At 56.7% G+C, this 41,591-nt stretch carries 36 protein-coding genes and 3 tRNA genes; 20 read left to right on the forward strand and 19 right to left on the reverse strand.

Annotated elements, in window-relative coordinates:
• The coding region (gene robA, locus H7A81_RS08135; RefSeq protein WP_182057206.1) for an MDR efflux pump AcrAB transcriptional activator RobA at window positions 1–766 on the forward strand (766 nt) is incomplete at its 5' end.
• Window positions 767–916: 150 nt separating this feature from the next.
• Here robA and gpmB read toward each other — a convergent pair.
• Window positions 917–1,564, reverse strand: coding sequence for a 2,3-diphosphoglycerate-dependent phosphoglycerate mutase GpmB (gene gpmB, locus H7A81_RS08140; RefSeq protein WP_166935882.1), 648 nt, complete (start codon window positions 1,562–1,564; stop codon window positions 917–919).
• Between the two features lie 51 nt (window positions 1,565–1,615).
• On the opposite strand from gpmB, the gene yjjX reads away from it, so the two are divergent.
• A complete protein-coding gene (yjjX, locus tag H7A81_RS08145) occupies window positions 1,616–2,134 on the forward strand; it encodes an inosine/xanthosine triphosphatase (RefSeq protein WP_160833988.1) in 519 nt (172 codons plus the stop codon).
• Here yjjX and trpR read toward each other — a convergent pair whose 3' ends face one another.
• Window positions 2,135–2,458 (reverse strand): trp operon repressor, encoded by a 324-nt coding sequence (gene trpR, locus H7A81_RS08150; RefSeq protein ID WP_038649187.1) that lies wholly within the window; start codon window positions 2,456–2,458, stop codon window positions 2,135–2,137. It abuts the gene before it with no gap.
• A 44-nt stretch (window positions 2,459–2,502) separates the two neighbouring features.
• Window positions 2,503–4,422, reverse strand: a complete 1,920-nt coding sequence (gene sltY, locus H7A81_RS08155) for a murein transglycosylase (protein ID WP_182057207.1) — start codon at window positions 4,420–4,422, stop codon at window positions 2,503–2,505.
• Window positions 4,423–4,678: 256 nt separating this feature from the next.
• Between sltY and atzF the strand changes: the two genes are divergently transcribed.
• The 8 genes from atzF (at window position 4,679) to urtE (ending at window position 16,440) form a co-directional block, all read left to right on the forward strand.
• Window positions 4,679–6,475, forward strand: a complete 1,797-nt coding sequence (atzF, locus tag H7A81_RS08160) for an allophanate hydrolase (RefSeq protein ID WP_182057208.1) — start codon at window positions 4,679–4,681, stop codon at window positions 6,473–6,475.
• 2 nt (window positions 6,476–6,477) lie between these two features.
• Window positions 6,478–10,095, forward strand: coding sequence for an urea carboxylase (gene uca, locus H7A81_RS08165; protein WP_182057209.1), 3,618 nt, complete (start codon window positions 6,478–6,480; stop codon window positions 10,093–10,095).
• Between the two features lie 9 nt (window positions 10,096–10,104).
• A complete protein-coding gene (locus tag H7A81_RS08170) occupies window positions 10,105–10,803 on the forward strand; it encodes a GntR family transcriptional regulator (protein ID WP_182057210.1) in 699 nt (232 codons plus the stop codon).
• A 28-nt stretch (window positions 10,804–10,831) separates the two neighbouring features.
• On the forward strand, window positions 10,832–12,100 hold the full coding sequence (gene urtA, locus H7A81_RS08175; RefSeq protein ID WP_034826208.1) for an urea ABC transporter substrate-binding protein: 1,269 nt from the start codon (window positions 10,832–10,834) through the stop codon (window positions 12,098–12,100).
• Window positions 12,101–12,314: 214 nt separating this feature from the next.
• A complete protein-coding gene (gene urtB / locus H7A81_RS08180) occupies window positions 12,315–13,880 on the forward strand; it encodes an urea ABC transporter permease subunit UrtB (protein ID WP_182057211.1) in 1,566 nt (521 codons plus the stop codon).
• The gene (gene urtC / locus H7A81_RS08185) at window positions 13,880–14,956 is read left to right on the forward strand and encodes an urea ABC transporter permease subunit UrtC (RefSeq protein ID WP_160868556.1); all 1,077 of its coding nucleotides are present in this window, start codon (window positions 13,880–13,882) and stop codon (window positions 14,954–14,956) included. Before urtB ends, urtC begins: the two co-directional genes overlap by 1 nt.
• Window positions 14,949–15,740, forward strand: coding sequence for an urea ABC transporter ATP-binding protein UrtD (urtD, locus tag H7A81_RS08190; RefSeq protein WP_034826215.1), 792 nt, complete (start codon window positions 14,949–14,951; stop codon window positions 15,738–15,740). Before urtC ends, urtD begins: the two co-directional genes overlap by 8 nt.
• 1 nt (window position 15,741) lies before the next feature.
• The gene (urtE, locus tag H7A81_RS08195) at window positions 15,742–16,440 is read left to right on the forward strand and encodes an urea ABC transporter ATP-binding subunit UrtE (protein ID WP_038649204.1); all 699 of its coding nucleotides are present in this window, start codon (window positions 15,742–15,744) and stop codon (window positions 16,438–16,440) included.
• Window positions 16,441–16,532: 92 nt separating this feature from the next.
• Here urtE and H7A81_RS08200 read toward each other — a convergent pair whose 3' ends face one another.
• The 4 genes from H7A81_RS08200 to rbsK form a co-directional block, all read right to left on the reverse strand.
• The gene (locus H7A81_RS08200) at window positions 16,533–18,119 is read right to left on the reverse strand and encodes a methyl-accepting chemotaxis protein (protein ID WP_182057212.1); all 1,587 of its coding nucleotides are present in this window, start codon (window positions 18,117–18,119) and stop codon (window positions 16,533–16,535) included.
• Window positions 18,120–18,283: 164 nt separating this feature from the next.
• Complete coding sequence (locus tag H7A81_RS08205) at window positions 18,284–19,297, reverse strand: aldose 1-epimerase family protein (protein WP_182057213.1); 1,014 nt, start codon at window positions 19,295–19,297, stop codon at window positions 18,284–18,286.
• The gene (fucP, locus tag H7A81_RS08210) at window positions 19,294–20,619 is read right to left on the reverse strand and encodes an L-fucose:H+ symporter permease (RefSeq protein WP_166935897.1); all 1,326 of its coding nucleotides are present in this window, start codon (window positions 20,617–20,619) and stop codon (window positions 19,294–19,296) included. The genes H7A81_RS08205 and fucP overlap by 4 nt, the downstream gene beginning before the upstream one ends.
• Window positions 20,620–20,628: 9 nt before the next feature.
• The gene (gene rbsK, locus H7A81_RS08215) at window positions 20,629–21,546 is read right to left on the reverse strand and encodes a ribokinase (protein WP_182057214.1); all 918 of its coding nucleotides are present in this window, start codon (window positions 21,544–21,546) and stop codon (window positions 20,629–20,631) included.
• Between the two features lie 361 nt (window positions 21,547–21,907).
• Between rbsK and deoR the strand changes: the two genes are divergently transcribed.
• On the forward strand, window positions 21,908–22,672 hold the full coding sequence (gene deoR / locus H7A81_RS08220; RefSeq protein ID WP_182057215.1) for a DNA-binding transcriptional repressor DeoR: 765 nt from the start codon (window positions 21,908–21,910) through the stop codon (window positions 22,670–22,672).
• A gap of 2 nt (window positions 22,673–22,674) precedes the next feature.
• Here the strand turns inward: deoR and H7A81_RS08225 are convergent, their stop codons facing one another.
• On the reverse strand, window positions 22,675–23,622 hold the full coding sequence (locus H7A81_RS08225; RefSeq protein ID WP_166935901.1) for a 2-hydroxyacid dehydrogenase: 948 nt from the start codon (window positions 23,620–23,622) through the stop codon (window positions 22,675–22,677).
• A 185-nt stretch (window positions 23,623–23,807) separates the two neighbouring features.
• On the opposite strand from H7A81_RS08225, the gene ettA reads away from it, so the two are divergent.
• Window positions 23,808–25,475, forward strand: a complete 1,668-nt coding sequence (gene ettA, locus H7A81_RS08230; RefSeq protein WP_182057216.1) for an energy-dependent translational throttle protein EttA — start codon at window positions 23,808–23,810, stop codon at window positions 25,473–25,475.
• Between the two features lie 52 nt (window positions 25,476–25,527).
• On the opposite strand, the gene nadR is transcribed toward ettA, so the two are convergent.
• The 3 genes from nadR to serB all read right to left on the reverse strand — a co-directional run bounded on the left by nadR (window position 25,528) and on the right by serB (window position 29,304).
• Window positions 25,528–26,754, reverse strand: a complete 1,227-nt coding sequence (gene nadR / locus H7A81_RS08235) for a multifunctional transcriptional regulator/nicotinamide-nucleotide adenylyltransferase/ribosylnicotinamide kinase NadR (protein ID WP_034826244.1) — start codon at window positions 26,752–26,754, stop codon at window positions 25,528–25,530.
• 176 nt (window positions 26,755–26,930) lie between these two features.
• Entirely contained in the window at window positions 26,931–28,313 is a 1,383-nt protein-coding gene (gene radA, locus H7A81_RS08240; protein WP_160868548.1) for a DNA repair protein RadA, read from the reverse strand.
• A 13-nt stretch (window positions 28,314–28,326) separates the two neighbouring features.
• Window positions 28,327–29,304, reverse strand: a complete 978-nt coding sequence (gene serB, locus H7A81_RS08245; RefSeq protein WP_034826251.1) for a phosphoserine phosphatase — start codon at window positions 29,302–29,304, stop codon at window positions 28,327–28,329.
• 107 nt (window positions 29,305–29,411) lie between these two features.
• On the opposite strand from serB, the gene H7A81_RS08250 reads away from it, so the two are divergent.
• Entirely contained in the window at window positions 29,412–30,095 is a 684-nt protein-coding gene (locus H7A81_RS08250; protein WP_182057217.1) for a YtjB family periplasmic protein, read from the forward strand.
• A gap of 29 nt (window positions 30,096–30,124) precedes the next feature.
• Here the strand turns inward: H7A81_RS08250 and yjjG are convergent, their stop codons facing one another.
• From yjjG to H7A81_RS08265, 3 genes are read right to left on the reverse strand one after another with little or no spacing between them, the layout of a single operon-like run.
• Window positions 30,125–30,808 carry a pyrimidine 5'-nucleotidase gene (gene yjjG, locus H7A81_RS08255; protein WP_182057218.1) on the reverse strand — a complete coding sequence of 228 codons (684 nt, stop codon included), beginning with the start codon at window positions 30,806–30,808 and terminating at the stop codon, window positions 30,125–30,127.
• Between the two features lie 11 nt (window positions 30,809–30,819).
• A complete protein-coding gene (rimI, locus tag H7A81_RS08260) occupies window positions 30,820–31,260 on the reverse strand; it encodes a ribosomal protein S18-alanine N-acetyltransferase (protein WP_097118293.1) in 441 nt (146 codons plus the stop codon).
• Window positions 31,232–31,642, reverse strand: coding sequence for a DNA polymerase III subunit psi (locus H7A81_RS08265; protein WP_182057219.1), 411 nt, complete (start codon window positions 31,640–31,642; stop codon window positions 31,232–31,234). The genes rimI and H7A81_RS08265 overlap by 29 nt, the downstream gene beginning before the upstream one ends.
• 106 nt (window positions 31,643–31,748) lie before the next feature.
• On the opposite strand from H7A81_RS08265, the gene rsmC reads away from it, so the two are divergent.
• The 4 genes from rsmC to H7A81_RS08285 all read left to right on the forward strand — a co-directional run bounded on the left by rsmC (window position 31,749) and on the right by H7A81_RS08285 (window position 33,254).
• Window positions 31,749–32,783, forward strand: a complete 1,035-nt coding sequence (gene rsmC / locus H7A81_RS08270; protein WP_182057220.1) for a 16S rRNA (guanine(1207)-N(2))-methyltransferase RsmC — start codon at window positions 31,749–31,751, stop codon at window positions 32,781–32,783.
• A gap of 141 nt (window positions 32,784–32,924) precedes the next feature.
• Window positions 32,925–33,011: transfer RNA gene (locus H7A81_RS08275), tRNA-Leu, on the forward strand.
• A 30-nt stretch (window positions 33,012–33,041) separates the two neighbouring features.
• A tRNA-Leu gene (locus H7A81_RS08280) sits at window positions 33,042–33,128 on the forward strand.
• Window positions 33,129–33,167: 39 nt separating this feature from the next.
• Window positions 33,168–33,254: transfer RNA gene (locus H7A81_RS08285), tRNA-Leu, on the forward strand.
• A 109-nt stretch (window positions 33,255–33,363) separates the two neighbouring features.
• Here the strand turns inward: H7A81_RS08285 and H7A81_RS08290 are convergent.
• Window positions 33,364–33,648: a DUF1435 domain-containing protein gene (locus H7A81_RS08290; RefSeq protein ID WP_097118291.1), complete on the reverse strand. Its 285-nt coding sequence runs from the start codon at window positions 33,646–33,648 to the stop codon at window positions 33,364–33,366.
• Window positions 33,649–33,877: 229 nt separating this feature from the next.
• Here H7A81_RS08290 and H7A81_RS08295 point away from each other — a divergent pair, with 229 nt between their 5' ends.
• The 3 genes from H7A81_RS08295 to H7A81_RS08305 all read left to right on the forward strand — a co-directional run bounded on the left by H7A81_RS08295 (window position 33,878) and on the right by H7A81_RS08305 (window position 36,477).
• The gene (locus H7A81_RS08295; RefSeq protein WP_034826268.1) at window positions 33,878–34,972 is read left to right on the forward strand and encodes a diguanylate cyclase; all 1,095 of its coding nucleotides are present in this window, start codon (window positions 33,878–33,880) and stop codon (window positions 34,970–34,972) included.
• 150 nt (window positions 34,973–35,122) lie between these two features.
• Window positions 35,123–35,917 carry a siderophore-iron reductase FhuF gene (fhuF, locus tag H7A81_RS08300; protein WP_160868543.1) on the forward strand — a complete coding sequence of 265 codons (795 nt, stop codon included), beginning with the start codon at window positions 35,123–35,125 and terminating at the stop codon, window positions 35,915–35,917.
• A gap of 95 nt (window positions 35,918–36,012) precedes the next feature.
• Complete coding sequence (locus H7A81_RS08305; protein ID WP_182057221.1) at window positions 36,013–36,477, forward strand: YbaK/EbsC family protein; 465 nt, start codon at window positions 36,013–36,015, stop codon at window positions 36,475–36,477.
• Here H7A81_RS08305 and H7A81_RS08310 read toward each other — a convergent pair.
• The 4 genes from H7A81_RS08310 to H7A81_RS08325 form a co-directional block, all read right to left on the reverse strand.
• The gene (locus H7A81_RS08310; protein ID WP_182057222.1) at window positions 36,474–37,727 is read right to left on the reverse strand and encodes an MFS transporter; all 1,254 of its coding nucleotides are present in this window, start codon (window positions 37,725–37,727) and stop codon (window positions 36,474–36,476) included. The genes H7A81_RS08305 and H7A81_RS08310 overlap by 4 nt on opposite strands.
• A gap of 253 nt (window positions 37,728–37,980) precedes the next feature.
• Window positions 37,981–38,964, reverse strand: coding sequence for a nucleoside hydrolase (locus tag H7A81_RS08315; protein WP_160868542.1), 984 nt, complete (start codon window positions 38,962–38,964; stop codon window positions 37,981–37,983).
• 12 nt (window positions 38,965–38,976) lie between these two features.
• Window positions 38,977–39,999, reverse strand: a complete 1,023-nt coding sequence (locus tag H7A81_RS08320; protein WP_058959396.1) for a LacI family DNA-binding transcriptional regulator — start codon at window positions 39,997–39,999, stop codon at window positions 38,977–38,979.
• Window positions 40,000–40,076: 77 nt separating this feature from the next.
• The gene (locus H7A81_RS08325; RefSeq protein WP_160868541.1) at window positions 40,077–41,465 is read right to left on the reverse strand and encodes an MFS transporter; all 1,389 of its coding nucleotides are present in this window, start codon (window positions 41,463–41,465) and stop codon (window positions 40,077–40,079) included.
• Window positions 41,466–41,591: the final 126 nt, after the last annotated feature.

A 41,591-nucleotide genomic window follows, 5' to 3' on the forward strand; every position in this document is an offset into this window, starting at 1 on the left:
GCGTATGTTCAAGGAAGTGACAAGCCACGCCATCGGCGCTTACATCCGCGCGCGTCGCCTGTCGAAAGCCGCTGTGGCCTTGCGCCTGACCAGCCGCCCGATCCTCGACATCGCTTTACAATACCGCTTCGATTCACAGCAGACTTTTACCCGTGCGTTTAAAAAGCAGTTTAATCAAACGCCCGCCTGGTATCGTCGCTCATCGGAATGGAACTCCTTCGGCATTCGCCCGCCGATTCGTCTGGACGATCACCACATGCCTGAGGCCACGTTTGTCACGCTGCCGGAAACGGTGCTGGTCGGGCAAACGCAGAGTTACACCTGTACGCTGGAGCAAATTTCCAGCTACCGTGACGAAATGCGCATCCATTTCTGGAAACAGTTCCTGCTGGAAACTGATACCGTGCCACCGGTGTTATACGGTCTGCATCAGGTACGTGCCAGCCATGAAAAGGATGATGAGCAGGAGATTCTCTACACCACGGCAGTGCCTGCCGATCAACAGGCATTGAGCATGCAGTCGAATCAAAATGTGATTCTCGAAGCCGGGGATTACGTGCAGTTCACCTATAACGGTGCGCGCAGCGCACTGGGTGAGTTCATTCTGCTGCTATACGGCACCTGTATGCCAACGTTGGGTCTGGTGCGTCGTCAGGGCCAGGATATTGAGCGTTTCTTCACGCATGGCGGTAAGAAACGCAGCGAGCCGCCAACGGAAATCCGTTGCGAATACCTGATTCCCATTCGCCCGCAGCAGAATCGCTGATATGAAAATGCCGTCATGATGACGGCATTTTTTTGGCTTCAATAACGGCAGATCGCCATAAATGGCGAGCTGACCCTTTTGCTGGGCAGGCAATCATTACCCCCACCCTTTACAGGCTGCGCATTGATGCGCACCGAAACCGAATGACGCTTAACGCTGCAATTCGTCCAGCGCAGGCGCGTCCAGATGCGACACATCACCTGCCGTCTCGACCACCCAACCTGCAGCCAGCCACGCGCTCTGTTGATGATCCACGCGTGAAATAGAGCAGTTGCGCAGGCGCAGACGGCGCTCAGCGTGCGCCGGCAATCCCAATAGCGTACTCACTAACACGCCTAACGCCATACCGTGGCTGACAATCAACGGACGGCTGCCCGCTGGCAGTTCGAGCAACGCGTTCAGCGCTTCGTGCATGCGCGTCGCCATCTCCAGCATCGATTCACCGCCAGGGATGCGGCCGTCTTGGGTGCCATCCACCAGCGTTTTACGCCAGCTCTCCTCTTCCGGCGTTAAGCCATCAAGGGGGCGCTGTTCGAGACAGCCCATATTCAGCTCACGCAAACGTGCATCAACCGTGACCTTACAACCGCAGGCATCCGCGATGATCTCGGCGGTGCGGCGCGTGCGGCCTAAATCGCTCGCAATCACATGAGTGATGCCCTGCGATTTCATCCGTTCACCCACTTGTTGGGCCTGTTGCTCACCTTTTTCCGTCAGCGGACTGTCGGATTGACCTTGAATGCGTCGGGCCGCATTCCATACCGTTTCGCCGTGACGAACAAGATAGACCTGTAGCATGCTTAATTTCCGTTATACTGCGACAAATTTGCCTTGAGGGTTCAAACAATTATGTACCACGTTGTCGCAGCCACCATCAACCCGGCAAAAATCCGCGCGATTGCTCAGGCGTTCAACGACGTCTTTGGTGAAGGATCCTGCCATATTGAAGGGGTCGAGGTCGAGAGCGGCGTTGCCGCACAGCCGTTAAGCGATGTCGAAACGCGAACTGGCGCACGTACCCGCGTGGCAAATGCGCGTTTGCAGCGTCCTGAATCTGACTACTGGGTCGCGATTGAGGCCGGTATCGAAGGCGATTGTGCCTTTGCATGGATGGTGATTGAAAACGCCCAGCAGCGCGGCGAATCGCGCTCCGCCAGCTTCACCTTGCCGCCGATTGTCATGGCGGGCTTAGCCGCCGGACACGAACTCGGTCACGAAATGGCGCGCTTAACTGGCGTTGATAATATCAAGCAGAAAGGCGGTGCTATCGGTGCGTTTACCAACGGTCTGTTGAGCCGCTCCAGCGTTTACCACCAGGCGCTGATACTGGCACTCTGCCCGTTCACCCATCCGCTGTATCAGCAGTAATTAATGGCGGCCTAAGCGCGCTTCCAGCCAGCGTTTCAGCTCGGGAGGCGCTTCTTTCAGACTGTTAGATCCACGCGTGATGGTGGCGATACCGACGCCCAGCTCATTCTTCAGCTCGCGCTGGCTCATGTCGCCGTTCATCAGCTCTTCGATAATGCGCAGGCGTGTGCCAAACGCTTCACGTTCATCGGGCGTCATCATCAGTTGCAACAACGGCAACGACACACCATCCGCGAAAGCGTTTTGCATTAAATCGATAAAACGCAGCCAGTTATCTTCAACAGGCTGAGCCGCATCCGGCTGGGAAGAAAGAGGTTGGCTCATGAAGGGCTTCCGTACTCATTAGCGAGTACGGAAGCATAGCACAGCTAGTAACGGCGATTCCACTCGCCATCGGCGAGAATCTTATCCGGCTTGCCCATGAAGTAACGGTAGTAGGCGTCATACGCCAGCACGTTTTTCACGTAGCCGCGTGTTTCTGAGAACGGAATGGTTTCGATAAACGCCACTGCATCCAGTTTGCCACCGCTGTTATTCAACCAGCTGCGTACCCTGCCCGGCCCGGCATTGTAGGCCGCCGAGGAGAAGATGCGGTTCTGATCGAACTGCTGATAGACGTACTCCAGATACTGGGTGCCAATCTGGATATTGGTCTGCGGATCCAGCAGTTGGCTGCTGTTCACATAGCCGGGGATGTTATACATCTTCACGGTATGGCTGGCCGTTGATGGCATCACCTGCATCAAACCGCTGGCACCGACCGGCGAACGCGCTTTCGGATTCCACGCACTCTCCTGGCGGGAGATCGCCATGGCATAGCTCTGCGGAATACCTTTATCGCTGGTGTATTGCTGATACAGATTGCGCCACGCCAGCGGGAAACGCTCTTTCAGGCTATCCCACATTTTCGCGGTGATAGTGGCCTGCACACTGAGATCCCACCAGTCCTGCTCGTTGGCGTAACGCGCCAGCATCTGTTGCTGCGAATGGGTCTTGCTGGAGATCAGATTGGCCCACTCACTGCGCGCCAGGTTATCCAGCCCCCAATACATCAGCTCACGCACGCGAGCCAGTTCTGGCCCCTGCACCACCGAGCTGTCTGCCGCCGGAGCCTGATCGATCTGCAACGGATATTCCACGCCGAGACGTTGCGCCGCCACCATCGGGTAGAAACCACGAGCCTGCATCAGCTTACGCAGAATCTCATCGGCTTCTTCTTTGCGCCCCTGAGAAATCAGCAGATCGGCCTGCCAGTACTGCCACTCATCTTTCTCTTTGGCTTCAACCGGTAAACGGGCGATCCAGGTATTCAGTCCACGACGATCGTTCTGACTGAGCGCCAGACGCACGCGACGCTCCACCAGCGCGGTGGATTCACTGTTCATCACCACTGCATCACGCCAGCGCGCCTGCTCGGAGGTCAGATCGGCGCCCATCATACGCCACACAACAGTTTCCTTCAGATCCTGCTCTTCCGCCGGGCTCATTTTCTGCGCCTGCACCAGTTGCGGGATCATCATGCGCGCATTATCCATGTCTTCACGCGCGACGCGAGCAAAGGCATAACTGGTGGCCATACGAGTGAAATCGGTCGGACCGAGGCTGCTGGCAAAAGTGGTGACGGTCTGCGGATTTTGCTGCAACGCAATCAGCGCGCTGGAGGTGGTCTGGTAATCCGCGGGCAGCATTTTGGCCAGATAATTCACCAGACTGTCGTTGCCGGCTTTCATCGCCAGGCGAATACGTTCGAGAATGGTAATCGGCGACATCTGACCGGACGCTTGCCACACCGAGAACAGCTGATCGCAGTCATTCGGCAACGCGGAACCGCGCAGCCAGATCGATTTCGCGCCATCAAACGCCACCTGCTGCTGGCCGGTAGCCCACTTGGCGTAATACCAGTTACAGCGCGCCTGCACCGGTTTGGGCTCATCCGGGCTAAAGCTCAGCACGCCCTGCCAGTCCTGACGATGTGCCAACACGTTGACGAAGCGTGTCGAGAGTGAACGCGCCGGTGGCAGCGTTGGATATTGCTGAATGAAATTCTTCACCGCCAGCGGTGTCTCTTGATCGAGATCCTGCGCCAGCAAACGGTATTGCAGATACGGATAGAGCGGATAATCCTGCAGCGTTGGCATCAGCTGCGAGACCTGGTCCATTTGATTGTTATCCCAGGCTTGTTTGATTTGCGCATAGCGCTGTCTTTGTTGATCCAGCGAATCGGCCCACACGCTGCTGGCCGTGCTGACCAGACAGATCCCTATCATCCAGTTACGCCACTTCTCCACTCTGCTCTCCTCTCTGCTGCGATCCAGCTCATGCCAGACTTAACTCATGCTAACCAGGCCAACGGTCTCTTGCCATGTTCTTCACAAAATTTACGCAGGCGCACCGTGATTGCACACCGTCTGCGCTGTGACTGTGCAAATTATCATCACAAAATCTTATGTCATATCAATTATCTACAGCTATTCATTTACTTACAAAAATGGCACGCGCTTTGCTCTATTGAATTCCATCTTGTATACCAGTTGGAATTCACTCATGGCAGCAACCTTCGGATACACGCTTCAGGATTGGCAACACCGCTATCAGCAGGACCCACAGTGCATCAGCACCTTGTTGGCAGCACACCTCGACGCCATCGACCAGCAGGATAACGCCTGGCTGTATGTCGCTTCGCCCGCACAGCTGCAGGCGCAAATTGAACCCTTGCTGGCCAGTTACTTGCGCAATCCCACTGCACTGCCGCTGTTTGGCGTGCCGTTTGCGGTGAAAGACAATATCGATGTGGCAGGCTGGCCGACCAGTGCCGCCTGTCCGGCCTTAACCTATACGGCTGAATCTGATGCCTTTGTGGTCGCACAGCTTAAAGCGGCCGGTGCGGTGGTGATCGGCAAAACCAACCTCGACCAATACGCCACTGGGTTAGTCGGCACGCGTTCTCCGTTCGGTGCGGTAAGCAACACCTTTAACCCCGAGTATGTTAGCGGTGGTTCCAGCTCCGGTTCTGCTTCGGTGCTGGCGCGCGGCCTGGTGGGCTTCTCGCTGGGCACCGATACCGCCGGTTCCGGTCGCGTCCCGGCAGGTTTTAACAACATCGTCGGTCTGAAACCGACCAAAGGCTGGTTTTCGGCCAGCGGCGTAGTGCCTGCTTGCCGTTTGAATGACACCATCTCCGTCTTCGCTCTGACGGTGGAAGATGCCTTCACCGTTGCCACCGCCGCAGGCGGTTACGATGCGGGAGACGCCTACTCACGCAACAATCCGCACACCGCGCCTGCCAGCTTTAAGGCTCGACCTGATTTCGCCATTCCTGCCACGCCTGAATTCTTTGGTGATAAGCAGGCCGAAGCAGCCTGGTTACGTGCACTGGAGCAACTGCAAGCGGGCGGCGCGACGCTGCACCCTATCGACTTCACCGCATTCCACCAACTGGCGGAACAGCTTTATTACGGCCCGTGGGTTGCCGAGCGCACTGTCGCTGTCGGTGAGATGATCAATCGCCCGGAAGAGATGGACCCGGTGGTGTACGGTATTGTCAGCAGTGGCCTGAAATACACCGCCGTCGAGGCTTATCAGGCGGAATACCTGCGCGCTGAGCTGACGCGTCAAATCCAGCAAACCCTGGCGCAGTTTGATGCGCTCGTGGTGCCGACCTCGCCAACCATTCACACGCTGGAAGAGATGAAGCAGGAGCCGGTGCATTACAACTCGCAGTTTGGCACCTACACCAACTTCACTAACCTTGCTGACCTTAGCGCACTGGCGCTGCCTGGTCCGTTCCGCGCCGATGGCCTGCCTGCGGGCATCACGCTGATTGCGTCTGCCTGGCAGGATCGCGCGCTGGCAGGCTTCGGCATTCAGTGGCAACAGCAGATGGCGCTGACGTTAGGCGCGACCGGCAAAGCTCAGCCCGCTCAATACACCGCATTCCCGGTGTCTGCCGATCACGTACGCGTGGCAGTGGTCGGTGCGCACCTCACCGGCATGCCGCTGAATTTCCAGCTCACCACCCGCAATGCGGTGTGGGTGGAAGAGACACAAACCGCCAGTCACTACCGCCTGTTTGCCCTGCTCGATGGTCCGATCAAAAAACCCGGCCTGCTGCGCGGTGACAGCGGTGCCGCCATCACCGTGGAACTGTGGGATATCCCACTCGCGCGCTTTGGCGAATTCGTGGCGGAAATCCCGGCACCGCTCGGCATTGGATCTCTGACGCTGGCTGATGGTCGCGTGGTGAAAGGCTTTATCTGTGAACCGGCAGTGCTGTCGCAGGCGCTGGAAATTACCGAATTTGGCGGCTGGCGCAACTGGCTGGCCTCTCAGGGGAGTAAATAACCATGTTCAGCACCGTCCTGATCGCTAACCGTGGCGAAATCGCCTGCCGTGCGATTCGCACCCTGAAGCGCCTCGGCGTGAAAAGCGTCGCCGTTTACTCCGATGCCGACCGTAACGCGCGCCATGTCAAAGAAGCCGATGTGGCAATTGCCCTCGGCGGTGACAAAGCCAGCGACAGCTATTTGCGCATCGATAAAATTCTGGCTGCTGCTAAAGAGACCGCCGCAGAAGCCATCTGGCCGGGCTACGGCTTTCTCTCCGAAAGCCTGCCGTTTGCCGCCGCCTGTGAAGAGGCGGGGATTGCATTTGTTGGTCCGACGGCGCAGCAGATTGGCGAGTTTGGCCTGAAGCACCGCGCGCGTGAACTGGCGGCTAGCGCAGGTGTGCCGATGACGCCTGGCACACCGCTGCTCAACTCGCTGGAAGAGGCGCTCAGCGCGGCAGAAAACATCGGTTATCCGGTGATGCTAAAAAGCACGGCGGGCGGCGGCGGTATTGGCTTAACCCGCTGTGACGACGCCGATGCGCTGCGCAATGCATGGGAGAGCGTACGTCGTCTCGGCGAACAGTTTTTCAGTGATGCAGGCGTGTTCCTGGAGCGCTTTATCGACCGCGCGCGCCACGTTGAAGTGCAGATTTTTGGTGACGGCAGCGGCAAAGTGATTGCCCTCGGTGAGCGTGACTGCTCATTACAGCGTCGCAACCAGAAAGTGGTGGAAGAGACCCCGGCACCGAACCTGCCGCAGGCGACGCGTGAGGCGCTGCTCTCATCGGCCGTGCGTCTGGGCGAGTTAGTGAGCTATCGCAGCGCCGGTACCGTGGAATACATCTACGACGCCGAACAGGACGCGTTCTACTTCCTCGAAGTGAACACCCGTTTACAGGTGGAGCATCCGGTGACGGAGTGTGTCACCGGGCTCGATCTGGTGGAGTGCATGCTGCAAGTCGCCGCCGGTGATGCCATCGACTGGGCGCGACTGCAGCAGGCCCCCAAAGGCGCATCGATTGAAGTGCGTATCTATGCTGAAGATCCACTGAAAAACTTCCAGCCAAGTCCCGGCACCCTGACCGGCGTCAGTTTCCCGGATGGCGTGCGCGTCGATGGCTGGATCGATACCGGCACCGAAGTCTCAGCATTTTACGATCCGATGATTGCCAAACTGATTGTTCACGCCGACACGCGTGAAGCGGCGCTGGCAAAAATGCAGCAGGCGCTGGATGCCACGCAGCTGCACGGCATCGCCACCAACCTCGATTATCTGCGCCAGATTGTGGCCACCGAAGCGTTCAGCAGCGGCAAAGTCTGGACGCGTTTCCTCGACAGCTTTACGCCGTCCGCCAGCGTGATTGAAGTGCTGCAACCCGGCACCTTCAGCAGCATTCAGGATTTCCCTGGCCGCCTGGGCTATTGGGATATTGGCGTGCCACCTTCAGGCCCGATGGATGACTTCGCTTTCCGCCTCGCAAACCGCATTGTCGGCAACCACGACAGCGCCGCCGGGCTGGAATTTACTTTGCAAGGCCCGACACTGCGTTTTCACAGCGACGCAGTCATTGCCCTGACCGGCGCAGATTGCCCGGCAGAACTGGATGGCGCAAGCCTCGATTACTGGCAACCAATCAGTGTAAAAGCAGGCCAGACGCTGACGTTAGGCCGTGCGCAAAGCGGTTGCCGCACCTATTTAGCGGTGCGCAACGGCTTCGATGTGCCGGAATATCTGGGCAGCCGTTCTACCTTCTCACTCGGCCAGTTTGGCGGTCATGCCGGACGCACCCTGCGCATCGCCGATATGCTGCCGATCTCCCAGCCGCTGCTGGCCGCCTGCACCACGCCCGCGCCGATCAGTGAACCGCAAGCGCTCGATCACGCGCTGGTGCCGCACTATGGCAACGAATGGCGCATCGGCGTGCTGTACGGCCCGCACGGCGCGCCGGATTTCTTCACCCAGGCTGCCATCGACGAGTTCTTCGCCAGCGACTGGCAGGTGCACTACAACTCCAACCGTCTCGGCGTGCGTTTAGTCGGGCCAAAACCGACCTGGACGCGTGCTAACGGCGGCGAAGCCGGGCTGCACCCGTCTAACGTGCACGATTGTGAATACGCAATTGGCGCGGTGAACTTTACCGGTGACTTCCCGGTGATCCTGACCCATGACGGCCCGAGTCTTGGTGGCTTCGTCTGTCCGGTGACGATTGCCAAAGCGGAGCTGTGGAAAGTCGGTCAGGTAAAACCGGGCGACCGCATTCGCTTCCACCCGATCAGCGCCGACGAAGCGGTGGCGCTGGAGAAAGCCCAGGCGCACAGCGTGGAAACTCTGCGCAGCACTCATGCGCCAGCCTTTGAGGTTCCCTCACTGGCGGCCAGTAACATCGGCTCTGCGACCTTGCTGGCCGCACTGCCCGCCACAGACACCACGCCTGCTGCCGTGTATCGCCAGGCCGGGGATAAATATGTGCTGATTGAGTACGGCGACAACGTGCTGGATCTGGCGCTGCGTCTGCGTGTGCACCTGCTGATGAATGCGCTGCGTGAACGTGCGGTGCCCGGCGTCGAAGAGCTATCACCCGGCGTTCGCTCCCTGCAGGTGCGCTATGACAGCCTGATCCTCAGCCAGAAACAGCTGATGAATCTGCTGCTGGAACTGGAAGCCGGACTCGGTGATGTCAGCCAGCTGAAAGTGCCTTCGCGCATCGTCTGGATGCCAATGGCATTTGAAGACAGCGCCACGCTCGGTGCGGTTGAGCGTTATCAGGAAACCGTGCGCGCTACCGCGCCATGGCTGCCGAACAACGTTGATTTTATTCAGCGCATTAATGGGCTGGAGAGTCGCGAAGCGGTGCGCGACACCATTTTCGATGCCAGCTATTTGATCCTCGGCCTGGGCGATGTCTATCTCGGTGCGCCTTGCGCGGTACCGATCGACCCACGCCATCGCCTGCTCAGTTCCAAATACAGCCCGGCACGTACCTTTACCGCCGAAGGCACGGTCGGTATTGGCGGCATGTACATGTGCATCTACGGCATGGATTCACCCGGTGGCTATCAGCTGGTGGGCCGCACGCTGCCAATCTGGAACAAATTCCTCAAGAACGACCAGTTTGCGGCGGATGAGCCATGGCTGCTGCACTTCTTCGATCAGGTGCGCTTCTATCCGGTGACCGAGGACGAACTCACGCAACTGCGCGATGACTTCCGCGAAGGCCGCGCCACGGTACGTATCGAAGAGACGCTGTTTGATTTCGCTGCCCACCAGCAATTCCTCGCTGAACACGCCGACTCGATTGCCGACTTCCGTCAGCGCCAGTCAGCTGCCTTCGAACAGGAAGTGACGCTGTGGGCACAGGAAGAGCAGAACGCGCCGCTGACCAGTGAAGAGACGCTGATGGCCCCGGAAGCCGACGAAGATGCGCTAGCGGTCTGTGCCGATATGAACGGCAACATCTGGAAAGTGCTGGTGCAGCCAGGTGACGCGGTGGAAGCCGGTCAGACGCTGATCATCGTCGAAGCCATGAAAATGGAACTGGCGATTGTCGCGCCGCAGGCCGGCACGGTGAAACGCATTGCCTGTCAGGCAGGACGTCCGGTGAGTCCGGGCGACACCCTGCTGTGGCTGGAATAAGGAGATCGCATGCATCAAAGCCCACGCAGCAAAGGCCGCCCGGAAGCGCTGGCGGAGAAGGTTTATCAGGCATTGAAACAGGACATTTTTGAGTTTCGTTTGATGCCCGGTGACCGCTTTAGCGAAAACGAAATCGCCGATCGGCTCGACGTGAGCCGCACGCCGGTACGTCAGGCGCTGTTTTGGCTGGAGCGCGAGGGCTATGTCGAAGTGTGGTTCCGCAGCGGCTGGCAGGTGAAGCCGTTCGACTTCGAATACTTCGAAGAGCTGTACGACTTCCGCACCGTGCTGGAGCGCGAAGCAGTGCGCCGCCTGTGCGCGCTGCCGCCGCTGGCCTGTGCGGAAATCCTGAACGAACTGACAGGTTTCTGGATCGATGCGCCACGCCTGGAGGATGGCAAAGCGGTGTCGGCGCACGACGAAGCCTTTCATATGGCGCTGGTAGCCGCCGCGGGCAATCAGGAGATGGCACGCATCCACGCCGAACTGACCGAAAAGATCCGCATCATCCGTCGTCTCGACTTTACCCGTGACGACCGGGTAGATGCGACATACCGCGAACACGCTCAGATTTTACGGGCGATTTTCCAGCAACAAACCGAGGAGGCACAACGCATTTTAACCGACCACATTGCCGTCAGTAAGGCAGAGGTCAGAAAGATCACATTGCATATGTTACAGCAGGCCCGGCTTCAACCCATTGAATAAAAACACTAACACATTTAGAGGGTTAACGATGAAAAGACGTTCGTTGCTAAAAGCTTTTGCGCTCTCCGCCACCGTGGCCAGTTTGGGCTTTACCTTTGGTGCCCAGGCCGCTGATACCATCAAAGTCGGCATCATGTCGTCGCTTTCCGGCACCATGGCGATCTCCGAGACGCCGCTGAAAGACGTGGCCCTGATGACCATTGATGAAATCAACGCCAAAGGCGGCGTGCTGGGCAAAAAGCTGGAACCGGTGGTGGTCGATCCGGCGTCTAACTGGCCGCTGTTCGCGGAGAAAGCGCGTCAGCTGTTAACACAGGATAAAGTCGCGGCGGTGTTCGGCTGCTGGACTTCGGTCTCACGTAAGTCAGTGCTGCCGGTGTTTGAAGAGCTGAACGGCCTGCTGTTCTATCCGGTGCAGTATGAAGGCGAAGAGATGTCGCCAAACGTGTTCTACACCGGTGCGGCACCCAACCAGCAGGCGATTCCGGCGGTGGAATACCTGATGAGCGAAGACGGCGGCAGCGCCAAACGCTTCTTCCTGCTGGGTACCGATTACGTCTACCCGCGTACCACTAACAAGATTCTGCGCGCCTTCCTGCACACCAAAGGCATTCAGGATAAAGACATCGAAGAGGTCTATACGCCGTTTGGCTACAGCGACTATCAGACCATCGTTTCTAACATTAAGAAGTTCTCTGCCGGTGGCAAAACGGCCGTGATCTCCACCATCAACGGTGACTCCAACGTGCCGTTCTACAAAGAGCTGGCTAACCAGGGCATTAAAGCCACGGATATTCCGGTGATCGCCTTCTCTGTCGGGGAGGAAGAGTTGCGCGGCATTGATACCAAACCGCTGGTCGGTCAGTTAGCCGCGTGGAACTACTTCGAATCGGTGGATAACCCAACTAACGCGAAATTCGTGGCGGATTACCGTGCTTATGCCAAAGCGCACAACCTGCCGAACGCAGGCACCGTGGTCACCAATGACCCGATGGAAGCGACTTATGTCGGCATCCATATGTGGGCGCAGGCGGTAGAAAAAGCGGGTACCACCGATGTGGACAAAGTGCGTGCGGCGATGGCCGGACAGACCTTTAAAGCGCCGGACGGTTTCACGCTGACCATGGATAAAACCAACCACCATCTGCACAAGCCCGTGATGATCGGCGAAGTGGAAGAGAACGGTCAGTTCAACGTGGTGTGGCAGACCGATAAGCCAATCCGCGCTCAGCCCTGGAGCCCGTACATCGCCGGTAATGATAAGAAGCCGGATTATCCGGTGAAATCGACGAAGTAATACGCAAAATGCGCGCTGATGCCCGATCTGGCTCTGTAATGGAACCAGGGTAAAGGCATCAGCCGCCGGATCTTCTCTGGCAAAGCATGGGAGAGGATGCCGAATGTGATTAACAGCGTTCTTTGCTGGATCGGTCCCCTCTCTCGCTTACTGGAGAGGGTTAGGGTGAGGTCATCAACCGCCCCCAAGCCCAACGACATACAGGATCATCATCATGACAATCCGCCGTTATCTTTGCTGTCTGCTGCTGCTCCTGCCGTGGCTCGCCCAGGCGGGCGATGGCGCGGATTTCGCCGCCGCCAGCCGCACTGAACAGGCCAACCTGCTGCAACAATGGGCGGCCACCCCGCAGGCCAGCCGCTTGCCGCTGCTGCAGGCGCTGCGTAACGAAAGCATGGTCATCGACCAAAATAAACAGCCGTTCAGCAAGCAGGATGACAAACTCATCCCGCTGGATCGCGCACAACAGCCGACGGGTGAGACCAAAAAGCTGTTTATGAACAACCGGCTACGCGTGTTAATCGCCAGCGCCCTCGCCGCCCACCAGCTGGTGAGCGAGGATCCCGCGATTCGCCTGCGTGCCGCCCAACAGTTGCAAAACGACGGTGCCGCCGATCAGTTGCCGCTGATCGAACAGCGTCTCGCCGTGGAAAAAGACACTCAGGTTCACGCCGTGCTCGTCATGGCCGCCGCCAATCTGCAACTTGCCAGCCCGGATGCCCGCATGCGCCTCAAAGCCGTCACGCTGCTCGGTGAGTCCAGCGACCCGAATATGCAGGCCAGCCTCAATCGCTTAACGCAGGCCAGCAACGAACCCGATGCGCAGGTGCGCGCCGCGGCCACGGAGAGCCTGCAACAAATCAAACATCGCCTGATGTGGGGCGATCTCTTCGGTCAGGCGTTTACCGGCCTGTCACTCGGCTCGATCCTGCTGCTAGCCGCGCTGGGTCTGGCGATCACTTACGGCCTGCTTGGCGTGATCAACATGGCGCACGGTGAGATGCTGATGCTCGGTGCGTACGCCACCTGGTTTGTACAAAACCTGTTCCAGCAGTTCGCACCACAGTGGCTGGCGTGGTATCCGCTGCTGGCGCTGCCTGTGGCATTCCTGATCACCGCGAGCATTGGCATGCTGCTGGAGCGCACCATCATTCGTCATTTATACGGCCGCCCGCTGGAAACCCTGCTCGCCACCTGGGGCATCAGTCTGATGCTGATCCAACTGGTGCGTGTGCTGTTTGGCGCACAGAACCTGGAAGTGGCTAACCCAGGCTGGCTGTCTGGCGGCTGGCAAGTGTTGCCTAACCTGGTGCTGCCGTACAACCGTATTGCGGTGATCCTGTTTGTGTTTGCGGTACTCGGCCTGACCTGGCTGCTGCTCAATAAAACGCGTCTGGGCCTGAGCGTGCGCGCCGTGACGCAAAATCGCGCGATGGCCGATTGCTGCGGCGTGCCAACCGGACGCATCGATATGCTGGCGTTTGGTCTGGGCTCTGGCATTGCTGGACTGGGCGGCGTGGCGCTGTCGCAGCTCGGCAACGTCGGCCCGGAACTGGGACAGGGTTACATCATCGACTCTTTCCTGGTGGTGGTGCTTGGCGGCGTGGGGCAGCTGGCGGGCACCGTGGTAGCGGCCTTTGGCCTGGGCATCCTTAACAAAGTGCTGGAACCGCAGATTGGTGCGGTACTGGGTAAAATCCTCATCCTCGTGCTGATCGTACTGTTCATTCAGAAACGTCCACAGGGCCTGTTTGCCTTCAAAGGGAGGGTAATAGACTGATGAGCCAACCCCTGACGTTAACGCTGACGCGCAAAGCGCCGCGCCTCAGTATCAGCCTCGGCATCGTGATCTCCTTGCTGCTGCTGGTGCTGCCGTTCTGCGCCCTATTACCCGCCACGCATCCGCTGGCGATCTCCACTTACACGCTGACCTTGATCGGCAAAATCCTCTGCTACGCCATCGTCGCGGTAGCGCTGGATCTGGTATGGGGCTATGCCGGATTGCTGTCTCTTGGACATGGTCTGTTCTTCGCATTAGGCGGCTATGCGATGGGCATGTACCTGATGCGCCAGGCATCGGGCGAGGGCTTACCGGCCTTTATGTCGTTCCTGTCGTGGAATGAGCTGCCGTGGTTCTGGGCCGGCACGCAACATTTTGCCTGGGCGCTGTGTCTGATCATGCTCGTGCCGGGTTTGCTGGCGCTAGTGTTCGGTTACTTCGCCTTCCGCTCAAAAATCAAAGGCGTTTACTTCTCGATCATGACGCAGGCGCTGACCTATGCCGGCATGCTGCTGTTCTTCCGTAATGAAACTGGCTTTGGCGGTAACAACGGTTTTACCGGCTTCACCACCCTGCTCGGCTTTAACGTCACCGCCACCGGCACGCGCATTGGACTGTTCGTCGCCACCGTGCTGCTGTTGTTAATCAGCCTTGGCATTGGCTTCGCACTGGCGCGCAGTAAGTTTGGGCGGGTGTTGACGGCGGTACGCGATGCCGAAAACCGCCTGATGTTCGTCGGTTACGACCCTAAAGGCTTCAAGCTGTTTGTCTGGACGCTGTCGGCGGTGTTGTGTGGTCTTGCGGGCGCGCTGTATGTGCCGCAGGTCGGCATTATCAATCCCAGTGAAATGTCGCCGACCAACTCGATTGAGGCGGCTATCTGGGTGGCACTCGGCGGGCGCGGCACCTTAATTGGCCCGCTTTTAGGGGCCGCGATTGTGAACGGGGCCAAAAGCTGGTTCACCGTCGCCTTCCCGGAATATTGGCTGTTCTTCCTCGGCCTGATGTTTATCCTCGTCACGCTGTTCCTGCCGCGTGGTGTGATTGGCCTGCTGCGCCGGAGGCGTGATGACTGAGCAACTGTTTACCCAACCCCATCCCGCCGATCGCCATCGCGATCAGAGCGATCCGGTGCTGCAACTGGAGAAGATCAACGTCTCATTCGATGGCTTCCGCGCGCTCACCGATCTGTCGCTGAAGATCGGCGTCGGTGAACTGCGCTGTGTGATTGGCCCCAACGGCGCGGGCAAAACCACGCTGATGGACGTGATCACCGGCAAAACGCGTCCCGATAACGGGCAGGTGATCTATGACCAGGACACCGATCTCACCCGCATGTCGTCGGTGGAGATCGCCCGGGCCGGCATTGGCCGCAAGTTCCAGAAACCCACGGTTTTTGAAGCGCTCACCGTATTCGAAAATCTGGAAATCGCGCTGAAAAACGATAAGTCGGTGTGGGCTAGTTTGCGTGCACGGCTTAACGGCGAACAGCAGGATCGCATCGATGAGGTGCTAAAACTGCTGCGGCTGAGCGGTGAGCGCCAGCGCAAAGCGGGCTTGTTGTCGCACGGTCAGAAGCAGTTTCTTGAAATCGGCATGTTGTTAGTGCAGGACCCGCATCTGCTACTGCTCGACGAACCCGCGGCGGGTATGACCGACGCGGAAACCGAGTACACCGCCGAGCTGTTCCGCAGTCTGGCAGGCAAGCATTCGCTGATGGTGGTGGAACACGACATGGGTTTTGTCGAGACGATTGCCGATCACGTCACAGTACTGCATCAGGGCCAGGTGCTGGCAGAGGGATCGTTACGCGAAGTGCAGGCGAATGATCGGGTCATCGACGTTTATCTGGGGCGCTAAGATGCTGCAAGTATCCGAACTGAATCAATATTATGGCGGCAGCCATATTCTGCGCGGTCTTTCGTTTGAAACGAAACCGGGCGAAATTACCTGCCTGCTGGGCCGCAACGGCGTGGGTAAAACCACGCTGCTGAAATGCCTGATGGGGCTGATCCCGGCGAAATCCGGTGAGATTCGCTGGCAGGATAAGGTGATCAACAGCCGTAAGCCGCATCAGCGTGTGCAAGCGGGTATTGCTTATGTGCCGCAGGGCCGCGAAATTTTCCCGCGCCTGACGGTGGAGGAGAATCTGCTGATGGGGCTGGCACGCTTCTCGGGATCGCAGTCCAAATCCGTGCCCGAGGAGATTTACCAGCTGTTCCCGGTGCTGCGCGAAATGAAGGCCCGACGCGGCGGCGATCTGTCCGGTGGGCAACAGCAGCAACTGGCGATCGGTCGTGCGCTGGCGTGCAAACCACAGCTGTTGATCCTGGATGAGCCCACCGAAGGGATCCAGCCGTCGGTGATCAAGGAGATTGGCGCAGTGATCCGTCAGTTGGCCCAGCGTGGTGATATGGCGATCCTGCTGGTGGAGCAGTTTTACGATTTCGCCGCCGAGCTGGCCGATCAGTATCTGGTGATGTCACGCGGTGAGATCGTGCAACGCGGCGCGGGATCCAATATGGAAGCAGAAGGCGTGCGCGGATTAGTGGCGATTTAACTTTTAACTGTAGAGTGCACGAAAAGGGCGCCATTGATGGCGCCCTACGACTCAATACCTATCGGTGTAACGGCGTAGTTTGTTGCGCGACGTTACTGAGCCGGCTTCGACTCCAACTGGAATACGCTGATATTCTCCACCAGCGAGCCGACCTGCTGATTCAGCGCGCGTGCCGATTGGGCGGACTGCTGCGACAGCGTGGCGTTCTGCTGGGTGGCGGCATCCATATGCGTCACCGCCAGGTTCACCTGCTCAATACCCACGCTCTGCTCCGCGCTAGCGGATGAGATGTTCTCCATCAGCTCGCACAGCTGCTTCACGCTCTCGACAATCTCCTGCATCGACGATCCCGCGCCTTTCACCAGCGTGTTGCCCTGCGCAATCAAACTCACTGAACGATCGGTCAGACCACGAATATCACGCGCTGCAGAAGCGGAGCGCTGTGCCAGCGCACGCACTTCCGACGCTACCACCGCAAAGCCACGCCCATCATTCCCAGCGCGTGCCGCTTCGACTGCGGCATTGAGTGCCAGAATATTGGTCTGGAACGCGATGCCATCAATCACCGTCACGATCTCGTTGATCTCACGCGAGAACTGGTGGATCTCGCCCATTGCCACCACCACTTTTTCCACCACCTCGCCGCCCTCGCCGGCGCGCTGGCGGGTATCACGCGCGATATCGCTGGCATGGCGTGCGTTCTCGGCATTGTTTTTCACCACGGAAGTCAGCTGCTCCATTGAAGCTGCGGTCTCTTCCAACGCACTGGCCTGCGCTTCGTTGCGCGCCGACAACTCGCGGCTGCCGTGTGCGACCTGATCGGTGGTGTCGGCAATCGCTTCGGTGCCGGAACGCACCCCCGTGACAATGCGCGTCAGGTTGTGGTTCATATCACGCAGCGCCGCCATCAGCTGTGCCGTTTCGTCGCGTCCTGAAACCTCAATCTGGGTGCGCAGGTCACCCGCCGCCACAGTTTTCGCTACGTTAATTGCCTGCTTCAGCGGACGCGTGATGCTCTGCACCAGCCAGGCCGTAATGCACACACCAACCAGCAAGATACAGCCCATCGCGATCAGCAGCAGCATGCGGGTTTTCTGGTAATGGGCGAGGTTGTTGGCTTCTATCTCCTGATGCATCTGCTGCGCGCGTTTCAGCGTGGCAGCCACCAGATCGTCGATTTGCTGTGTCGGTGCGCGGTCGATACCGGTGACCAGATGGTCAACGCGTGCCGCACTGTTAATATCGCTGATACTGTAGTTTTCCAGCGCCGCCAGATATTTGCTCTCCAGCCCGGCATGCACCGCGCGCGCCTGTTCCACGGGAGCGTCAGGTAACCCCAGCGACGTCTGAATCTGGCTCAGCTTACTCAGCAGCGCCTGCGTTTGCTGGCTCTCTTTCAAAAACGCCTTTTTGTACTTATCGAAGGTCTCCTGCCCTTGGGTGCCGCGCAACAGGGTATTTTTCCACTCCTGTACCTGTATCTTGAACTGCACCTGCGCACTGCGCGCGGTGTCGATGCTGTCGGCAATCAGGACTTCACGTGCCATCACGTCCTGATTGTTTTCCAGCGCCTGCATATTGACTTGCAGTCCGTGCAGTCCCATCAACAATGTGGCGAGCAACAGCAGCGTGGCGAGAAAACCCAGCCGCTGGCCAATTTTAAACTGATTGAGCTTCATAAATCTGAACCCTGGTAAAGAGAGAGGAGAACCAATGTGACGAATGTCGCAGGGGTTATCGTCATACAGGGCAGTTGGCTTTATAGGATTGGCAAGGATATTGCGTGACAGTTTCGTGAATAGCGAAGCGGTAAAAATTGAGGCGGCACAAGGGCCGCCAGTGATTACAGAATGCCGGTCTCGACGCTGAAATGTCGCTTCTCGCCGGGAGCCAGCTCAATCAAGGTTCCAGCACGCTGTGCCGCCTTAAATCCTTCAGGCCGACAAGTTGAGGGCAGCACGTAAGCCGCCACCTGCTGATCGTGATTGTGCAGCAGCCAGCGTGTGGCGTGGGGGAACTGTCGGCTATCGAAGCGCGTCATCAAGGCATAGCCTTCCGGGGCATGCAGTTCGAACTGCACCTCGTTGCCGTATTGCGGCAGATTATCGGCAAAAAACACGATTTCCGGATCGCACATCTCCGGTTGATCTAGCTGCTGCAATGCCTGGGGATCGCGCGCCAGCCGATCAGTGTACGCGGTCCACTGGGGCGTTGGTTTCACATGTGCCGGGATCGAGGTGCGTAACTTGAACGCATCCTGCGGGATCGACTGCTTAAAGCGGCCATTGGCCAGCCAGGCGCTGTTCAGATGGCACATGTACTGCAGCGGCATCGGCGCGCCCGCCAGATTGGTGACGTTCATCTCAATCTGCAAGCGCGGCGCGTTAGCGTGCAACCGCACCGCTGGAGAAGCCAGATAGTGATGACCAAAACCTTTCACATATTCGGTTTCCCCTTCCAGAGAAACGCGATCTTGCTCCAGCACGATCCACGCGCTGTCCATACGTGCGCAGGCCATTTCACCGTGCAGCGCATGTTCGTCATCGGGCGCAGGACAGCCGTTCGCCAGCAATCCAGAGTGGAAGGCAAAACAGCCGTAAGTATCGATAATCGAACTGCCTGGCAGCGGCTGCTTAAAGCTGTGCCCCATGGTGAGGGAATGGCCATCGAAGGTCGCATCCCACACCATTTGACCGTAAAACGGCAGCACAATTACCTTGCCGCGCTGGTTGCTGATACGCACCGCTTCGACACCCGCCGGATAGCGAAACAACTCGACGTGGAAATAGTCATTGTGCAACAGCGTGCTGGGCGTTTCATGAAACTGTTCACGACGCAGCGGTAATCGGGTTTTCATGGCATCTCCTCAACCAGACGACCTGCCTGCATCGCCTGATTTTTATGGCGCAGTTCGCCCCAGAAATAGAAACCCACCCACGCAAAGCACAACAGCGACACGCCAAACGCCAGTTGCATCGATCCGAGATGATCAGAGGCGAATCCCTGTATAGCCGGGATAAACGCCGCACCCACAATCGACATCACAATAAACGCGCCTGCCACTTCGGTGTACTTGTTATCCACTGTGGCTAACGTGCCGGCATAGATAGTGGCCCAGCAGGGCCCAAACAGCACGCTGACAAACACTGCTGCGTACACGGCGGTAAAGTTTGGCACAAACATCACCCACGCGAGGGTGATCACGCCCAGAATCGAGTAGGCAATCAGCACTTTTTCCGCACGGAAGCGCGTCATCAGGAAGTTGGCGACAAACTTGCCGATAAAGAAGCAGATAAAGCTGTAAATCATAAAGTTAGAGGCGTGACGTTCGTTCGTTGCCCCCAGCGTCAATGCCAGACGGATGGTGAAGGACCACACCGCCACCTGCATCCCGACATAGAGGAATTGCGCTACGATGCCACGTTTGAAGTGACGATTACCCGCCAGATAGCGGAAGGTTTCACCCAGCGAGGGCAATGACTTCTCACTGGATTCCGGCTTGCAACGTGGATAGCGGGTGAACAGAAACAGCAGCATCACCACCACTAACACCATCACCAGATATTTGTAGGGTTCCAGCGTGTGCTCCAGCATGCTAAGACGGAAAGCGTGGGCCTGCCCGGCGTTCATGCCCGCCATCTGCGCATGCAGGCTTTCACCATCCTGAAACACCAGATATTTACCCAGCACGATGCCCATCAGCGCACCAATCGGATAGAACGTCTGGCTGATGTTAAGACGGAGCGTGGCGTGATCGCGGTGACCAATCATCGAGCTGTAGGTGTTGGCGGCCGTTTCGAGGAAGCTGAGGCCAATGGCGATGGCGAAGATCGCCGCGAGGAACATGGTGTAAGTCGCCATATGTGACGCCGGATAGAACAGCACGCAACCGACGATATACAGCACCAATCCCATCAATATCGCCAGCTTGTAAGTGGCTTTGCGGATCACCAGCGAGGCGGGAATCGCGATCAGGAAGTAGCCACCGTAAAAGGCACTCTGCACCAGCGCACTGGCAAAATCGCTCAACGCAAATACGCTTTTGAATTGCGTAATCAGGATATCGTTTAAGCTCGCGGCACAACCCCACAATGGGAACAGGCACGAGAGCAAAATGAACTGAAACAGTGGCGTCTTATTCAGATAGCCGTCAGATTGCTGAACAATGTTCTGTTGCATGACTCGACCTCAGTTTAGGTTGAGAAAACGCTGGAAGGTTTCCGCGTCCGGGTAGGAACGTTGCGTGCCGCGTCCAGTGACGCTGCAGGCGGCATAGGCCGAGGCTTGCGCCATCGCCGTAGGAATATCGCCGGTCTTCACCAGCGTGTGCGCAAAGCAGCCGATAAAGGCATCACCGGCACCGCTGGTGTCCACCGCCTTCACTGACGTTGGCGCGACCTGATGCAGCGTGTCGCCCGCCATCCACAGTGAACCGCGCGCACCCAAGGTGATAATCAGGTTTTTGAGGCCGCGCTTGAGCAGCGTCTGGCCTGCACGGATCACTTCATCATCGGTTCCGACCGGCATGCCGGTGAGGATCTCCAGTTCGGTTTCGTTAGGCATAAAAAAGTCGCACTTGCAGGCGTAATCGATATCGAGATTCGCCACTGCCGGCGCCGGGTTGAGGATCACTTTGATGTCGTGCTGACGGGCAAAATCAATCGCGTAATAAACGGTTTCCAGCGGGATTTCGAGTTGCAGGATAATCAGTTGGCACGCTTTCAGCCCCTCGGCCGCCGCATCAATATCGGCCGGTTTGAGCTGCTGGTTGGCGCCTTTGATGATCAGAATGCGGTTCTGCGATTGATCATCAACAAAGATCGGCGCCACGCCGCTGGAAGTGCCCGGCGCGGTGGTGACAAATTGGGTATCGACGCCCTGTTGTTTCAGGTTCGCCACAGTGTTCGGCGCAAACAGATCGTCACCCACTTTGCTCACCATCATCACGCTGCCGCCCATTTTCGCCGCGGCCACCGCCTGATTTGCGCCTTTGCCACCACAGCCGATGGCGAAATCAGGTGCTTCCAGCGTTTCGCCCGCTTTCGGCATCTGATTGGTGTAGGTAATGAGGTCCACCATATTTGACCCAATAACCGCGATATCCATTGTTTACTCCCCGGTGAATTTTTAGCATTTAAATGTTATTTAAATCACACTAGCAGGTATACAAAGTGATCTGTGTGACAAAATTCACATCCTGAGCAGCGTATGAAAACGATTTTTCTGACAGAAAAGCCCGCACTGATGTTATTATTTTAACAAAACAACATCAGCGCCGTTGACGCTTTCAGCGCGGTGTGGGAAGTTTGCGGGGCGATTTCATTACAGGTAAGATTGAAAAACTGCCGGCTAGATAAGTCGCAAATCATTAAAATATGAGAGATTTACCTTGGTTTGTCGGTGGCGCTTCTCTCGCGCCGACGGGTAAACTTTTCCCCCTCAGGATAGCCATAACACAGAGATGCTCATGGAAACCCGGCGCGAAGAACGTATTCATAAGCTGGCGCAAGCACTGAAGCGCACCGATAAGCTGCACCTGAAAGATGCGGCGCAACTGTTGGGCGTCTCAGAGATGACTATTCGTCGCGATCTGACTGAGCCAGCTTCGACGGTGGTCCTGCTCGGGGGCTACATTGTCAGCGATCCGAAAAGCCATGCCGGGCACTATTTCGTCTCCGACCAGCACGGGCAAAACGCCGCACGCAAACAGCGCCTGGCGCAGGCCGCAGCCAGTTTGATCAGCGAAAATGACACGGTGTTTTTCGACTGTGGCACCACCCTGCCTTATATCGTGGATGCAATTCCGGACACGCTGGCGTTCACCGCGATTTGCTGCGCCATGAACACCTTCCTCGCGCTGAAAGAGAAACCCGCCTGTAATGTGATATTGAGTGGCGGCGAGTTTCATGCCGATAACGCGCTGTTTACGCCGATTGGCGCGCACTCGATCCTCGACGATCTCTGCCCGACGCTGGCCTTTATCTCAGCCGCGGGGATCGATCCGGAACAGGGCGCAACCTGCTATAACATCAATGAGCTAGCGATGAAACATCACGCCATGCTGCGTTCGCGCACGCGCGTGTTAGTGGCGGACAGCAGCAAATTTGGCAAAGTGCTGCCCGCGCGCATTGGCGAGCTACGCCGTTTTGATTTACTGGTGAGTGACAGCGCGCCAGAACCGGCGCTGAAGAGCTGGCTGGCGCAACAGAACATCCCGCTGCGCCTGCCTTAAAATTATGCCTTGCGATCGATCACCGCGTCGCCGTCGCGCAGACGGCGCAAGTTATCGCAGATTCCTTTGATAATTCCCTTCATTGAGACATCGGTGACGCCGCCAATGTGTGGCGTCGCGATCACGTTATAGCGGAACACCGGATCTTGTGGATCGGGTGGTTCCTGCCAGAACACATCCAGCCCGGCTCCAGCCAATTTTTTTGTCTCCAGCGCTGCCAAAAAGGCCTGTTTCTCGATCAGTCCACCGCGTCCCAGGTTGATCAGGAAGCTGTCTGGTTTCATCTGCGCCAACGCATCGGCATTAATGATGTTATGCGTCGCCGCATTGTCAGGCAGACTGAGCACGACAAAATCGGCTTGCTGCAACAGTTCCGGCAGCTGCGCCATATTGCCGACCCAGTCGAGTTGATGTTGACGCGCAAAAGCTTCATCCGCTTCACGTTTTACCCCGATCATGCGCATACCAAACGGAGCAAGTCGCTTCGCCAAAGCTTTACCGATGCCGCCCAGCCCCACCAGCCCCACGGTTTTGCCCATCAGGCCTAAGCCAATGGGTTGACCCAGTCTCTGCTGCGCCAGGCAATCGGCGATCTCATGCTGGCGACGTGCCAGGCCAATCATCATCCAGATCCCCAATTCCGCCACCGAATCGGCATTACCGGAATGGTCGGAGGGAACATTCGCCACCATAATGCCGGCCTTTTTGGCCGCTTCAAGATCGACACCTTCGAGCCCGACACCCGCCTGCTGCACCAGCTTCAGGCGATCGGCCGTGGCGATCAGTCGGGCATCCACCCGGCACATACCAGGAATTAGCGCATCAAAACCGGCCAGACTCTCCGCCGCATGGCCCGCCGAGGCAATAAACTCCATATCCGGTAACGTCTGACGAATGGCCGGAATTAATCCGCCCCAGGCATGTTCATCTGCAGCAATCAGCACTTTCATCGAACCCCCTCCGTTTTCCAGGCAAAAAAGCAGCATAGCGACTGTTGAGTGAGAATCAATCAGTTATCCCCTGTTCAACCCCACTCCAGAAGATTCAACGCCATGCGGCTGTGATTGCCAGGTGAAAACGGCTAAACTTCAGCATCTGAGGTTCCACCATTCACAGACCAGAGGCTCATTACAACGTGGCTCAATTCGTCTATAGCATGCATCGCGTCGGCAAAGTGGTTCCGCCGAAGCGTCACATTCTGAAGAACATCTCTCTTAGCTTCTTCCCAGGCGCCAAAATCGGTGTACTCGGCCTGAACGGCGCGGGTAAATCCACCCTGCTGCGCATCATGGCCGGTATTGATACCGATATCGAAGGGGAAGCACGCCCACAACCGGGCATTAAAGTCGGCTATCTGCCGCAGGAACCCAAACTCAATCCAGAGCACACCGTGCGTGAATCTGTGGAAGAGGCGGTTTCTGAAGTGGTTGGTGCGCTGAAGCGTCTCGACGAAGTGTACGCACTGTACGCCGATCCTGATGCCGATTTCGATAAACTGGCTTCCGAACAAGGTCGTCTGGAAGAAGTGATTCAGGCGCACGATGGCCATAACCTCGACACCCAGCTGAACCGTGCTGCTGATGCGATGCGTCTGCCAGACTGGGATGCCAAAATTGGCAACCTGTCCGGTGGTGAGCGCCGCCGCGTCGCGCTGTGCCGCCTGCTGCTCGAAAAGCCAGACATGCTGCTGCTCGACGAACCGACCAACCACCTGGATGCAGAATCCGTGGCCTGGCTGGAACGTTTCCTGCACGACTTTGAAGGCACCGTGGTGGCGATCACGCACGACCGTTACTTCCTCGATAACGTTGCAGGCTGGATTCTGGAGCTGGACCGCGGTGAAGGTATTCCGTGGGAAGGTAACTACTCTTCCTGGCTGGAGCAGAAAGATCAGCGTCTGGCGCAGGAAGCTTCTTCTGAAGCGGCGCGTCGTAAGTCGATTGAAAAAGAGCTGGAGTGGGTACGCCAGGGCGCGAAAGGCCGTCAGTCTAAGGGCAAAGCCCGTCTGGCGCGTTTCGAAGAGCTGAACAACACCGAATACCAGAAACGTAACGAAACCAACGAATTGTTCATTCCACCAGGTGCGCGCCTCGGCGACAAAGTGCTGGAAGTGACCAACCTGAGCAAATCGTATGGCGACCGCGTACTGATCGACGATCTGACCTTCTCGGTGCCGAAAGGCGCGATTGTCGGCATCATCGGCCCGAACGGTGCCGGTAAATCGACCCTGTTCCGCATGATGTCCGGTCAGGAACAGCCCGATTCTGGCACCATCGAGCTGGGCGAAACCGTCAAGCTGGCGTCTGTGGACCAGTTCCGTGACGCGATGGACAATTCGAAAACCGTGTTTGAAGAAGTGTCAGGTGGTCAGGACATTATGCGCGTCGGCAACGTTGAGATGCCAAGCCGTGCCTATGTCGGCCGCTTCAACTTCAAAGGCACCGATCAGGGCAAACGCGTTGGCGAGCTGTCCGGTGGTGAGCGTGGTCGTCTGCACCTCGCGAAACTGCTGCAGGTTGGCGGCAACCTGTTGCTGCTCGATGAACCAACCAACGACCTGGACATCGAAACCCTGCGCGCGCTGGAAAACGCCCTGCTGGAGTTCCCAGGCTGTGCCATGGTGATCTCGCATGACCGTTGGTTCCTCGACCGTATCGCCACCCACATCATCGATTATCAGGATGAAGGTAAGGTGGAGTTCTTCGAAGGTAACTTTACCGAGTACGAAGAGTACAAGAAACGCACCCTCGGCGCTGACGCGCTGGAGCCGAAGCGTATCAAGTACAAGCGTATGGCGAAGTAATTGTTATGATGTGAAAAAGGCGCCGATTGGCGCCTTTTTTATTGCTGGAGGGTTAGGCCCCCAGCATCTGCTTCACCAGTTCAACGCAGCGCAGGAAGCGCGTGTCGTAGTCATCCTCTTTGACATGGACGAAGTCGATATTGTTTTCACGCAACATGGTCACCAGCATCGACTGAAACTCGCGACGATCCATTGAGCTGCCCAGGCTGCGCAAACCGTCAGCCACCCACGGCACATTGTTCTCCAGCAAGATCACCAGATCGAAACGGTACTCATCGATCAGCGCCTGCACGAAAGGATGCTCGCGCCCTTCATACTTGAGGCAAAACGCCTGCGTGGTGACAAAATCGGTGTCGATAAACGCCACTTTGCTGGCGTATTTCACCGCGAAATCAATGTACTGCGCCTGCCCTAAGGCAATCTTGTCGTAGTCAGAATACTGCAGCGCCATCTCATCGCCACCGAGGTGCGAGAAGACATAGTCGCGGCCATATTCCCACGCGCTGGTGGTATTGAAGATATTTGCCAGCTTGTTGACCAGCGTGGATTTGCCGCTGGATTCCCCGCCAAGGATCGCCACGGTGCGCACAAAGAACGGCTTCACTTCGGTGGGAATATATTCCCAGTAGCGGAACGGATCCTGGCGAATCTGCCCGCCGCTGATGTTCATAAAGGATCGGTTGGGATCGATCACCACCGTCGAGATGCCGAGATGCTGTTGATACATCGCCGCATCCGGCTCTTCACTGGTGTAAATGCAATCCGGCTCAATGCCCTGCTCGGAGAGGAATTTCTTTACCCCTTCGCTCCACACATCCCAGCCGTGTGGATAAGGTTCGATCCCCTCTTCATCAAACGAGTGGATGCGGATGTTTTTCTGGTACTTGAAGGTCTGTAACAACCAGCGCAGGCGATCGCTGACGGTCGGCTGCTGCGACATGGCGCTGTTTTCAAACAGCTCGCGATCGCGCGGATCGTCATGGCCCATGATGATGTGCAGCTCATCCACCTGGCTGCAGGCGCGCTGGATCAGATAGATGTGGCCGGTGTGCAGCGGGTAGAACTTACCGAACACCACGCCAACGGTTTTGTCACGACGGGGGAATTCCAGCCCAAGAAATCGATGCAGTGCTTCCAGCTTTTGCGCGCTGGGGCTTTTGATTTTGGCATTCAGCAACTGGCTCAAGTAGCCTTTGGTCATCCCGCTGGCATCTGCAACCTGCTGCAGCGTATGGCCCTGCTGGCGTATGGCGGTTTTCAGGTAGTCGAACGATGACATTTGGTGCCTCCTGCATGGGAAAGAATGGGATGGGGCATGCGCTGGCCCTCACCCCGGCCCTCTCCAGTTTACGTGAGAGGGAAAAGTCTGTGCGGTACGTTTATCAAGATGCGCATGAATGCGCACGCTACAGTGACGGTGAAAGGCAGGGGCGGCAGGTATGCCACCCGGCGAAATTACAGCTCGTCTAATATCGCCAGCGCATCCGCCAGCTTCTTCGCGCTATACACCTTCATGCCTTCAATCGCTTTCTTCGGCGCATTGCCCGCCGGCACAATCGCGCGTTTGAAACCGTGCTTGGCCGCTTCGGATATGCGCTCCTGACCACTTGGCACCGGACGTATCTCGCCCGCCAGCCCCACTTCGCCGAAGATCACCAGATCCTGCGGCAGCGGACGATCGCGCAAGCTTGATACCATTGCCAGCAGTAGCGCAAGGTCAGCACTGGTTTCGGTGACTTTCACACCGCCGACCACGTTGACGAACACATCCTGATCCGCCATCTGCAAACCACCGTGTCGATGCAGCACTGCCAGCAAAATCGCCAGACGGTTTTGCTCCAGGCCAACAGCGACGCGACGCGGGTTGCCCATCATCGAGTGATCCACCAGCGCCTGAATCTCCACCAGCAGCGGACGCGAACCTTCCCACACCACCATAACCGAACTGCCAGAGGTGACTTCATCTCCACGTGACAGGAAAATGGCGGATGGATTGCTGATTTCACGCATGCCCTGCTCGGTCATGGCGAACACGCCCAATTCGTTCACCGCACCGAAGCGGTTTTTATGACTGCGCAGCGTGCGGAAACGGGAATCGGCATCGCCATCCAGCATCACTGAACAGTCGATGCAGTGCTCCAGCACTTTTGGCCCGGCCAGCGAGCCATCTTTGGTCACGTGGCCGACCATCACAATCGCCACGCCGCGTGTTTTAGCGAAGCGCGTCAGGTAAGCGGCAGTTTCACGCACCTGCGCTACGCTCCCGGGCGAAGACTGGATATCCGCCATGTGCATCACCTGGATGGAGTCGATAACCATCAGTTTCGGCTGCTCCTGCTCGGCAATCAGACAGATCTGCTCGATACTGGTTTCCGACAACATATTCAGGTTTTCAGTGGGCAATCCCAGACGATGGGCGCGCATCGCGACCTGTTGCAGTGACTCTTCGCCAGTGACGTACAGGGTTTTCATCCCTTCGGACAGCTTGCACATCACCTGCAACAGCAGCGTCGATTTACCGGCTCCCGGATTACCTCCGATCAAAATCGCACTGCCTGGCACTACGCCGCCCCCCAACACGCGATCAAACTCTTTGAAGCTGGTGGAGAAACGCGGCACGGCTTCGAGGCTGATCTCGGACAGCTTCTGCACCCGACTGGGTCCCGCGCTGCCGGCATAGCCACTCAGACGCTCATTACGCGCTGCCGCAGGCGAGGCGGCAATACGCACCTCGGTGATGGTGTTCCACGCGTTGCAGGCGCTGCATTGCCCCTGCCAGCGTGGATAATCTGCGCCACACTCGTTACAAACGAAGGCGCGTTTTGCCGCTTTGGCCAAATCAAATCCTCAGTTAACGCTCTTCGTGAATCAGGCTGCCGGTCAGAATGCAGAACACACCCATCAAATCGGCATGGCGGATAATGATCGACGCCTGCTCATTCACTTTCGGTTTAGCATGGTAAGCAATACCCAATCCCGCCGCCTTAATCATCGGCAGATCGTTGGCACCATCGCCAATCGCAACCGTTTGTTCTGGCGCGATTTCATGACGTTCAGCGAGATTCTTCAGGGTATCGGCTTTAAATTGGGCATCCACAATCTGCCCCAGCACTTCGCCCGTCAGCTTGCCATCGCGCATTTCCAGCTCATTGGCGACGGCCGCGGCCAGATGCAATGTCTGACGCAAATGGTCGGCGTAGTAAGTGAAACCGCCGGAGGCAATCGCCACCTGCCAGCCCAGCGCCTGCAGTTTATGTACCAGCGTGGTCAGGCCCGGCATCAGAGGCAGCGTATCACGCACCTGCTTAAGGATGTTGGCATCAGCGCCCGCCAGTTTTGCCACGCGCTCACGCAGGCTGGCTTTGAAGTCCAGTTCACCGCGCATCGCGCGTTCGGTGACTTCTGACACCTGCTCGCCGCAGCCCGCCAGTTTGGCGATCTCATCGATGCATTCGATCTGAATCGCGGTGGAATCCATGTCCATCACCAGCAAGCCTGGGGTTTTCAGATGCGGGATCTTGCCAAGCGGCGCCACATCAAATCCCACATCGTGCGCCAGTTTGGTCGCACGGGGCGTCAGCGAACCGGCCAGACGAACCACCTGATACTCATCGACATTCCAGGCACTGACGATCACCATCGCCGCACCCAGCAGATGCTGATAATCGGTCAGTTTTTGTTTATCGAGTCCGCGCCCATACAGCAACCAGCCAGTTCGACCGGCACGGTAATCCAGCGGCATCACTTCATCACCGCTGAGAGAGAGGGGTAGACCCGGCCAGAGTGAAACATCGGCGGGCAGATCGCACCAGGTAAGACGATTTGGCATTACAGCTCCTGTAGGGACAACAAAACCACGCAAGAGGCTACCTTGTCTGCGCGGGTTCTGGCAACATAATTGCCAGCCTTTCTGCTGTTACGTCACACGGGTTTCTGATGGTTAAAACCGCACTGAAATTTCGCCTGCATCGCACGGTGATTGTTCTTATCTCGCTGGCCCTGTTAGTGGTGCTGATGCAAGGGGCATCCTGGTTCAGTCTCGGCCACCAAATGGCACGCTCTGAGCAGGTGGAAGAACTCGCGCATACGCTGACGCGCCAGGTGGCATTTAGCCTCAAACCGCTGATGGACAACAGCGACGATAACCGCACGCAAATCGAAGCCATTCTTAATCAGATGACCGACAACAGCCGTATTCTCGATGCCTCAGTGTATGCCGACGACGGCAGCCTGGTGGCGCACAGCGGCGAAAGCATTAACGTGCGCGATCGTCTGGCGCTGGATGGTAAACGTGCCGGCAGCTACTTCAACCATCAAATCGTGCAGCCGCTGGAAGGCAAAGAGGGGCCACAGGGATTCCTGCGCGTGACGCTGGATACCCACGTGCTGGTCACCGAATCACGCCAGGTGGACAACACCACCAACATTTTGCGGTTGATGATGCTGCTGGCGCTGGCGATTGGCATCATCCTGACACGCACCCTGCTGCGCGACCGCCGTACCCGCTGGCAGCAATCACCGTTCCTGCTCACCGCCAGCCGCGCGGTAAAAGAGGATAAGGAACGAGAGGAAGAAGAAGCGGCCAGTAACGTGCCGCCAGAAAAAGAGAAAGAACACTGATAACGTAACGTACTCGTGAATAGATACTTTTAGCGTTCTGTCAGCAACGCCTGCAGCTCCGCCAGCGTCTTCACCTGCCAGGTCGGTTTGATATGTTCCGGCAACGGACGCGTGCCGTGATCGATCCAGCAGGTTTTTAGCCCGGCATTCATCCCGCCCAGAATGTCAGACTCAGGTGTATCACCGACCATCAACACGCGGCTGCGATCCGGGTTGCCAAGCAACGCCAGCGTGTGGTCGAAAATCGCCACATCCGGTTTCGGTACGCCGACTTGCTCAGAAATCACCAGCTCATCAAAGAACTCGCGGAATCCGGTACGTTCCAGACGTGCCTGCTGCAAAGCGGTGAAGCCGTTGGTAATGATGGCGATCTTCACCTTTCCCTTCAGCGCATTGAGCAACTCAGCAGCACCGTCGAGAGGCAGGCAAATATCTGCCATGGCACTGAGAAAATCGCTGTTCAGCACTTCGGGCGCGACGCTGAGTTTCTCACCCCACAAGGTGAAACGACGTGTTTGCAACTGCAACGCCGAAATGGTGCCGTTTTGATAATCGACCCACAGCGGTTTGTTGACCGCCTGGTAATCGGCGTAATCCTGATCGCTGAAGTGCACGTCATAGCTGGCAAACATGCGCTGTAAACCGGCGTAAGCGTCAAAATGAAAAAGTGTGTCATCCGCATCAAACAGGATGCAGTCCCAGTCGTTTAACATAGTGTCCCTTTTTAGAGAGTGAGCGCCATGATAATGGCATCTTCACGGCCGTTGGCGGTGGGATAGTAGTTGGGGCGTACGCTGACCTGATGGAAATCCAGTTGCTCATACAGTGCAATCGCCGGGTGATTCGAGGCTCGCACCTCAAGCCACAGCGTCATGACATCGCGCTTTTCCAGCTCAGCAATCAAATGTTGCAGCAGCTGGCGCGCATAGCCACGGCGCTGAAAATCGGGATCGACCGCAATGTTGAACAGCGAGGCTTCATCCAGCACCACTTGCGTAATGGCGAACCCTGCCAGTTTACCTTCGGCTTCCAGACGATAATTCACAAAACGTTCGCCCTGATTGCTGGCAAACGTCTGCTCGCTCCACGGAAAGGCGTGGCTGCGACGTTCAATGGCCAGCAGCTGCGGCTGGTCTTCAGGGGTGACTAAAGAGATGGCTGTCATGGTTACACATCTGTTGCCACAGGGCGCGTTTTGCCGCACCACTGCTGATTAATTCGTTGAAAACGGCGGTGGAAAAGGTGATGCCGTTAAAGGTGTATTCGCTCTCGACGCCCAGCAACCAACCGGCACAATCCACCTGCTCAGGCAGCATCGGCAGCTGTTCCGGCGTCAGCGTCATCACCTGCGAAGGCTGAATATTCAGGGCATGCAGGACATCGCGAATTAAGGGTTCCTGCAGCGCGGGGGCATGCTCAGCCACCAACACCAGGCGGGTGTCCGGGGCCAGCGTCACGGCAATTTCGCCCTGCATCACGCGCGGACGCCGCAATTGATACTGCGTAATCCCCATTTGCTGTAGAAGCCAGTCGCGCCTTGTGCTCATGCTATTACCCGTTATGCTGCCAGAATGCGACGCTATGCTAGCAAACCCATCGAACATGCGCCAACAAAGCACTATAATCCCCGCTCTGATTTAACAGGAGCGTTCCATGTCTGCTTTTACCCCGGCCAGCGAAGTCATTCTGCGCCACAGTGATGAATTTACCGCCCGCCATGTTTTGTTTGCTGGCGACCTGCAGGATGACCTGCCCGCCCAGCTGGAAACCGCATCAACGCGCGTGCACACCCAGCAGTACCATCACTGGCAGAACCTGAGCCGTCGCCTCGGTGAACGTGCGGTTTACAGCATGGTGGCCACTGCCGCTGATGTTGAAGGCTGCGATACGCTGGTTTATTTCTGGACGAAGAACAAGCCAGAAGCGCAGTTCCAGCTGCAAAACCTGCTGTCGCTGATGCCGGTCGGCTGCGATATCTTTGTGGTCGGTGAAAACCGCAGCGGCGTGCGCAGTGCGGAAGGCATGCTGGAAGACTGGACGAAACTGGAAAAAGTCGACAGTGCACGTCGTTGCGGTCTCTATCATGGTCGTCTGGATACACAGCCAACCTTTGATGCCAGCAGCTACGGCAATACTTACATGATCGAGCACCTCACCATCCACACGCTGCCGGGCGTCTTCAGCCGCGATGGTCTGGATATCGGTAGCGATCTGCTGCTCTCCACGCTGGAGCCGCACTTCCGTGGCAAAGTGCTGGATATCGGCTGCGGCAGCGGCGTGCTGGCCACCGTGATGGCACAAATCTCCCCGCGCGTGCGGTTGTGGCTGTGTGATGTGCATGCCGCAGCGATTGAAGCCAGTAAACTGACGCTGGCCGCCAACGAACTGGAAGGTGAAGTATTCGCCAGTAACGTCTTCTCGGATGTTACCGGCCGCTTCGATATGATCATCTCCAACCCACCGTTCCATGATGGCCTGCAAACCAGCCTTGATGCGGCCAACACGCTGATTCGTGGCGCGCTTAAGCATCTGAACAGCGGCGGTGAATTGCGTATTGTCGCCAACGCCTTCCTGCCTTATCCGCAGATTCTGGATGAGACCTTCGGCAACCACGAAGTGCTGGCGCAGACCGGGCGTTTTAAGGTGTACCGTGCAGTGTACGGTCGCGGTGCTAAAACGCGTAAATAACGCATTTTGATCTTCATGACGGTGAAAATGTTGTTTTTTGCAGCAATCGTTTCATCGTCGTGAAATATGTATTGACGCAAAGAGTAAAATCTCTAGAATGCGCCTCCGTGGTTAGCAATACTTTAGAGTGTTGCAGGGTACGCGACGGTGGCGGAATTGGTAGACGCGCTAGCTTCAGGTGTTAGTGTCCTTACGGACGTGAGGGTTCAAGTCCCTCCCCTCGCACCAATAATCACAAAGTTTATATCATAGCACTGAGCGATGGTGGCGGAATTGGTAGACGCGCTAGCTTCAGGTGTTAGTGTTCTTACGGACGTGAGGGTTCAAGTCCCTCCCTTCGCACCAATGCGATGGTATAAACAAGACAAGTAAAGACAACACAATGCGATGGTGGCGGAATTGGTAGACGCGCTAGCTTCAGGTGTTAGTGTTCTTACGGACGTGAGGGTTCAAGTCCCTCCCTTCGCACCACGTTGTCTGAATTGCCTGCCCCTTCTGGTAGTAAAATCCCCATTTGAATCAAAAGAAAATATCACGCACTGAGCGTGATGTTGTCGTTTCTGTCATCCTGAAAGCAGGATCAGATGATATGGAAATTCACGGTGACCGCTGCCGCCCCGCCCGCCAATGCCAGGCAAGAAGGCAGCAGCAGATAGTGACGCAGACGATGATGGAACAACATCACTACTGTCATCAACAGCGCAACAATCATCACCACGCGCCACTGGCTGAAACTCGGCTCCCACAGCGCAAAAATCGGTAAAGCCGCACAGGGCAACAAGACTCCCCAACCGCTGTCTAGCCGCTTACCCATCATCCAGCTCACGCCCCATAAGCCGCAGGCAGCCATCATCGCCATGATCATCGCGCAACCCTCAAATGATAAATATTCGTATTATCATATGACAATATTTCTCATCTTTCAGCGAGTTTTTTATCGAGGGATGCGTTGGATGACAGATTTACTGGAAAATGCTAAATTGCCGCCGATAACTATTTCGATAACACGTCAATAACGTGCTCACTATCCGATTTGCGGGAGTATTTCCCACGGGTAGCGCTTTGATATTTCAGGGCTGTGAAGAGTAATAATAATGAAATTACAATCTTATGATGAGTTGAAACACAGCAAATATCGGCTTTCGCTGATGCTCTTTTTGTTTTTAAATGTCGCCGTTTCGCTTTTTTGCCTGTTACCTTTTTTAGGCACAGATAGCCCGGTAAGCTCGCTGCCAGTAGGCATTGTCGCGGCTTTCAGCCTGACATTACTGACCGTTTGTCTGATGATGCCAAAACGGAAATTACCGCTATTAAATCCTGTTGCCATGATATTAGGTGCGCTCTGGGCATGGCACATTAACCACAGGTATCATCAGGTTTTTTATTTTGATGGCAGCTTTTTAATAATCAGCTTGTTAAGCGTATTTTTTGTCAGTGCCATTGCGCTCAGTGATTATTTGATCGCATTTTGTTTACACATTACGCCCCCCGTATTAACCGTATTGTTATTAGATGATGGTCAGCATTTAATGATGATCATTTTTACGATCACGCTGCCGTTGATTGGTTTCTCGCTGCATCATTTAATGCGCCGCCGCTTTGATACTTTTACCCGACGACTGGTTAGCCAGCTGTATGAGGAAAAAGAGAGTTTTAGCGATTTGAGTATGCTGGATCCGCTCACTGGTTTGTATAACCGCCGTGGCCTGAAAAATCGCCTCGACACCATCCTGGAAAACCACGCGGGCAGTCATTACGTACTGCTGCTGGATATTGACCACTTCAAAGCCTACAACGACAACTACGGTCATGCGATGGGCGATCAGGCGCTGGCGCGGGTATCGGTTGCCATTCGTGATGCCGTGCGTTCACGCGATGTGGTAACACGGTATGGCGGTGAAGAGTTTCTGGTGCTGATGACCAACGTTAATGCCTCGATTGCGATGAAGCTGGCGGAGCGCATTCGTCAGTACGTAGTGGACCTCGAAATCCCGCATCGCTTTAATGAAAAGGTCTCCACTCATGTCACCATCAGTGCCGGGATCGCGCCTATTTTTGGCGATGAGTTTGACCAGGCGGTGGCAAATGCTGACCGCGCATTATACGTCGCGAAAAATCAGGGGCGTAACACCATACTCGCCTGGGAAGATTTGCCGAGGCTGACGCAAGTCAGTAATGACCTGATGTAACCGGTAGATGAGCGAAGCCATTTATCACGGAGCGGCATCGGATCCTGATAAGTGGCGCCATCCCCCCTTCTTCGCTTGATGACATCTTGTTCGCATTGACAGTAACGATTATCATTTGTCTCACGATTCCCGTTATCACTCAGGACCGGCATGACCATCATCACGCGTCAGGATCATCGCTTTAGCGACCATCCTCTGATCTTTATGCAGAGCGACCGCAGCTTAGCGAGCGCACTGGAAGATCTGATGCGTGATCAACGAAGCTACATGCTGGATAACGTCAAACTCGGCCAGGCCGCTCCCGCAGGGACCTTGACGCTGGCCGAGTGGTCCACTCCGCTGCACTATCGTCGCCTGACACAGCGCTATAGCGATTATCTCTATCGCAATCACCCTGATGTGCAACAGGAAGCCAAACCGCTGCAGTCACTTTGGGCACAATGGTATTTTGGCTTGCTGTTGGCCCCGCTGATGCTAATGTTGCTGCAGGAGCCGCGGGCATTGAAGTGCGCACCCCATCTGATTCATGTGGAATTTCATGAAAACGGCCATCCCTGTGCTTTCTGGATTGATGTGCAGGAAGATGAAGAGGCGCGTTACCTGAGTGCACAGCAGCGTATTGACCGCCTGATTCAGCAATGCCTGATCCCGGCTGTCAACGGCATGACGCAGCACGGTGATATCAACGCCAAACTCATCTGGAACAACATGGGTTATTCGTTTTACTGGTTCCTCGGTGAACTGAAAGGCCAGTTATCCGCGCCCGTCATCACTCAACTGGAACAGGCATTGTTCTTCACCCAGACGCTGCTGGATGGCAGCGACAATCCGCTTTATCGCACCATGATCCCGCGTCATGGCGAGATGGAACGTCGCAGTTGCTGCCAGCGCTATCGCATTCCGGACGTGGAACGCTGTGGTAACTGCACGTTAAAAGTGGTTTAACCTGCGCGCATTCTGTTACAGATTCTCTTTTTATCCCGTTTACACTTTTCCCCCCTTATGGCAGCTTTTAGGCTCTGTTTTTACCGGAGAAAAAAATGAGCCTGGAGTCGGTACGGCACTTCTTTGCCGAACATGCACCGGATATCGACATCATCGAGATGCCGGAAAGCACCGCCACGGTAGAACTGGCCGCACGCGTCCATGGCGTGATGCCGGGGCAAATCGCCAAAACCCTGTCGTTGAAGGTGAAGGATGCCATTGTGCTGATCGTCACGCGCGGTGATGCCCGCCTCGACAACCGCAAGCTGAAAGCCGCACTCGGCGCTAAGGCCCGCATGTTGAGTGTGGATGAGGTGGTGAACTGGACCGGACATCCGGTGGGCGGCGTCTGCCCCTTTGGACTGGAAAATCCGCTGAACGTTTATTGTGATGTGACCCTGCGCGGTTTTGATGAAGTGCTGCCCGCGGCAGGTTCGATTCACAGTGCAGTGCGCATTTCGCCGCAGCGCATGGCTGAGCTGACTGCGGCGAAATGGGTCGACGTCTGCGAGGCGCTTTAACGCTGTTCGCGCGCCACGGCACCGGATATTTCGATACCCCGCGTCTCTCGCCCGAAGGCGACAAACACGCAAATCAGCACCGCCACCGTACCGGCAACGATTGCCATCCCCAGGCCGTAGTTGCCGCCGTGAGCCTCGGCAATGCGTGACTGCAAGGTCGCATTGACCGAGGCAATCAGATTACCCAACTGATAAACAAAGCCCGGCAGTACCGCACGTGCATTCGCAGGCACCAGTTCGGTAAGATAGGTCGGCACCACGCCCCATGCGCCCTGCACCATAAACTGCATCAGGAACGCGCCGATGCCAATCATCCAGGATCCGCTGGAGAACGCCCACAGCGGCAACACCGGCAGCGCAAGGAAGGAGGCAAGGATAATCGCTTTCTTACGGCCAATGCGTTCTGACAGCGCACCAAAAGTAATCCCGCCCAGCATCGCTGCAATGTTGTAGCTGATGGCGATGATGCTCACGGTGTGCGGATCAAACTGATGCTGCACTTTCAGGAAAGTCGGATAGAGATCCTGGGTGCCATGGCTAAAGAAGTTAAAGCACGCCATCAGCAGCACCATGTAGATGCAGATTTTCCAGTGCTGACGAATAATCGGCAGCAGCGCCGTGCTCTCTTTACGCTCGCGTGCAGCCAGCCAGACCGGGGATTCGGGCACTTTAAAATAGATAAACGGCAGCAGCAGAATCGGCAATGCGCCAATCAGGAACATGCCGCGCCAGCCTACCGACTCGAAAAACAGCCCAAAAATGATCGATGCCAGCAAGTAGCCACAAGGGTAGCCCGCCTGGAAGATGCCGGACATCAGCCCACGCGAGCGATCCGGAATGGTTTCCATTGCCAATGACGATGCCACGCCCCAGATGCCGCCCATCGCCACGCCGTAAATCACGCGGAAGGCGAGGAAGGCGGTGAAGTTCGGTGACCATGCAGAGAGCAGCTCAAACAGTGAGAACATCACGATATTGAGCATCAGAATCGGGCGGCGGCCATACTTCTCAGCCAGACGGCCAAAAATCAGCGCGCCAATCGGTCGAACCGCCAGCGTGAGCATAATGGCAACAGAAACATCGGAGACGCTGGTATTGAAGTACTGGGCAAGATCGCTGAGTACAAACACCAGGATAAAGAAGTCGAACGCATCCAGCGTCCAGCTGGCGAAACTGGCAAACGCCACGTTTCGCTGGGTCGCAGTCCAGTTGAACATAGGGGTATCCTGTCTGATTAGCTTCCGGTTCATTGACCAGAATTTATTGGAACGTTATCCGGCGAATGATTTCGCTGGTTATTATTGTGTTAACTATTTGTATATAGCATGTCAGAAAGGAGCGCTGCGGCGGGGAATTGTCAGGGAGTGATTCGCGGTGTAAGTAAGCATGTCATGGAGTGAAACATTGCACCGCAGTTCAGCAGTGCCATCTGAAAGGGCAAATTCCTGGCGGTATGGCAGGAAGACGGGTGCGGCTCAGTGTGCCGCACCCGTCTATGGGCATTCAGCGCTGCAGTTGATTAAACGCCTTTTCAATCATCTCCAGCAGCAACGGATTGTTGACGTTCTGCATCACGTGCACCAATGCCCCGGTCTGCTCCGGCACGCCAATGTCCAGGCGCAGTGGCGACCGATACCGCCAGCTCTTGCCGCGCGTTGCGCCAGCGCGTAACTCAATATCGACAAAGTAATCCACCCCATCCGCCACGCGCTGATTCAATAGCCAGGCAATCACCAGCGCGTCGTGGATCCAGCAGCCTGGCAGATGGCGGGTGCGAATCGAGTAGTCAATCCACGGGCGCAGCGTCTCGCGGACAAATTGTGGCAATGGGTGGTCGTTGGTGGTTAGACGATTGAGATCCTGATGGGTCATCAATGTTTGTGTGGTGGCATCCATTGGCACCAGCGTGATGGCTGCTCCGCTGTGCAGCACTTGATGCGCCGCTTCGGGATCCAGACCAAAGTTGGTGTCTTTGATGTAATCATCTAAAGCGAACACCCCACCCATGATCACAATCTCCGCCACCGATTCGGCCATTTGCGGATAGCGCTGCAGCGCCTGCGCCACGTTGGTCAGCGGACCGATTGCCACCAGGGTGAATTCGCCAGGATTATCGCAAATCAGCTGGCCCATCACGCCTGCGGCATCATTGCCATCTGCCGCGAGCAACTGCGGCTTACGTACGCCCCGCCACAGTTCAGCGAGGTTCGCATCCTTGACGCCATCGAGGCGTGCGCGCCAGGGGGCGGGGTCTTCGCGGAGTGCCTGCAACGCGCCCTGCACTACGGGAATATTCAGCCCTAATCGCTGGAGTAAATCTTTGGCAACCTGCGCCCCTACCGCACTCGGCGTATTGCCAGTGACGGTGGTGATCAGTTCAACCGACAGCGAAGGTGATGCCAACGCCAGTGCCAGCGCCAGGCCGTCATCGGTGTTCGCCCCTGCAATTCCATTTCCCGGATCACAATCAATAATCAGTCTTTTCATGATGTTATAGGTTTATTTTTGTTGAGTAAGCAGGCAGCCACAGGACTCACCGATTTCAAGATAGTGAGGGAACTCTGCCAGTTGGGCTTCGCCATCCCCATTTTTCAGCATGGCGATAGCGCTGCGTGCCATTTCCCGCAGCGGTTGACGTACCGTCGTCAATGTCGGGACATGGAACGCGGATTGATCGGTGCCGTTAAAGCACACCAGGGCGACATCCTGCGGCACGCGCAAACCGTGTTCAGAGAGCGCACGGATACAGCCAATCGCCTGGCCTTCGTTGCTGGTAAACAGCGCGCGCGGCACCTGTCCGCTGGCAATCATACGTTTTGTGGCGTCATAACCGCCTTGTCGCGAGTAGCTGGCAGGGAAAATCAGGGCTTCATCTGCCTGCAGGCCTTTCTCTGCCATGGCATCGCGCCAGCCCTGAATACGATCCTGGGCATTCAACATCTCCAGTGGACCGCTGATCATGCCAACTTGTTGATAACCGTGGCTGAGCAGATGTTCAGTCACCTGACGCGAGGCCTCGCGCTCATTGACCCGCAACATGCTCACGCCAGGACGGGGGGCAACGCGATCCAGCATCACCAGCGGTGTACCACTGGCCTGAATCACATCAATGTATGGGTGGCGATCGACACTGGTATAAAACAGGCCATCCACCTGACGATTCAGCAAGCCCTGAATCAGTTCCAGCTCACGCTTGCGATCATCTCCGGCATCCCCCAGCAGCATCACGTGGCCGTGATCCAGCGACTCCTGCAGCAGCATATGCGCCATCGAAGCCACGAAGGGGTTGCTGATATTCGGCACTACCAGGCCAAAGGTTTTGGTGCTGCCGGATGCCAATGCTCGCGCCACCGCATTCGGTCGATAGCCCGTCTGTTTAATTGCTTCCAGCACGCGCAGCCGCGTGGCTTCCGCCACCGGGCGCGGTCCGTTGTTAATCACGTAGCTCACTACTGCCACTGAGGTGCCGGCGGCTTTCGCCACATCGCTACGTGTTACATTTCCGCCTGGGGATTTCGCCAATGCTCTTGCCTCTGCATGAATGCCATTGGCCGGAATAACCGGCCAATGGCACTGTTTCACTTACAGCGTGTTGCGCGTCAGATCGCATCTTCCGGTAGATTCAGATCGCGCCCACGCGTTTCCGGTGCCACAAACGTGGTCAGAAAACCGATGGTCGCCATCGCCGAGAAGTACACGGCAATCGCCCACCAGTGTCCGGTGAACGATAACAGCGCCGCAGCCACCAAAGGTGCTGTCCCTCCAGAAAGGATAGACCCCAGCTCTTTTGCCACCGCCATCTTGGTGTAACGGTGTTTGACACCAAACATTTCCACACCCCACGCGGCCTGCACCCCAAAAATACCGAGCGAGGCCAGCGCCATGCCTACTACCATCACCGGGATCACAATCGCCGGGTCACGGCTGTCCATCAGGCTGAATGCCGGCCAGGCGTAAATCATCAGCAGCAGACAGAAACCACGGTAGGTGATACGGCGGCCAAAGCGATCAGACATCCAACCGGCGAACGGGATAATCAGGAAACCGAGTACCGAGGCGATAAACACCGCCGTGGTTGGCACCGATTTATCAAGCATCAGTACTTTCGCGACGTAGCCGACGATAAAGCCCTGCGCCAGATAGGAAGGACCGTTTTCGCCGATGCGTAAGCCGACCATGGTCCAGAACGCACGGCTGCGTTGCCAGAAACTACGGGTATCAACGGCTGCATGCTGCAACGTGGCACTGCGTTCCGCCTGCAAAAGTGCCTGCTGACGTTCAAACACCGGGGTTTCACGCAGATGGCGACGCAGCCACAACGCGACCACGGCAATCAGCACGCTACTGAGGAACGGAATACGCCATCCCCAATCCAGCAAGGTTTGTTTATCCATCTGAATCACGGCAAGCCACACCAGCGAAGCGATCAGCGTGCCACTATTCGAGCCGAGGGCAATCACGGAAGAGACCAGACCGCGACGCGCAACCGGGGCATATTCGCCCAGCATCACGGTGCCACCAGACAGTTCCGCACCGGCGCCCAACCCTTGGGTAAAGCGCAACAGCACCAGACAAGCGGGTGCCCAGACGCCGATCGTGGCGTAAGAAGGGATGAGACCAATCAAGGTTGTCGACGCGCCCATCAGGATGATGGTGGCGATCATCACGGTCTTGCGGCCTTTGCGGTCACCGATCCAGCCAAACAGCAGCGCACCAATTGGACGTGCAATAAACCCGACGGACCAGGTGGCAAAGCTGGAGAGCAGCGCCATAGCGGGTGTGGCATTGGGGAAAAACACATCGCCAAAGATGATGCCTGCTGCCAGGCCATAGAGTGCGAAATCCGCATACTCCATTGCCGTGCCGAGCCAGCAAGAGAAGGTGGCGCGCCAGAAATCTTTGCGGCCAGAAGAGGTTTCCAGCCGCATGTCAGCAGCTGAAGAGGTGCTCAGTGAAGTTTGTTGCGAAACGGACTGATGTACCGTCATGACCTTTTCCCTGAAATAGGTGAAAACAGCAAACGCCCTTCCGTGGGACGGTTCCCTTGCAACAAGCGGAACTCCCCGGTGAAGACGTTCAGTAGGCAAACCTGGATGAAAGTCAAAAGAACTCCC

The sequence above is a fragment of the Pantoea sp. ME81 genome (assembly GCF_903970985.1).
Lineage (GTDB): Bacteria > Pseudomonadota > Gammaproteobacteria > Enterobacterales > Enterobacteriaceae > Pantoea > Pantoea communis.

What these genes read in the sequence shown, in the direction of transcription:
- H7A81_RS08200 (WP_182057212.1), bottom strand. Translation starts at nt 18,119, where the DNA reads ATGAAGCTCAATCAGTTTAAAATTGGCCAGCGGCTGGGTTTTCTCGCC.
- deoR (WP_182057215.1), top strand. Translation starts at nt 21,908, where the DNA reads ATGGAAACCCGGCGCGAAGAACGTATTCATAAGCTGGCGCAAGCACTG.
- H7A81_RS08250 (WP_182057217.1), top strand. Translation starts at nt 29,412, where the DNA reads ATGGTTAAAACCGCACTGAAATTTCGCCTGCATCGCACGGTGATTGTT.
- trpR (WP_038649187.1), bottom strand. Translation starts at nt 2,458, where the DNA reads ATGAGCCAACCTCTTTCTTCCCAGCCGGATGCGGCTCAGCCTGTTGAA.
- H7A81_RS08290 (WP_097118291.1), bottom strand. Translation starts at nt 33,648, where the DNA reads ATGATCATGGCGATGATGGCTGCCTGCGGCTTATGGGGCGTGAGCTGG.
- fucP (WP_166935897.1), bottom strand. Translation starts at nt 20,619, where the DNA reads ATGCAACAGAACATTGTTCAGCAATCTGACGGCTATCTGAATAAGACG.
- H7A81_RS08295 (WP_034826268.1), top strand. Translation starts at nt 33,878, where the DNA reads ATGAAATTACAATCTTATGATGAGTTGAAACACAGCAAATATCGGCTT.
- H7A81_RS08225 (WP_166935901.1), bottom strand. Translation starts at nt 23,622, where the DNA reads ATGAAAGTGCTGATTGCTGCAGATGAACATGCCTGGGGCGGATTAATT.
- yjjG (WP_182057218.1), bottom strand. Translation starts at nt 30,808, where the DNA reads ATGTTAAACGACTGGGACTGCATCCTGTTTGATGCGGATGACACACTT.
- H7A81_RS08205 (WP_182057213.1), bottom strand. Translation starts at nt 19,297, where the DNA reads ATGAAAACCCGATTACCGCTGCGTCGTGAACAGTTTCATGAAACGCCC.
- urtD (WP_034826215.1), top strand. Translation starts at nt 14,949, where the DNA reads ATGACTGAGCAACTGTTTACCCAACCCCATCCCGCCGATCGCCATCGC.
- fhuF (WP_160868543.1), top strand. Translation starts at nt 35,123, where the DNA reads ATGACCATCATCACGCGTCAGGATCATCGCTTTAGCGACCATCCTCTG.
- H7A81_RS08170 (WP_182057210.1), top strand. Translation starts at nt 10,105, where the DNA reads ATGCATCAAAGCCCACGCAGCAAAGGCCGCCCGGAAGCGCTGGCGGAG.
- H7A81_RS08310 (WP_182057222.1), bottom strand. Translation starts at nt 37,727, where the DNA reads ATGAACCGGAAGCTAATCAGACAGGATACCCCTATGTTCAACTGGACT.
- rbsK (WP_182057214.1), bottom strand. Translation starts at nt 21,546, where the DNA reads ATGGATATCGCGGTTATTGGGTCAAATATGGTGGACCTCATTACCTAC.
- H7A81_RS08325 (WP_160868541.1), bottom strand. Translation starts at nt 41,465, where the DNA reads ATGACGGTACATCAGTCCGTTTCGCAACAAACTTCACTGAGCACCTCT.
- rimI (WP_097118293.1), bottom strand. Translation starts at nt 31,260, where the DNA reads ATGACAGCCATCTCTTTAGTCACCCCTGAAGACCAGCCGCAGCTGCTG.
- H7A81_RS08315 (WP_160868542.1), bottom strand. Translation starts at nt 38,964, where the DNA reads ATGAAAAGACTGATTATTGATTGTGATCCGGGAAATGGAATTGCAGGG.
- urtC (WP_160868556.1), top strand. Translation starts at nt 13,880, where the DNA reads ATGAGCCAACCCCTGACGTTAACGCTGACGCGCAAAGCGCCGCGCCTC.
- uca (WP_182057209.1), top strand. Translation starts at nt 6,478, where the DNA reads ATGTTCAGCACCGTCCTGATCGCTAACCGTGGCGAAATCGCCTGCCGT.
- serB (WP_034826251.1), bottom strand. Translation starts at nt 29,304, where the DNA reads ATGCCAAATCGTCTTACCTGGTGCGATCTGCCCGCCGATGTTTCACTC.
- urtE (WP_038649204.1), top strand. Translation starts at nt 15,742, where the DNA reads ATGCTGCAAGTATCCGAACTGAATCAATATTATGGCGGCAGCCATATT.
- yjjX (WP_160833988.1), top strand. Translation starts at nt 1,616, where the DNA reads ATGTACCACGTTGTCGCAGCCACCATCAACCCGGCAAAAATCCGCGCG.
- nadR (WP_034826244.1), bottom strand. Translation starts at nt 26,754, where the DNA reads ATGTCATCGTTCGACTACCTGAAAACCGCCATACGCCAGCAGGGCCAT.
- atzF (WP_182057208.1), top strand. Translation starts at nt 4,679, where the DNA reads ATGGCAGCAACCTTCGGATACACGCTTCAGGATTGGCAACACCGCTAT.
- rsmC (WP_182057220.1), top strand. Translation starts at nt 31,749, where the DNA reads ATGTCTGCTTTTACCCCGGCCAGCGAAGTCATTCTGCGCCACAGTGAT.
- urtB (WP_182057211.1), top strand. Translation starts at nt 12,315, where the DNA reads ATGACAATCCGCCGTTATCTTTGCTGTCTGCTGCTGCTCCTGCCGTGG.
- urtA (WP_034826208.1), top strand. Translation starts at nt 10,832, where the DNA reads ATGAAAAGACGTTCGTTGCTAAAAGCTTTTGCGCTCTCCGCCACCGTG.
- H7A81_RS08265 (WP_182057219.1), bottom strand. Translation starts at nt 31,642, where the DNA reads ATGAGCACAAGGCGCGACTGGCTTCTACAGCAAATGGGGATTACGCAG.
- H7A81_RS08305 (WP_182057221.1), top strand. Translation starts at nt 36,013, where the DNA reads ATGAGCCTGGAGTCGGTACGGCACTTCTTTGCCGAACATGCACCGGAT.
- gpmB (WP_166935882.1), bottom strand. Translation starts at nt 1,564, where the DNA reads ATGCTACAGGTCTATCTTGTTCGTCACGGCGAAACGGTATGGAATGCG.